A 56,044-nucleotide genomic window follows, 5' to 3' on the forward strand; every position below is an offset into this window, starting at 1 on the left:
CTCTTCGCCATAGAGGTCGGCACCCGCTACATGCACATCCTCGGTACAACGGCCCATCCCGACGGCTCCTGGACCACGCAACAGGCGCCCAACCTACTGATGGAGCATGGCAACCGAGCATCCGAGTTCACCTTTCCGGTGCGAGACCGAGCCGGACAGTTCACCACTTCCTTCGACGCCGCCCTGACCAGCGCCGCCATCACCGTGGTAAAGATCCCTCCGCGAAGTCCACGAGCGAATGCATACGCGGAGAAATTTGTCCTCACCGTCCGCTCCGAGGTCACCGACCGCATGCTCATCTTCGGCCAACGCCACCTACGGACCACCTTGGACGAGTACGCCCGGCACTACAACCGCCATCGCCCCCACCGTGCACTCCAACTACAGCCACCACGACCCGACCACCGCGTCACCAGCCTCGCCCACAAACGGATCAAACGCCGCCCCCTCTTCGGAGGCCTCATCAACCAATACGACAGAGCGGCATAAAGCCACAGGTCAACGCAGCGGCCCAGTTCTGGAACCCCACAGGCTGCTCCCCCGCACCCTGCGCAACCGCCGGAACGTCTCGCCGCGTACCCTGCCGGCCTAGCTGTTGCGGGTCATGACGTTGATGGCGCCGGCGGGGGTGTCCGGCAGTGCCGTTGGATCTTCGAGGGTCAATCGGGGCGCTTGGTGAGTCTGGTGCTGAGGTCCCAGAGCTCCTGCTGGATGCTCGGATCGTAGGCATCGGCGTGTGCCTTTGCGGCACGGGTGCGGTCGTAGAACTGTCCGGTCGCCCCGTCGAGTTCGGGGGCGAGGATGAGGCGCAGGGTGGCCTGCAGGCCGTCTTCGAGGGAGTCGATGCTGTAACCGACCGAATCCAGAACCATCTTGGTCGGCATGAAGGTGGCCGGGTGCAGGCTGTTGACCGTGACCCGGTGCGGGTCGAGCTGTCGGGCGAGCACGAAGCCCGTGGCGATCATCGCCAGTTTGGACTGGCCGTAGGCCCGCATGCCCGAGTAGCCGTGTTCGAGGGTGGGGTCGTCGAAGTTGATCGGGGCCTGGCCGATCGAAGCGACGTTGACGATACGGGAGGGGGCGCCGCGGTCGAGCAGCGGCAGCAGGCGCCGGGTCAGCGCGAACGGGGCGAGATGGTTGACCGCGAAGCGGAGCTCGTGCCCGTCGTCGGTGAGCTGGCGGTCGGTCCCGTCGGGTTCGCCGCCGCCGATGCCGGCGTTGTTGACTAGCACCGAGATGTGATCGGTGAACGCGGTGATCTCGTCCGCAAGGCGGTGCACTTGCGCCAGCTCGGAGAAGTCGGCCCGGAGCGTGCGGATCGAGGCCGGTGCATCGGCCAGCGTAGTGGCCAGTTCGTCGAGCCGGCTCTGGCTGCGCCCGTGGAGGATGAGCGTCGTTGCGGGCTGGCGTGCGAGGGCGACGCTGAGTGCGCCGCCCAGCCCGTCGGTTGCTCCAGTGATGACGATGGTTCGATCGGGCATGCGCTACTCCTCGCCGTGTGGGGTTCCATACTTGCGGCCAGGCCTCTTGACCAGCAAAGATCGATGGAGCGTCACTGATCGGGCAGGATCGTAGTCCGTGTCCTTGCGCCTGCTCTACCTGCTCGCCACTCGGCTACTCAGCTGTTTCGTGTTACTCGGCCGTTCCTCCGCATCCAAGGACGTCGAGCTACTCGTGCTCCGCCATGAGGTAGCCGTGCTACGCCGCAGCACTCCGAGGCCGCGCTTGACCTGGGCGGACCGCGCGATCCTCACCGCCCTCGTCCGACTTCTGCCGAGAAAGCTGCGCGCACACAGACTGGTTACCCCCGACACGCTCCTGCGCTGGCACCGCCACCTGGTGGCACGAAAATGGACCTATCCACATAAGATCGACCGCCCTCCTCTCGACGAAGCAATCGCCACGCTCATCGAACGGCTCGCAACAGAGAACCCGTCCTGGGGGTACAAACGGATCCAAGGCGAGCTGATGCGGCTCGGCCACCGCGTCGGTGCCTCCACCATCCGCAGAGTCCTCAAACGTCTGAACATACCCCCAGCACCCAAACGGCAGACCGACACGACATGGCGACAGTTCCTGCATACCCAGGCATCGACCATGCTCGCCGTCGACTTCTTCCACATCGACTGCGCCCTCACCCTGCGACGCCTTTACGTGTTCTTCGCGATCGAGGTCGGCACCCGCTACGTACACATCCTGGGCACCACCTCCCATCCCGACGGCCCCTGGACCACCCAGCAGGCACGCAACCTCCTCATGGAACTGGGAGACCGAGCATCCGAGTTCACGGTCCTGGTGCGGGACCGGGCCGGACAGTTCACCGATGCGTTCGACGCCGTCCTCGCCAGCGCCGGCATCACGGTCGTGAAGATCCCTCCGCGCAGCCCCCGCGCGAACGCGTACGCGGAACGATTCGTACTCACCGTCCGCTCCGAGGTTACTGATCGCATGCTCATCCTCGGCCAGCGCCACCTTCGCACCGCGCTCAACGAATACGCCCGCCACTACAACGGGCGAAGACCCCACCGCGGACGCCAACTCAAACCGCCCCGACCCGACCATCCCATCGCCGACCTCTCGCAAGAACGGATCAAGCGTCGACCCGTCCTCGGAGGACTTATCAATGAGTATGAAAGGGCCGGATAAGTTCGCAGGTCAGTGCGGCGACCCTGTTTCGGAACCCCACAGGTCAAGAAGCTGCCCAAGCGAGCCTGGCAGAAGCTGTCCGCAGGAGCGGGCGCGAAGGGGCACCGCTTCTACGACTGGGCCGCCATCGACCTGCCCGACCCCGCCACAGGCAGCCGCCAGCTGCTGATCCGCCGCAATCGCACCACCGGAGAACTCGCCTACTACCGCTGCTACTCACCCGCGCCAGTGCCGCTGGCCACGCTGGTACGAGTCGCTGGATCAAGATGGCGAGTGGAAGAGACGTTCCAGTCCGGCAAGGGTCTGGCCGGACTGGACGAGCACCAGGTCCGCCGCTACGCGTCCTGGTCCCGCTGGGTCACCCTCGCCATGCTCGCCCACGCCTTCCTCGCAGTCGTCCGCGCCGACGAACACGCCCGCCACCCCGCGCCAGACGCCCTCATACCGCTCACCTGCAACGAAATCCAGCGCCTGTTCATCACTGTGGCCTTTCAAGACTTGTCAGATGGTGGGGCGCTGGTCACGGACCGGGCTGAGCGACTCCAGTAGCGACGCGATGTGCAGGATGGTCGACTCGGAGTGCCAGTTGGCTGCCAGCTGCACACCGATCGGCATGCCGTCGCTGCTCGTGCCGAACCGCATGGACAAGGCCGGGAGTCCGGTCAGGTTGAACGGAATGGTCGCCGTCTGAATGTGGGCGGCGTCCACCGTCTGACCGTTGATGGTGAACCGGGTGAGTCCGTGTTCGTGGGCGGGGATGGGCAGGACCGGGAGCAGGAGGGCGTCGTACCGCTGGAAGTACTCGGTGAACGCGTCCCGGAGACGTTCGATGCCCTGTTCGGCCAGGACGTAGTCGCGGATGGACGTGTCGGGGCCGGCGAGCATGGACTTGGAGACCTTGGCCATCTGGTCCTCGTGACCGGCGGTGACGTCCCGGAAGGCCGGCTTCACCTCCATGACGTGCTGCCGGTAGAAGAGGTCGAGAGGGTTGTCTCGCTCAAGCGCCGGGATGCTCATAGCCTCGACGTGAACCCCAGCGCCCTGCAGGGCTTCGGCGGCCGAATGCACGGTGGCGGCGACCTCCGAGTCGATCGGGCCGAGTCCGGAGTCGACCAGCCAGCCGACGCGGACGGGCCGGTCCGGCGACGCGCCCAGGCCTGCGTCGAATTCGCGCGGAACGGTGGCGAAGCCGTCGGCGCCGTCCGGGCCGGATAGCACCGAGTACGCCAGTGCGAGGTCGCGGATGGTGCGGGCCATCGGGCCGACGTGCCAGTCACGGCGTGGCGCCCGCGGCCAGACCCCGGTCATCGGGATACGCCCGTGCGTTGCCTTGAGGGCGACGATGCCGGTGTGAGCGGCCGGCCCGCGTACCGAGATGGCCAGGTCGCTTCCGAGCCCGAGCGGCGACATACCGGCCGCGATCGCTGCCGATTCCCCGCCACTGGAACCGCCGGGCGTGCGGTCGAGGTTCCAGGGGTTGTTCGTCCTGCCTGTCAGGAGGTTGTCGGACTCGGTCGAGTACGAGAACTCCGGGAGGTTGGTCTTCGCGAGGAGAATCGCACCAGCGCGCTTCATACGTGCCACGCTGGTGGCATCCGTGTCCGGGATGCGGCCCTCGAAGATCGGGGAACCGCGCTGGGTCAGCACCCCGGCGGTGTCGAAGGAATCCTTGACCGTGAACGGCACGCCGTGCAACGGCCCGACCTCCACGCCGGCCGCGAGCGCCTCATCCGCGGCCTTCGCGGCCTCCAGGGCACCGTCGACGAGCGTAACGACGGCGTTGACCTTCGGATCGGTGGCCTTGATCCGATCGAGGTGCGCCTGCACCACCTCGACGGATGACACCTTCCTGTTGCGGATCAGTTCAGCGAGTTCACTCGCGTCGGAGTAGATGAGGTCGGTGGTCATGATGATCTCCCTGCTTAGACCGGTCTACTCTTTTAGACCAGTCTACTATTAGAACGCCGCCCGAGCCGGTGCGCCGCAGGCGGCGGGGGCCTGTCAGACGTGGAGGACCTGGCGCGTGACCGTCGTGGCGCGGTCGAGATGGTCCGGGCTGCGATGGATCTTCGCCATTATGCTCGCTCCGAGCCACAGGCTGTAGAGAGCCTCGGCCGTCGCGCGGGGGCTGTCATCGACGGACACGGACCCATCCGCGATGCCGTCGGCGATCATCTGCTCCAGTCGGTCGACGATCGCCGTGGTCCCGACTTTCGTCGCCACTCTCATCACCTCGGAGAGGTCGGCAACCTCCGCGCCGAGCTTGACGACCAGACACCCGCCCTGGCAGTCGTCCACAGCTTGCGTATCGTAGAACTTCTGCCAGTACCTCATCAGGTGCTCCGCGGAGCTCTTGCCCTTGTCGGCAACGATCCCGTCCATGGTCGCGAAGTAGTCGTCGAAGTAGCTCTTCAACATCGCCTCACCGAAGGCGTCCTTGGAGCCGAAGTAGTGGTAAAACGACCCCTTCGGGACACCGGCCGCGGCAAGGATCTCATTGATGCCGACCGCGGCGTAGCCCTTCGCGGCTACGATCCGCCGTGCGGCGTCCAGGAGGCTCTGGCGCGTTTCCACCTTGGTGACTGACATGCCTTAATCGTAGCATCGGATTAGACCAGTCGTCTCGGTGCGTGGAGTGTGGTCACCGGGAGCCGGGTCGGCTACATGCCGACCGGAGCGCATTCGAGATTCGGGATAATCCAACTTGCCTGCCCTGCAGCACCCGACGGGGCGGTTGGTGTTCAGGTGTGGGGCCTGGCTGAGCGGGTGAGGTGCTTGGTGGTGCGGGCATTGATGACGTCCGGCCAGCCAGGCGCGCGGTTCAGTCCGACGAGGGCCGACGCATCGGCGAGCTCCGCGATGCTTACGGACACGGTACGCATCGCCCGGCCGGGCGCGTTGTCGCCCGTGGTAGACGGTGCGCCGCTGATCAACAGGGGACCGGGCCGGAAGCTGGCGACGTGCGAGCCGAGACTTCGCTGGGCACGTGCGCGTAAAGCGTGTTGCAGAAAGCCGTGAGTGGACAGGGTGAGCCGCGGGGCAGTCTCTTGTCGATCACGCGGCCGGGGCGAGGTTGTGCATGCGTGCGACGGCCTGGACGGCGCGATGGAGGCCGTTGCCACGTTGCCGGCAGTCGCGGAGGATCTTGTAGTTCTTCATCCGGGCGAAGGTGTGCTCGACGCGTGCGCGGACTTTGCGGTGCTCCGCGTTGTCCGCTTCTTCGCCGGCCAGCAGGGGGCGCCCGGGCCGTTTGCGGTGTGGGACGACCAGACCGGCGTTGATGTACGCGCCGTCACCCAGCACGGTGATGCCCTCGCACGTTTGGGCCAGGCCGGAGTCCCTCCAGACATGGGCGTCGGCCCGGTTGCCCGGGGCGGGGCGGGCGGTGGCAATCACCAGGCGGGTGTCGGCATCGATGATGACCTGCACGTTCGCCGAAAATCGGTAGTTGCGGCTGGAAGCGCCGATCTGCCGGTCGCGGACCGGGATCAGCGTGCCGTCCACGATCCACAGCCGGTCCGCGGCATCGGCGGGCCGGGACGCCGGTTCGAGGGCCAGCAGCGGGCCCAGGCGTTGGATCACCCGGCATGATGACGATTAGTGAAAACAGCCCTGTCCGCAGTTCCGTGAAGGTCATGGCTGGGTGAGGATGCGGGTGCGGAAAAGCTCCTGCAGAAGGGCTTCCTGACCGAGTTGTCTGAGGACCGTTGCCTTCTCGGTCCCTCGGTTCAGCTGCGCTGCGGTCGAAGGCGAAGCGCCTGGTCGCGCGCGGCGGACCGACGTGGAGACGTACGCCACCCTTGACGCGTTGGGGCAGTTCAAGCTGGACCTGGCCCAACTGGAGAGCAACGGGACGGTCATCAAGGGCGACATGGGCCACGAGGTGAAGGTGATCGGCCTTGACCTGGAGGCCAAGACACCGAAGGCGACGCTGTCGGACTGCGTGGATTTGTCGAAGTGGAAGACCTACGAGTCAAGGCACGCACGGTGATCCCGCTGCCGAGTGCCCAGCCGCTGCGGTACGTGGCAACGGCCAAGGCGGAGAAGTGGGATGGCCGGTGGATGGTGACCGCCTTCAGGCCACCGACCTGCCCCACCTGCACGCCTTCACCAACGGCCTGGAACTCGACCGCGCCGCCGTCGACGACGGCATCACCCTTCCCCACCACAACGGAGGCGCCGAAGGCGTCAACACGAACGAAGAGGATCATGAGGCAGATACACGGACGGGCCCGATTCATCCTGCTCCGCCACCGCATCCTCCTCCAATTGCCGCCACGCTTCGTCACCACCGATTACGGGACAGAGCCGAATGATTTACAGTCCCGATTCATGTGTTCAGACTTTGCCATGAACGGCGGTCGCACCAGACGCTAGGGTCGGGCCCGCCTCAGTCTGGAGGGCTACTTGTCGGGGATGCCGATCTCGAACCAAGTGGTCTTGCCGCGCCCTGAGGGCGAGCTTCCCCACGTCTGGGTGAGTGCGTCAACGATCAGCAGTCCGCGCCCGGACTCAGCCTCTTGGTTGCGGGCGTCGTCGTGGAGGAGGGCGGTGGGCACCGGAGGATATGGATCGCTGTCGCGGACCTCCACCCGTATGCGGTCCGGATATGCCCGCAAGCGCAGGTCTACGTCACTTTGAGCGTGGATCAGCGCGTTGGTGACGACCTCGGAGACCGTCAGTGCCAGCTCGTCGAGGAGGGGCAACACATTCCACTGGTGTAGCAGATCCCGCAGGAAGTCTCGGACAGACGATACCCCTTGCAGATCGTGGCGCTGTACGGACGCTCGTGCGATGCGGGAGTGTTTGTGGGACTGCCCTCCTTCGTAGCGCACCAGGACGAGTGCGGCGTCGTCGTGTGCCTGGCCTCCGCCGTGGTTGCTGATCATCCGATCGGCCAGCGCTTCCAGATCCTCGCCGTAGTTTTCAGCCAGCCGACGGGCGAGCCGCTGAATCGCGCCGTCGGTGCCCAGGCGTCGAGAATCCAGCAGGCCGTCCGTGAAGAGTGCGGCAACCGCTCCTGGCGGAACCTGGGCTTCGCTCTGCTGGTAGGTGGCACGTTTATCGATGCCCAATGGTGGGCCGGGCGTCAAACACGGTCGGATGGGCCGTCCGCCGGCGTCGGTGATCAGCGGCTCCGGATGTCCGGCGGTGGCCGCGGTCACCGTACCCGTCGCCAGATCCAGCCACATGCAGCAACACGTGGCGTACAGGTCGGTGTCCAACTCGGTGAGCAAGCGGTTGCTTCGTTCGAGCACAGTAGCGGGCCCGTGACCCTCGGTGGTGTAGGCGCGGACGCTGCTGCGCAGCTGGCCCATCAAGGCGGCTGCCTCCATGCTATGTCCTTGCACGTCGCCGATGACGAGCCCTAGGCCACCGTCCGGCAACGTCACCACGTCGTACCAGTCACCTCCGACTTCTGCCTGCTCGCCAGCGGGGAAGTAGCGGGCGGTGGTGACTGCCTCGGGCAGGTGCGGAAGGCTTCTTGGTAGTAGACCGCGCTGCAAGATGCGCTTGAGGGCATGGTCAATCTCGTAGGACCGAGCCCGCTCGAGGGAGTGGCCCACCTGCTCCAGCATGATCATCAGGAGGGCGATTTGTTCAGCAGACAATGGGGCGCCGGGACTGTCGAATTCCAGCGAGCAACAGCCCACTGCGCGGCCGCTGGAAATCAGGGGGAGATAGGCGCGTGCGCAACGCTCCGGATCGATGCCGAGGTCGGGATACTTCTGTCGGAATTCTTCGATTGACGTGAAGATATTGACTTCGACGTTATTGATGGTGTCCGTCTCAGGAGTGTGCTGGCCCAGTGATGTCCCTTCGACGTAGTGGACTTCCTCCCTGGACAGCCCGGCGGCGCCGAGTACGTGCAGGCGTTCTTCTTCCACCAAGCACAGTGTCATTGTTTGTCCGCCGAAGGGCCGGGCTATGTGAGCATAGGCTATGGCCAGGATGTCGCGCACGCGGGCCGCGGCGGTGAGCTCCGTGGATAGCCGTTGGAGTTGGTACAGATAGCTGCTACCCGTTACCGATGTCGCAGCCGCCTCCGGTCGACCGTGTTGGCGCCCCTCTCCCTCACGGGCCGACGATCCTGGACGGCTGGAGATAAACAGCGGAACCGAGGCCCCCTCGATGGGCAAGCCCTGGTCGGCTAGGTTCTCCAATTCGACAGCCAGCTCGTCAGCGATGCTCAGCACGTACGCCGCCTCTTCCTCGGCGATCGGCCGAGGAGGTACGCAGCGCAGTCCAATAATCCCGAAGCGATGCCGAGAGGTGCGTAGCGGCGCGCACACCACTGTCATGGGAAACGCGATGCTGACCACGGCCGCTGGCGAATGGCGGGCGACGCGACGCGCCTCTCTCTCGTCGAACACCACCACTTGCCCCGTCCGGTATGCGATGGACGTCGGCCAAGCAAGATTTTCCGGGTCGATCGCTGGCGTGATGGAGAAGCTCAACGGTGAGTCCACCGTCATGGCGGCTTCCAGCATCCTGCGTTCTGCGGACACCAGGTACACAGTGCCAGTGCTAGCTCCCAGTCGATCGTACATACGCCTCAGTGCAGAGGTCATGGCCTCATCCCGCCGTTCGATCAGTCCGGCGTGTCCATAAACCGCTGAAGCGAAAGACTCGAAGCGCGTAAATTCCACGTAATTTAGAATAACATAATCTGTTATCTATTAGTAATTACACCGTGTTCTACATGGCCAGTTTGAGGAGGCGTTTGTAGCAGCAGAGGGCGGCGGCGAGACCGAGGAAGGCGAGGTAGTTGCGTGGGTGACGCTCGTAACGGGGTGACAGTCGGCGGTATCCGGTGAGCCAGGAGGTCGTGATGCTCACCCAGACGCTCCGACGGCTCGAGGCGCACGGACTCATCCGCCGCCCCGCGTCGAGTACGAGCTCACGCTCGGGGTGACGCTGATCGACCGGATCCACATGCTGGCCGAGTGGGCCAGGGCGAACGGCGACGCAGTGCTCGATGCGCTCGACGCCGATCCGGGGGTTGAGGAACATCGGAACGAAAACCGGCGCTAATACTCCAGCCGTAGTTCGTGATCTTCATGCCTGCGCGGCTAGTCGTCGGTAGTGGCTGGCCTGAGATCGGGCCTGGTGGCGGCGTCGCCAGTGGGACCAGCTGAGCCGGTGGGCTGTGTCGTGGACGGGTCGGATGACGACAGTGAGCATTTTCAGCGTGGCCACTGATCGGGTGTCGGTGGCAGGGTGAGGGCGAGGTCCGCAACGGACAGGCCCCCGGCGCCATTGAGCTGTCCGGCAGAGCGCTGAGGCTGTTCAGCCACTACGACAGCGTGCTGAGCCAGCATCTGTCAGGCCGACCATGACGGCGGATCCTCGCGGGTCGCCGGTTTCCCCGGCGGATTCTGCTGTGGCCTTCAGCGGGCGGCCAGTTCCGTAAAGCCAGCAGGCCCGGGCCAGGTGCCGGGCGGCTGGTGTCGCGTACCAGCGGGTGCAGCAGTGCGACCGGCAACGCGTCCAGCCCGGCCGGAGTGCCAGGTCAACTCGACACGTCCTCCCGTCGCCGGTCATCGCCGGCTGTGACGGGAATGGCGTTGTCGATGAGGACGGCGGCGATGGCGGCGGCGGTGGGGAAGGCATCGGCATTGAGGACCCGGGTGCGGGCCGCGGCGCCGTCGATGAGCAGCGCGAGCTGCTCACCGAGCTGTTCAGGGTCGGCGGCGCCGGCTTCGCGGGCGGTGTCGGCGAGCCGCGCGGCGACGGCCTTCTTGTACTCGCGTGCGTACTGGGACGCGGGGTGCTGGGGGTCGTGGAGTTCGACGGCGGCGCCGATGTAGGGGCACAGGGGGGTGGTGGGGGGGATGTCGAAGGCGGCGAGGAGCCGTTCGCGGGGCGTGAGGTCGGTGCGGTCGAACACGCCGGACAGAACGGAGGGGTCGAACCGGCGCAGGTACTCGGCGACGAGTTCGTCCTTGCCGGCGAAGTGCTGGTAGGCCGTGCGCTTGGACACCTGGGCCGCCGCGCACAGCTGGTCCATGCCGGTGCGGTTGACGCCCTGCTCGCGGAACAGTTGCTGGGACGCGCTGAGGATGCGCTCGCGGGCGCCCCGGCCGCGGCGGCGGCCCGTGGGGCCCTTCTCCAACTCCGTCATGGGTCCACGGTACCCCAGTGGGTAACGACTGGTGTACATAGTTTGCGTCCCGGCCCCCCGCCCCGTACCGTAAGCACACAGGGCGGTGTACATAGCGCCGTCACCCCAGGTACACACGGCACCACCGACCCAAGGGAACGACTATGGGAAAGCTCGACGGCAAGGTCGCGGTCATCACCGGCGGCACCACCGGCATGGCGCTGGCCGGCGCGAAGCTGTTCGTCGACGAGGGAGCGCATGTCTTCATCACCGGCCGCCGCCAGGACGCCCTGGACGAGGCCGTGAAGCAGATCGGCCGCAACGTCACCGGCGTCCGGGGCGACGCTGCCGACCTGGACGACCTCGACCGCCTGTACGACACCGTCAGGCGGGAGAAGGGAAGCCTCGACGTGCTGTGGGCCAGCGCCGGAGGAGGCGAGCCCGCCCCGCTCGGCGAGATCACCGAGGCCCAGTTCGACACCTGGTTCGGGCTCAATGCCCGCGGCACCCTGTTCACCGTCCAGAAGGCTCTCCCGCTCTTCAACGACGGCGGCTCCATCCTCATGACCGGCTCCAACGCCTCCCTCGGCGGCTTCCCCGGCTGGAGCGTCTACGCCGGCAGCAAGGCCGTCCAGCAGGCATGGGCACGCGTCTGGCTCAACGAACTCAAGGACCGCCACATCCGCGTCAACGTCCTGACCCCCGGCCAGGTCGCCACGGCCAAGCAGGAAGAACTCTTCGACGAGGCCACCAAGCGCCAGTTCGAGTCCCTCATCCCCCGCGGCCAGATGGGCCGCCCCGACGAGATCGCCACCGCCGCCCTCTTCCTCGCCTCCGACGACTCCAGCTACGTCAACGGCATGGAACTCGTCGCCGACGGCGGCACCACCGCCATCTGAACCTGACAACGCACAACCAGGACAGGACATCCCATGAGCAACATCAGCATCATCGGCACCGGGAACATGGCCCGCACCATCGGCGCGCGAGCGGTAGCGGGCGGCAACACCGTCGAGATCATGGGCCGCGATCAGGCCAAGGCCGCTGCCCTGGCCAAGACTCTCGGCGTCGGCGCCACGACAGGAGAATGGGGCACCGCCCCGGCAGGGGACATCGTCATCGTGGCCCTGCTGTACGACGGTGTCGTGGCGGTCGTCGCCCAGTACGGAGACGCCCTCGCGGGCAAGGTCATCGTCGACATCAGCAACCCCTTCAACTCCACATTCGACGGACTGGCCCACCGCGAGCAGACCTCGATCGCGCAGGAAGTCGCCAAGGCCGCCCCGGCCAGCGCCAGCGTGGTGAAGGCGTTCAACACCATCTTCCGCCACGTCCTGGAGAAGGGCCGGCCCGACGTCTTCATCGCCGGCGACAATGCGCAGGCCAAGGCAAGTGTGGAGGCGTTCATCGAGAGCCTCGGGCTGCGCCCGCTGGACGTCGGCGGCCTCAAAATGGCGCACTGGCTGGAAGGAGCGGGCGTGGTCACGGTGGGCCTCGCCAACCACGGGGTGGGGAACTTGGACTTCGCCCTCAGCATCACCGAGCTTCCCGTCTGAGCAAACGGTTGACGGATCGCCGAAAGGACTCGCCAATGAAGCTTGGTTTCACACTTCCCATAATCGGGCCCGCTATCAGCAGCGCCGCTGGCCTGAGCGCCTTTTGCCGCGGAATTGAGGACCTTGGCTACGACACGCTGTGGGTCGGCGATCGCCTGGTCCAGCCGGTCGAGATGCATAGCATCTATCCGGGCAAAGAGCAGCCGTACCCGCCGCAGATGAAGCGTTACCTCGACCCGGTGCTGCTGTGGACCGTCGCCGCGACGGCGACCAGCCGGGTGCGGCTGAATGCCAGCACGCTCAGCACCTTCTACTGGGAGCCACCGCACCTGGCCCGGATGCTGACCACGCTCGACGTGCTCAGCGACGGCCGTCTCGAAGTCGGTGTGGGACTCGGGTGGATGAAGGACGAGCACGACATCTCCCGCAGCGCGGACTGGCACCGGCGCGGGCGGATGCTCGATGACCTGCTGGCATTCCTGCACGAGTGGTGGACGGCCAACCCGGTTTCCTGGGACAGCGAGTTCTTCTCACTGCCGCCGGTCCACGCCGACCTGCGACCGGTGCAAGCTGGCGGGCCGCCCATCTGGATCGGCGGCGCCAGCGAGGCCGCGATGCGCCGGGTCGGCCGCAGCGCCACCGGCTGGCTGGGGGTCGATTTCCTCCCGGACGAGGTCGCCGACCAATTGTGGTCGCTCGCGCGCAAGGCGGCGCAGGAGGCCGGCCGCGATCCCGGCGCGCTGAAGAAGGCCATACGTATCAATCTCGAACCGGGCACGTCCGTTGATTCGCTGGCCGACAAGCTCAAGCGCTTGGCCGAGTCCGGCGCGGACGAGGCGTTCGTGGACGCCTTCGCACCGTTCCCCGACCTTGAACAGATGCTTGACTTCGCCAGACAGGTGATCGCGCGCACCGGTCGGTTGTGACCACTCAAGAGCAGGACGACCAAGGACGTCCTCGCCTGGTTGCACGTCGGGAACGCGGCCATCGGAGCCTTCCATAAAGGTGACGTGACGAAGGGGAGATGCCCTGTTGGGCACGTCACGTCACTTTAGGAAGGTGAAGGGGTACGCGCGAACATCGCGTGGCCTTTCGATTCGGGTCTTCCGACGGTTGCTCTCCGCGGGTGGGCCCCGGGCCCGTATTCGGTTGGGTGATCACTGAGCGTTCTCAACGAGGCCACTGTTTGGACGAGACCGACAGCGTCGAGCGGAGGGCCGCAACGGACAGGGCACCCGTGCCGTTGGAGGAGGTGTTCGAAGTCTCAACCCATCGGCAGAGGAGCCCTGTTGGTCCCCTATCCTGCCGCACTCGACCTTCCGCATGCCCTGGTCGAGTGGGTCACGATGCTCATCGTCACCCGCGAGGGTGACCGGCGGTGCAAACTCCCGCCGCACCAGCGCGCGCTCGTCGCTCTGGTGTACCTTCACCGCCACGACACCCTCACCCGGATCGCGTCCGGCTTCGGGGTATCCGTCGGCACCGTCCACGCGTATGTCACCGCCGTGGCCGATCTGCTCGCCGAACGGGCCCCGGGCCTGCTCAAGACTCTGCGCGAGCGTGATCCGGAGTTCGTCCTACTGGACGGCACTCTCGCCGAGTGCGACCGCCCCGGCGACAGCCGGGCGGACTACTCGGCCAAGCATCGCCGTCACGGCGTGAACGTGCAGGTCGTCACGGATCCCGCTGGTGAGGTGCTGTGGATTTCGCCCGCGCTGCCGGGCCGCACTCACGACCTGACAGCGGCCCGCACCCACTGCATCATCTGGATCTGCGAACGCCAGGGCGTCCCGATCCTCGCCGACCGCGCCTACCAGGGCGCCGGCCCCTGGGTGACCACCGGACTTAAACGCCCACCGGGCGGTGAACTGACCCTCACCCAGCGCACCGTCAACCGTGCCCTGGCCGCCGCGAGGGCACCGGTCGAACGCGGTATGGCACGGCTGAAATCCTGGCAGATCTTCCGCAGATCCCGCATCAGCCCCAACCGCATGACCGTCATCACCAAAGCTGTCCTCACCCTGGAGAGGCAACGCTGAAAACGCTCAGTGACGGGCCCACGGAGCTCAGACGCCCACCGGCGCCCAGGAACAACCCGGTACCGATGGCGCCGCCGATCGCAATCATGTTGATGTGCCGCGGCTTGAGGTCCTTATGGTAGCCGTGGTCGCCGGTGTCCGAGGACCGGCTACTTGGCCGGCCGACCACGGAGACGTCGGCTTTGGCGGTGCGGTAGCTCATGACGAAGATCACCTTCGCAGCGGGGGGGAACGCACTCCGGCCCTTTGCCGGTGTACAGAACTGAAATTCTGTCAACCAGACGATCTACAGGGATATGCATCTGAGGTAATTCTGAGGTTGCAGAATTGCGGGTGAAAAAGTGAATGCGCCGTGAAGTACCCGTCGCCGCTCGCACGCCGATGCGCCCATGCTGCCGGTACTGAGTACGCACGGGCAGAAAGAACTGCCCTATTCTCAGCGTCGATGATTCCGTGGGTGCGGGCAGCCTTTGTCGTGGACTGCTCCAAGCAGGGCGGGTGAGGCCCACAGCAGCCGGCCGCGCGGGTCGGCGCGGCCAGGACATCGATGGCCTCGGCGATGTACCGGTAGGCGGTGGTGGTGCCGATGTGGAACCCGGGGCGAGCTGAGCGCAGGTGTGGCCGGAGCCCAGGTACACGAGCACGAGCAGGGCCTGGCGGCCCGCACTCACCCGGCACCACCACCGTGTCCCGCATTCCCGGCGGTGGGCCCGAAGGCGGGCGGAGAGGAAGCGCAGGGCCGAGGTGGACACATCGACACCGGACGAGTGGACAAGCACGCGGAAGCTCCTGGCAGGACAGCTGATCTCGACAATCACCCGTCTACCAGGAGCTCCGTCACGTCCAGGAACCGCACTTCGCCCAACTGGGCCCGCCCAGCTGGCCAGGTTGGAAAACGCTCACTGCCTCCAGAACCACAAACTGTTCGACAAAGGCACAGCCTTTCCGGCCTCACTCGCCAGGGCAGCTTGACGAGTTGAGGGCCTGAGGTGTCTTCTTCGGCCTCGCCGCCGCCCTCTGCTGCTACAAACGCCTCCTCAAACTGACCATGCAGGACACGGTGTAAGCCAAAACGATGCCGATGAACCGATCCCACATCCTGGCTGGACGAACGGCGATCGGCCTGCCTGGTGCGTATCATCACTGTGCCGGCCGCTGCACCTTCCTCCCGTCCTTCCTCTGAGCGCGTACCGTGCGGAACGCGTCGATGGCGAGGCGGCGGCTCGGCTACCGCACCGAACAATGAGCAGAACCCGATGCGGGTTCATCCCTGAGGTGCGCCGGCGCGCCCGGTCGCGACCTCGGCAAGGTCCGCGAGAAGCTTCTCGTGGGTGCGCCAGAACACGTCGGGCGCGGGCTTCGCCAGTTCGATCCAGAACGGGCCCTGCATCGTCTCCTCGGTCCACAGGTGGCATCCCCTGGGAGTGGGCGTGATGATCCAGGCGTGGTACGCCTTGGAGCCTTCCGCGGCCTTGGGATAGCCGCCCCAGGCGATGCGCTTCATGGGTTCGAACTCCTGCACGGATGCGAAGACGTCCTGACCGGCCAGGTTGGTCTCGAACTGCGTGCCGAGGCGCAGCGAATTATGGCCGTCCAGTAGTTCGACGTGTTCCACGCCCGGGTAGAAGCTGGGCCACGCCCGGTGGTCCACCAGCAGGGACCAGATCTTCTCGGGAGAGGCCGCGACCTCGAGTTCGTTGGTGAAGTGGATAGGCGAGCGGCTGGGAACCATGTCCGCGGGCCAGTTTATGGCTTCAAACACGTCGACTCCTAAGATTTGCCTGAATATGCAGGGGAGTACTGGTCAGCGATGCGGATTCGCCCTCCCCGTCCCGTTCGGGGAACTGGACCAGCTCGACGATGTTGCCGTCCGGGTCGTAGCCGTACGCGACGTGGAGCATGCCCATCGCGTCAATCGGCGCGTCGTTCTGGAACCTCATGCCGGCCGCTGTCAGCCGCTCGAACTCGGCGTGTATGTCGGTCACTTCGAAGCACACGTGGGTGTATCCGTGATCGTTGATCCGCCACTGCGGGTCGCGCGGCTTCGGGGTGGGGTGGGTGTACTCGAACAGTTCAAGGTGGGCGTTTCCACCGCGCAGGTAGACGAACTTCGCCGCGGATCCGTCGAGTCCGACAATTCTGTCGCACAGCTCGTCGCCCTGGTCCCAGCCGAATCGCAGCACCTCCTCAAGCCCGAAGAGGTCACAGTAGAAGTCCTTGAGCCGCTCCAGGTCGGGAGTGGAGATTGCCGCGTGATGAATTCCGATGATCACGATGGATCCTTTCCGTGGACCGACGGGGCCGGGTCCGACACCGTCGGCCACCCGTCGAAAGACGCCTACGCGCGGCCGCCGTAGAGCTGGTTGATAACGTCGGACATGGGAAGACCGGCAGCGATGTCCGCGAACATCTGTTCCTCCTTCTTGTCGATCGCCTCGCAGCGTGCGGCCACCTCGCCCGCCAGAGCGACCGGCACGAAGCAGACACCGGTTTCGTCGGCGATCACCAGATCGCCGGGTTCGACGGTGACGCCGGCCACGGCGATCGTCGCGTTGATCTCGACTGAGTTACCGCGCCACTTCCCGGTCTCGGGGCTGATGTCGCGGCTCCAGATGGGGAACCCGCGCCGTCGCGACTGCCCTACATCCCGGACAGCCCCGTCGACCACGGCACCGGCGAGCCGGCCCCGTCGTGCCGTCGCCGCGACGATGCCGCCCATGTTCGACACCCCGGGAAGCCCCGAGATGACCAGCACGTCGCCGGGTTCCGCCAGTTCGACGAGGTGAATCTCGGCCATCAGCCAGTTGCCGTCGGTGACCGCCCGGTGCGTGTCCATCCTGGACGGCACGTTTCGGAGCGTCACCGCACGACCGACAACACGCTCATCGGGGAGCGTGGGGAGGAGGGTCGAGGCACCGACACATCCGTGGATACCGAGAGCGTCCAGGGCATCGGCCACCGTGGCCGACATATCCTCCAGCGCGAGGAACCGCTCGACGATGCCGTCGGGCAGCGCTGCGGGATTCGAGTGCACATCGACCCAGTCGAAGTGCTGTCCTGTGGTTTCCGTCATGACTGTACGTCCTCCTCATAGTGGTGATTCACGGCTGTCTCGGCGCTGTGCCACGCCTGACGGTGTCCGGCCAGGACATCCCCGCCGAAGTCGTTGGACAGGTGGCGTACGACCCCGTGAGCGTGGTTGCCGCCCCGAGCGGTGTTGTCCCACTCGATGAGGAACCCGCCGCCCTGCACCCGGTAGTAGTTCGCAACGCCGGCCTCAAGCGATCCGGCCCAGGCGAAATGCAGTTCGTCGATGGCCCACCTCGGCGCCAAACCGTCGGGCAGCCCATCGTGATACGTCCGCATCAGAAGATCGAGCAGGTCCCTCTGCCCCCTGTCGAGATCGGTCCCGGGTATTCCCTTCGGCACAGATGTCACCGACAACAGAGCGTGGTCCCGCGGCCCGTATCCCGTCTGCCGGTCGAGAGCGTTCCCGCCCCTGCGCATACGCTCCATCAACTCATCGTCACCAGGGCGCCGCCGAAAGATCTCGGACAGGTTCATCATGGTCGCGCCCTCCTCGAAGGACGACCGATTCCCCATGACGATGTCGGCGGGCGCCCGGTCGAGCAGAACCGCCTCAGCCCGGGCATCGGGCGACAACGACGTGACAAGATCTCTGGCCGTCGACTGGAACGCCCCCAGCGGATCGAGTCTCACGCCGCCGGGCAGCGTCGTGACCGCCGGGTCCAAGCCGAAGAAGCGCGGCGTGGCGGACCGCACCTCCCCCGCGACAACCAGGAAGTTCAGCGAAATGTGATGTCCGCCGAACCGCCAACCCCAAACCCCCCCACCCTCCGGATCGCCGAACACCCGGAGGTAGTACCGGGAAGGATCACGCCCCCGCCGGGTATCGAACTCCGAGCCGAACCCCTCCACCCGGTCGAGGATGTTCTCGGTGCCGATGATCGTCGAGACGAGGTCGTAGCCCTCGGGGGACAGTCCAGACGCCACAAGCTGCATCGCACGCCGCTGCTGCCACGCGAACTGGGCGTTGAACGCCAGTCCGCCATGATCCGTCGGCGTGTAGAACCACCGCCGTCGCTCCGCCTCGTGCTCACTACCGGGCGGCCCCCACCAGGCCAGGGTGCGCTGCTCGTCGTCGAGGTCGGCCAGCCAGGCCATCGCGGCCCGCGACATGGCCTGGGCCACCGTCTTCGCCGCCGCGCCCAGCTCAGCCGGCATCTGCCTCAACTCTCCAAGGTCCGCACCCATGTGCTCCTGCCACGTCAGTAGAAGATCGGTCCGCGCAGGCCGCCGCCGGCGGCGACGGCGTCGCCGTTGATCGCCACGCTGAGCGGCGAGGCCAGGAAGGCCACCACGTGCGCGACCTCGGACGGCTGGATGAGGCGGCCGACGCTCACGTCGGCAGCGAGTTCCTCGGCGATCTCGGCCTCGGTCAGCCCGCGCGCCGCAGCGCTGTTACGGATCACGGTCTGCACGCCCGCGGTCTCGGTCACCCAGGGGTGAACGACCGTCACATTGACCCCCTGCGGGCCGAGTTCGTCCGCCAGGTTTTTGGCCACCGCGGCGACCGCAACGTTGCGAACCGAGCCGAAGACGGATCCCGTGCGGCGCATCGCGAGCCCGCCGATGTTGATGATCCGACCCCAACCGCGCTCGACCATCTGGGGCGCGACGGCCCGCGCGCAACGCAGATAGCCCAGGACCTTCGTCTCCATCTCGAAGCGGAGATCATCGTCGTCGAGGGCCAGGAGACCCGTCGCAGGGCCTCCCCCCGCCTTGGCCGCCCCGTTCACGAGGACGTCGACACCCCCGAACTGCTGCGTCACCGCCGCGACTGCGGACTCGACCTGCCGGTCCTGGGACGTGTCCGCCACGACACCGATGGCGTCGTGCCCCGCGGCCCGAAGCCCGGCCGCCGCGCTCTCGACGGCGTCGGCGTCCCGGGCGAGAAGTGCGACCCGCGCTCCCTCGCGGGAGAGTTCCTCGGCGACCGCGTACCCCAGTCCCCGGCTTCCACCGGTTATCAGGGCTCTCTTGCCATCAAGCCTCAAGTCCACCGTTACTGCTCCTTGTCGATCCGATGCCGACGCACATGTGCCTGCCCGTCGAATCCGTGCACCCTCCGACGGACCTACCCAAGGCCAAGGACGCGGCGCCACTGCCACGTGTCGCTGTACTGCTGGAAACGCACGATCGTGTCGCCGTCGAAGTCCCACACGTGGGCGAAGATCGCGTCGAGTTTGGCTCCGGCCTTGGTGACCCCGACGTAGCGTCCCTGCACCAGGACGGTGTCTCCCCCGTCGACGATGCGGGAGACGTTGATGTGGAACTCCGCGAAGTCCCTCTCGTGCGAGTCGAACACGGTCTTCTGGATCGCCTCGCGACCCTTGAGCGGTGCGCCCGGGGAGTAGGGCACGTTCTCCGCCTCGATCCACGGCGCGTGGGGGGAGAGCTTCTCGAAGACCACTCCGAAGTTGCCCTCGGCCAAATGCTTGTACATGTACTCGACATGCGCCTTGCTCATGATCCCTACCATCCTCGGTTGTGGTTGAAATTGTGGGGAGCGGACACCGCGGTCGGCGCGACGACGCGGTTGCGGAGCACACCGACGCCTTCGAGTTCGACCTCGACGACCTGTCCGGCCCGCAGATAACGGCCGCTTGAGGCTCCTACGCCTCCAGGGGTGCCGGTCAGGATCACATCGCCGCGGTGCAGCGTGGTGTATTGGCTGATCGTTGACACGAGCTGTGCAACGGAGAAGTGCATCTGCGCAGTGCTGGACTGTTGGCGTGTCTCCCCGTCGACCAGCGTGCGCAGAGCTAGTTCCCGGCCCTCGCGGGCACTGTCCGCGGTCAGGAGCGCCGGCCCGAGCGGCTTGAACCCGTCGAACCCCTTCGCCAATCCCACGTTGGGTCCGGACACGAGGGGGTTGCTTCCGTTCTGGACGTCCCTGGCGCTCACGTCATTGGCGGCGGTGATCCCGGCCACGTGATCCCAGGCCGCTGCCTCGGACACATCGCACGCCGGCGTACCGATGACCACCGCTACCTCTCCTTCGTAGTCCACCGCCGTCTCCGCTATCCGGGGCAACCGGATGTCGGCGCCGGGGCCAGTGACCGCGGAAGCCGCCGTCAGATGCACTCGCGGGACCGTGGGGAGTGCCAACCTCATTTCGGCGGCGTGGTCCCGGTAATTCAACCCGACGATGACCATCTTTCCGGGAGCGCCGATCGGAGCTTGAACGGTGACCGTCTCCTGCTCCAGAGTGCGGACTGTCCGGGCGTGGGCGAGCAAGGGCAGCAACCCCCATTTCACGAGATCGGACAAGGAAGCGCCGCCGACCTCCAGCACCTCGTATCGGGTCCCGGTGACGCGCGCCACCCCGTCCGTTGTCTGCGAAACGAGCACCCCGACAGACTCCGTCCCATGGCATTGTCATGAACCCGCTCGACGTTGACATCGTGTCGAACGCCGACTGCACTCATGTAAGCGGCACATGGCCGGCGGGGTCCAATACTTGTTGCATCAGGTCCCGATACTCAGCAGCTATCAGGCTGTTCCTGCCGGCCCGGCCGCACGCAGCCGTGATCACCAGCAGATTCTTCACGCACGACTTTGAGGAAATTATCGAGGACCTGCGGGATAGGTCCCGAAGCCCAGACCGCGGCCACTTCTGTCGCGACAATCGCCTGCTTGAGCGGAACCCATTCGATGTATTTCGAGCTCATCCACTTCGCGGAAGCCGGTACCAGGGAAACGCCCATGCCACTGGCCACGTAGCCCAACTGGGCCTGAATGGAAGTCGCCTCCACGACCGCATGCGGCGTTATCCCGGCGGCGGACATGGCGGAGAGGGTCCGGTCGTAGTAGTACGGTGAGATCTGCCGCGATGTCATGACAAGCGGCTCGAACGCCAACTCGACGATGTCCGCGGGACGATCTCGCGCAAGCCGATGGCCGCGCGGCACTATGAGTTCGAACCGCCCCGTCAGCAGGGGGAGGACCTCAAGGCCGGCGACTGGATCGCTCTGTCGCACGAAAGCGATGTCCATCGCCCCGGTTCGCAGAGAGTCGAAGCTCTCCTGAGTCCCGGCCTCGCGGAGGTCGATGAGGACGTGGGGGTTCTCCTCACGGAACCTCGGTATGACCAGCGGAAGCACTTCCATGAACGCAAAGGGAATTCCTGCCATGCGCAGGTGGCCGAGTTCGCCCGCGGTGGCCTGGTTCACCGCGTGCCGCGCCCGGCTGACCTGATCGGAAATCTGCCGCGCCTCCAAGAGGAATACCGCACCCTCTTGTGTCAGGGTCACGCCCTTCCCCGTTCGCTCGAACAGCTTGACGCCGAGTTCCCTCTCAAGGTCCCGGATCTGTACGCTGAGGGGCGGCTGCGCTATATTCAGCCGTGCCGCGGCCCGACCAAAATTCAACTCTTCCGCCACGGCGATGAAATACCTGACGTGCCGCAACTCCATAGTCATCGTTCTCACTCCTTCGAGGCGCGGCGGCGCGGTGGTGCGCGGTCGTACTGCGTGAGTCTGTCGGCAATGGACCTGTAACGTTTTGCATCCTACGTCCTGTCCTCCTCATCGAGAGCATTCGCATTTCGAGGGCCTTCCACAAAATTTATGGATACCTCGTCCGCGCATATCGGACTGATTGCTCGGCTACCGTTCACGCAATAGCCTCGATCTTTCGTGATGGGCCGCCGACGGCGTCGGTGGCCCATTTCGTTGTCGATGGCTGAGGCGGACAGGCTGAGGGCCGAGTGTCGGCTCGGGTGGGCGCCGGGTTCCACGGCTCCGGGCCGGAACGTTTTCTCGCGTGGACGGGTGGATCCGCTGGTCAGCCCGGGTTCGGCAGAAGCGCGAGTCGTTCGAGGGCATCTGTGATCTCGCTGGTCCAGGGCCAGTGCTGGGCGAGGCGGAGCATGGGTCCGAGCCCACGGCGAAGGCGACAGGCTGAACGACGACGCGGTCGTCACGCGAGGTGTCGGCGGCGACCTCGGCCAGGAGGGTGTCCAGTTCGCGTTTCGGTGGCGTCTCGCCGCATGACGTCGACGTTCTTCAGGTGCGCCGACTCCACTCCCCGTCGTCCCGCGGCGATGATGTGCCCCGGCTTGCGTGGAGTCGAGTTGCTGGAGTCCAGGCGATCGAGGGGGTTGTCCTCAGCTCGAACCCGACCGGCGTGAGCATGCCGAGTGCGGAGTGCCGGGTTGCCGGTTGTGGAGGATTTCGAGGTACTCGAAGATTGCGTTGGCCAGTTCCAGGCGGGTGCGCCACCGACGGCGGTTGAGCAGCTCGGTCTGCATCCGGCCCCAGAACGACTCGATCATGGCGTTGCCGTAGCAATCGCCGATCGTGCCCATCGAAGGGGCCAGGCCGGACGCCGACCTCAGCCCTGACGAGATCCGTGCCTACTTCGCCGACCCGCGACGGGCAGCCCCTGCACTCCCTGGAGACGGTCAGGACACCACTGTTCATCGTGCACGGCGATGCCGACGAGGTCGTACCCGTATCGCAGGCTGAGGAGCTGACCGAGCGAGCGGGCCAACTGGGCCTCCCCGCACGTCTGGTGACCGTCCCCGGCCTGGGCCACGACAACGAACACGCAGGCGAGGACTGGCCCGAACTGTGGTCCCAGATCGGCGAGTTCCTGGATGGCCAGGCATGACGGGGCAGAGCGTTCGCACGGACGGGTGATCATCGGTGCGGGCATGTCGGGCCTGTGCCAGGCGGTGGAGTTCAGCAAGGCCAAGCTGAACTTCGTCGTCCTGGAGAAGGCGGACAGCCTCGGCGGCACATGTACTCGTGCTCGTTCGAGCGCAACCCGGGCTGGAGCTCCGCCTACGCCAGGCAACCCGAAATCCTCTCCTACCTGCGCAGGTTGGCCCAGCGACGTGGGCTACTGCCGCACATCCGCTTCGGCCCCGATGTGACGGGCGCCCGCTGGAAGAAGGCGACGAGCAGATGGACGGTGACCACGGCGGACGGGACGACATACGTCTGCCGCTTCCTGATCCTCGGCGTGGGAGGCCTGCACACGCCACAGACGCCGACGCTGCCAGGGGCGGACGAGTTCTCCGGCGCGGTATGGCACTCATCCTGCTGGAACCATGATGTAGACCTCACCGGCAAGCATGTGGCGGTCGTGGGAGTGGGCGCCTCCGGGATCCGGATCATCCCCGAACTGACGGCGCAGGCCGCCCAACTGACGGTCTTCCAACGCACACCGGCCTGGGTACTGCCGAAACTGGACACCCCACACCCCACTTGGCGCAAAAAACTCTTCCGCGCGCTGCCGTGGGCACAGGCCCTGCACCGACTACGCATCTACCTGGCCCGTGAGAAGCGGGGCATCGGTTTCCACCACCGCCCGGACGCGCTGAGGGTGGCGGAGGACGTGGTACGCGGCCAGATCGATAAACACATCGACGACCCGGGCCTACGCAAGACGCTCACCCCGACCTACCGCTTCGGGTGCAAACGGGTCCTGCTCTCCAACGACTACTACCGGTCCCTCAACGCCCCCCCCGCGTCCAGGTGGTCTCCGGCAGCCCAGCCGCCCTACGCCCCCAGGCAATCGTGGACGAGACCGGCACAGACCATAAAACCGACGTGATCATCTACGCGACCGGCTTCGACCTGGCAGGCTCCTTCAACCGGATATACATCGAAGGAACCGACGGACGCCTACTGGAAGACACCTGGCGCCGCACGGGCATGACCGCCTAAACGGCGTCGCCGTATCGGGCTTCCCCAACATATTCCTCCTCCTGGGCCCCAACGGTTTCGTCCCCTACACCGGCGTAGTACAGAACATCGGGGCCCAGGCCCGCCACGTCATACCAGCCATCCGAGCCGTCCGTTCCTCCCGCGCACGAGCCCTCGACGTACGCCCGGCCGCCGAACAAAACTTCCAAACCGCCGTACGCAAGCAGTACGACCGCACCGTATGGGCCGTGGGCGGCTGCCGAAGCTGGTACGCGTCGGACTCGGCGGCGGGGACGGTGCTGTGGCCGGACTCGACGTGGGCGTATCGGTGGCGGCTGCGAAGGGTGCGCAGGGAGGATTACGAGTTTCAGTGGGCCTTTTTCAACCTCAGTTTGAGCAGTTCAGGTGAAGGGTGAGGACTGTCTGGACGGGGTTGGTGATGGGGGTGGTGGAGCATCGCGGCTTGCGCGGGAACCGCCAGGTCTTGAGGGTGGCCATGGCCTGTTCGGCGAGTGCGCGGATCTTCGCGTGTGAGCGGTTGGCTCCCTGCTGACCTGCGGAGAGCGTCTCCCAGCGACCCCAGTAGGGCACCCGTATGATGCCGCCGGCACCTCGGTAGCCCTTGTCGGCCCAGCACTCCACATCTGCTTCCTCCAAAGCGTCGATGATGCCGTGGGTGCGGGCAGCCTTGATGTCGTGGACTGCTCCGGGCAGGACGGGTGAGGCCCACAGCAGCCGACCGCGCGGGTCGGTGACCACCACGTTCATCCCGTGCTTCCTGTGTTTCGGCACGCTGCTGCCGATCGACCGGATCGCTGCCGACCGGCAGCAGCGTGCCGTCCAGGATCACGAACGCCTTGGCGGAGGCGGTCCTCGCCGCTTCGGCGAGGACCGGCGCAGGCGCCGGAAGTACGTCAGCAGCGACGGATCGAACGCCATGTCGTACAAGCCCAGCCCGCACGCAGCCTTCCACCGCAGATCACACCGCAGTTCCTGGACCGTCTGGAAGTCCGACAGCCCCTGCATGCTCTGCAGAACCACCGTCGCGGCCAGGACCTGCGGCGGCAGACTCGGCCGTCCGTTGGAGGAGGGATACATGTCCGCGAACATCGACGGCGGGAACAACGCCTCCCGGTGCTCGGCCAGGAACGCGAACACGCTCTCGGCCGGGATCAACTCCCGGCAGGTCTCCCACGCATCCGGCCCGACCATCTCCCCGGCCCACTCCCCCTGCATGGCTACAAGACCGGCCCCGGCCCTGCCGGGCCGGGGCCAGAACCCGCAACATTTTCAGTGATCTTCTAGGTCGCATCCGATGCAGAAGTCAGGACACCTTCCTGGCGAGCGAGCGTACAGCTCGGCGATTCAGTTCTTACGATAAGAACTCATCCGTTCAGAATGGCCTTGGCGAGCTCGTCGGGATGAGTCAGCATGCCTTCGTGCGTCCCAGGAACCATGATGGGCTCCAAGCCGAGTCGCGCCGCGAACTCGGCACCTGACCGGGGAAGCGCCTGATCGTCCTCTCCGAGGATATACCGGGCAGGTATGCCGAGTTCCGACACGCTCGGGATGTCCAGGGCGTCCAGGAAGTAGTTTCCAGGCTGCGGTGTCAGCAGATCCGCGACCAGCCGCTGAGTGCTCTCTTCGACGCCTTGCATGAAGGACATGCTCTGGACGAATTGCGGTGTGGGCACGATCGCGCGTGTCGGCGAGGCATCGATCAGACCTCGCTGCATTGCCGCGGCCTCCGCGGGAAGGTCATCTATCATCGACCTGCCACGCACCGGCACATGCGCACTGTAGTAGATGACCTCCGAGACCTTGTCCGACAGGCGGTGCGCGGCACCGGCCATCGGATATCCACCCCAACTGTGCCCCACAAGTGTCACGTTGGTGAGTTCTTGCCGCTCCACCTCGAACACCACGTGGTCCACCGCATCCTGGAGGTCATGGCCTGCGGGATCGTCACCGTGTCCAAGGCCGGGAAGAGTGAGGCAGATAGCTTGGTGCCCAGCCCCACGCAGCCGCTCGGCCACTGGGCTCCAAGCCCACCCACCATGCCAGGCACCCGGAATGAGAACATACGTCGAAGTCATATGTTGATTCCTAAACTAGATTTACCATCTTGAGTACTGCCTGCGCTGCAACTGCACTGGCCTGACGATGCATGCCGAACTCGACGGTGGTGAGTACCCCACCGACGTTCGCATCAGCGATGAGGCCATACTTTTCCCATGCTCCGTCCGGCAGTGCCGGTGTGTCCCGTCGACGAAAGCGACATCGCGGGTGGCTCACGCCTCCAGCGGTCGACCGCATGTCAGATGAGACCGGTGCGTATCGCGAACGAGACAAGATGCGCACGATTATGCAGGTTCATCCGCTTCATCAGGCTGTGCAATACGTTTTTGATGGTGCGCTCGGAGTACGAAAGCTTCACCGCGATCTGCGCAAGTTCCTCACCCTCCGCGATAAGGCGCAGCACTGCCCTTGCCGAAAATATCATCCGCCCTGGTGGGAGGCGGTGTGCGCGGTGTACGGGAGGTCGGCCGGCGTAGTCGCCCGATCGGGCGCTCTCGCGAGGCCGGCGCTCGCGGCGGCAAGATGATCGACCGTGCTGCTGCGACTGGCCTACCTGGGCGTGGCGAATGCGTTCGCCACGCTGCGCCTGCTACCGATGGGCGAGCGGGACAAGACTGTCGGGACACTCGCCTTGCGCCACCAGATCGTGGTGCTGGAACGCCAACTCGGCAAGGAGCGGGTGCGGTTCGCCCCGAGCGACCGGGCATTTCTGGCGGCGCTGCTGCACCGGCTTCCCATGGACGTGCTCCGCGGGGTGCGGCTGCTGGTGCGGCCGGACACGGTGCTGCGCTGGCACCGCGACCTGCTCGCACACCGCCATGCTGCCGCCTCCCGGCCTAAGCGCTCGGGGCGGCCTCGGACCGTGCACTCGGTGCGGGCCCTGGTGTTGCGCCTGGCGCGGGAGAATCCTGGCTGGGGGTATCGGCGCCTGCACGGTGAACTGCTCGTCCTGGGCGTGAAGGTGGCCGCTTCCACCGTCTGGGAGGTCCTGCAAGAGGCTGGCATCGATCCAGCGCCCGAGCGGTCCTCCAGCACGTGGGCGGACTTCCTACGCTCCCAGGCCGACGCCCTGCTGGCCTGTGACTTCTTCGAAACGGTCACCTTGTCCGGGGCTCGGATGTACGTGCTGGCCGTCATCGAGCACGCGAACCGACGGATCCGGGTGCTGGGTGCTGCCGCGCACCCCAATTCAGCGTGGGTGGCGCAGGCTGCGAAGAACCTTGTCATGGATCTTGAGGACGTGGGCTGCCGGGCGCGTTACATGATCAGGGACCGGGACGGGCAGTTCCCCGACCTGTTCGATGCCGTCCTGGCGGATGCGGGGATCGAGGTCGTCCTCAGCGGCGTTCAGATGCCGAGAATGAACTCGCTCATGGAACGGTGGGTACAGACCTGCAGACGGGAACTCCTGGACCGCACCTTGATCTGGAACCACCGGCACCTGCTCCACGCCCTACGAGAGTTCGAGCAGTTCTACAACACACACCGGCCGCACCAGGGCATCGCCAACGCCCGCCCGCTGCACCCGTTGCCGCCGGCCATCGCCGATCCGGAGAAGATCACCCGCCTCAACATACAACGACGTGATCGACTCGGCGGCATCCTCCACGAATACCGACATGCCGCATGACCTGGGCGGACGAGGTTTCCGGCAAGCGCAAGTGTTCGCCCGCGGGTCAGCATGGAGGAAGGCCGCCGCTTGCAGCGGATCAGCCGGACGGCGAAGGACCCGGTGCGGCTGCGGTGGGCGATCGTGTGCTGATGTCCGCCCAGGGCCAGACGGTCAAGGACACTACCTCGCTGATGCAGGAGCGTTGAGTTGCCAGGTGCTTGATCGGGGCCGTCGTTGGGCGGCTGCGCTCCTCATCCGGGTTCAGAGACGTGTTGCAACGCGGATGAGGTCAGCAACTGGACGAAGGCGGCTGTGCGGCGGCCAGGCGATCACCGTTGTCACGGGCGGAGCGTCCAGGACCGGCACGGCGGCGAGGTCTCGGCGCAGGTCGGCGCCGGCCGACTCGGGAATGACCGCGGTGCTGCGGCCGAGCGCGATCAGCTGGAAGAGCTGTGTCACGTTCCGTACCTCTGCGCCAGGTCCTTCTGGGTAGCTGCCGCCGGGGTCGGGCCAGCGGGCCATCGGTAGCTTGGGCAGTGCGGTGACGTCGTCCATCCGGACCTGGGAGCGGCTGGCGAGCGGGTGTGCGGCCGGCAGGATCGCGACCTGCCCCTCGGTGTACAGGGTTTCGGTGTCGAGCCCGACTGCTGAGTCGAAGGGCAGGTGGAGCAGAGCCACGTCGGCTTGCCCGTCCTGCAGCAGTTGCTGGTGCTGGTGTGCCTCGCAGAGCAGTAGCTCGACGGTGGCTGCGCCGGGTTCTGCGGCGTAGGCGTCGAGCAACTTGGTCAGCAGCTCGCCGGCGGTGCCGGTTTTGACGGCGAGGACGAGGCTGGGGTGTGCTGTCGCGGCCCGTTGGGTACGCCGCTCAGCCGCGGTCACTGCGCTGAGGATCGCGCGTGCTTCGGCCAGCAGCACGGCTCCGGCCTCGGTGAGCGTGACCTTGCGGCTGGTGCGTTCCAGCAGGGCGACTCCGAGCCGCCGTTCGAGCTGGGTGATCGTACGGGACAGGGGCGGCTGGGCTATCCCGAGGCGCTGGGCAGCCTTGCCGAAATGCAGCTCCTCGGCGACGGCGACGAAGTACCGCAGCTCGCGTATTTCCATGCGCCCAGGCTAATGACGGCAGACGGCTGATCGATATCGTTCGGGTATTGCTGCACTACCGAGAGGGTGTTGGTGCCCGGCCGCAGCGCGGGCATGCTCGCTGTCGTGAACGAGAAAACGATCGCGCTGGTCACTGGCGCGAACAAGGGAATCGGGTACGAGATCGCGGCCGGGCTCGGTGCGCGGGGCTGGAGTGTCGGTGTCGGCGCCCGGGACGAGCAGCGCCGGGAGGACGCCGTGGCGAAGTTGCGCGCGGCCGGTGCCGACGCCTTCGGCGTACCCCTGGACGTGACCGACAGCGGGAGCGTGACCGCCGCGGTCCAACTGATCGAGGAGCGGGCAGGACGGCTCGACGTACTGGTCAACAACGCCGGCGTTGCCGGCGGCTGGCCGGAGGAACCCACGACCATCGACCTCGACACCGTGCGGCGACTGGTGGAGACCAACGTCATCGGCGTCATCAGGGTCACCAACGCGATGCTGCCGCTGCTTCGCCGTTCGGCACACCCGCGGATCGTCAACCAGTCCAGCCACGTCGGCTCCCTGACACTGCAGACCACGCCCGGCGTCGACCTCGGGGGGATCAGCGGGGGCTACGCGCCGACGAAGACCTACCTCAACGCCGTCACCATCCAGTACGCCAAGGAGCTGAACGGCACCAACATCCTGATCAACAACGCCTGCCCCGGTTACGTGGCCACCGACCTCAACGGATTCAGCGGGACCCAGACCCCCGAGCAGGGCGCGGCGATCGCCATCCGACTGGCGACCCTGCCGGACGACGGCCCGACCGGCCAGCTCTTCGACGACAACGGGGTCGTCCCCTGGTGACCTGACCTTCGGAAGCGTTCCCTTCGATCAGACCGCGGCCGCCCGTCGGCCCCACGTGCACCCCGCCAAGATCGCTGCCGCTGGCCCTTGTCACGCAGCCTTGGCCGGGTACTCGGTCCACTGCCGGATGGGTGACTCGGATGCCATGCGAGTCTTCGGCTCGGCGCGGGCGTTGTGCCAGCGGATGTGGGCGGCGATGGCGGCGTTCTGCTCGTCGTGCGTGCGGTGGTCTATGCCATTGAGAGCGAAGCAGCGCAGCGCGGCAAACTCGGACTCGATCCAGTTCAGCCAGGAGCAGTAGGTGGGTGCGAAGACCAGCTTGATGTCGCTGTCGGCGGCCCAGGTGCGGACCTCGGCGTGGCTGTGCGGGGAGAAGTTGTCCAGCACGACGTACACAGCTTCTCCCCGGGCCAGCGTTCCCGCAGTGTCTTGAGCAGGCCGAGGAACTCGCGCCACTATTTGCGTTTGCGGATCCGGTAGGAGATCTGGCCGGTGGCCAGGTCGAGGGCGGCGAGCATGCGCATCACCCCTGAGGGGTGTGGGGTTCCAGAACTCAGCCCGGCCCCGTGGGCAGCGGAAATCGATGAGGCACCACAGTGGCCGGGCGGCCGGGGCTGACGGAAAGGCGGGCGCCTCCGGTCCGGAAGCGCCCGCGGTGCGGTCATGTCAGCCCGTGTTGTCGGCGCGCCAGGTGACCGTGTGCACGGTGGTCGGGTTGTAGAAGAACTGTCTGCTCGCCTTGCTCGTCGTGACGCACACCGTGCCGGCCACCGGGACGGTCCCGTCGTTCGTGTACGTGGTGTATTCCACGTCGACGGCGCGGGACCCGGTGTTCTGGAACACGAGCCCGTCGGCGTCTCCGGACCAGTCACCGCTGGTCACCAGGACCGGGGTTTCGACGGGTGTGGGGTAGGACGCGAAGGTGTGGCACGTGGTCGGTGCGGCGGGCGTCGTGGGGAAGGACGTGAGCTCGGAAACGACGGTGACCCTATCGAGGGGTTTCCTCGGAAGTCGACACCACGTTCTGCCCCGAGGAGCAGTGCCGCCGGGTGAACCACGACGGCCGCGGCCGCGACGCCTTCCGGGGCGGGTGCAGCTCGATGGTGAGTGAGGCGGCGGTGAAGACGGAGGAGTAGGTGCCGGCCGCCAGGCCGATGAGCAGGGCGAGGGCGAAGTCGGCGAGGGTGTCGTCGGCGAGGACGGCGAGTGCGGTGAGGATGAGTGCCGCGCCCATGCCCGTGTTGACGGTACGGGGCAGGGTCTGCAGGATCGCCCGGTTCGTCAGGCGGGGAAGCGGTGTCGTGCGGTCGCGGTCGAGCAGTTCGCGGACGCGGTCGAAGAGGACGACGGAGTCGTTGACCGAGTAGCCGATGACGGTCAGCAGGGCGGCCAGGAAGACCCCGTCGATGGGCTTGCCGAGCCAGGCGAAGGCGCCGATGACGATCACCACGTCGTGGGCGAGCGCGACGACGGCCGCGGTCCCGAAGAACCAGCGGAAGCGCACCGCGAGGTACAGCAGTTGGGCGCCCAGTGCGAGGGAGAGCGCGATGAGGGCGTTGCGGCGCAGTTCGTCGCCCATGCTGGGGCCGATCAGCTCGTCGCGGATCTTCTTCGTCTCGCCGCCGAGGTTGCTGATGGTTTCGGTGACGGCGGCCTCGTCGGCGTTGGTCAGGTTCTCGGCGCGCACCGTGAGCCCGGTGTCACCGGAGGACTGCACCACCGCGCGGGGGAACCCGGCGTCGGTAAGGGCGGTGCGGGCCCGGTCGGGGTCGACGGAGGTGCTGGTGGCGTACTCGATCAGCCGGCCGCCGGTGAACTCGATGCCGAAGTCCAGGCCGCGGACGAGGATGCCCGACGCGGCCATAACGGCGAGTGCGGCGGAGGCGGCCAGCCAGCGGCGCGGACGGCGCATCAGGAACGGGTCGCGGCGCAGCAGCCGGTCGCGGACCCAGCCGGTGCTCGCGATGCCGGTGACGCGGGGTCGGCGGAAGACCGCGGGGCGGTTGGCCGCGTACTCGGCGAGCACCCGGCTGATCACCAGGGCGCTGACCATCGAGGCGAGGACGCCGACGGCGAGGGTGATGCCGAAGCCGCGCACCGGGCCGGAGGCGAAGGCGAACAGGAGAGCCGCGGCGATCAATGTGGTGATGTTGGAGTCGGCGATCGCGCTGAGGGCTCCGCGGAACCCGGCCGTCACTGCCGATCGGGGGGTGGGGCGGCTGCGGGCCGCGTACTCTTCGCGGGTCCGTTCGAAGACCAGGACGTTGGCGTCCACGGCCATGCCGATCGCCAGGACGAACCCGGCGAGGCCCGGCAGGGTCAGTGTGGCGCCGAGCGCGGCCAGGGCGGCGTAGGAGACGAGGGCGTAGCAGGCCAGGGCCGCGGTCGCGAGCAGGCCCATGAGCCGGTAGACGGCGATGATGAACAGCGCGGTCAGCGCGGTGCCGATGCCGGCGGCCCAGGCCGCGGCCTCGATGGCCGCATCGCCGAGCGTGGCGCCGATGGTGCGCTGTTCCACGGTCTCGACCGGTACGGGCAGGGCTCCGCCGGAGATGAGCAGGGCCAGTTCGCGGGCTTCGGTCTCGTCGAAGGAGCCGGTGATCTGGGTGGTGCCGCCCGGGATGCCGGTCCCGCACGGTACGGAGGGGTCGACCTGCGGCGAGGAGATGATCTTGTTGTCGAGGACGATGGCGACCCGGCGCTGCGGGTCACCGGCCGGGTGACAGGCGGCCCGTGCGGTGATCTGCCGCCATTGGTCCTGGCCGGTCTTGGAGAAGTCGACCGCGACGTGCCATCCGGCACCGCCCTGCTGGTCGAAGCGGGCGTCGGCGCCTTCGACGTCCCGTCCGGTCAGATCGGCGGCCCGCAGGCGCAGGGGCTGTCCGGACTTGTCCGGCAGAACGCGCTCCTTGGCCGGATCGGTCGCCGGGGCGGTGGCGCCGTCGGCGGTCCGGGCCGGGCCGAGGACCGCGTGGACGGTGAGCTGCGCGGTGCGGCCCAGCACGTCGGCGGCTTTCTTCGGGTCAGACACGCCGGGCAGCTCGACGAGGATGCGGTGGTCGCCGGAGCGGACGAGGGTCGGTTCGGCGACGCCGAGCGCGTCGATGCGGCCGCGCAGCACTTCCACGGTGCGGTCGGTGGCCGCGGCGTCGGCGTCGGTGGTGGGGGTGGAGCGGGTTTCCAGCATGATCTGGGTGCCGCCGCGCAGGTCGAGGCCGAGGCGGACGGGCGTGGTGAGGGCGATGGCCAGCGATCCGGCGATCACGGCGAGGGCGAGTAGCGCACGCACGCGCAAGGACTTGGTGCGGTTGTTCCGGCGGTTGTTCTGGCGGTTGTTCTGGCGGTTGTTCCAACGGTTGTTCCGGCGTTTCAACACGAGCCTCCGGCAGGCACGCCGCGGCAGCGGCCCGCGCGGCCGCGACGGAGGAAAGGGTGATGGGTCGCGTCAGGTACCTGCGGGTGCCGGAGGGGCCCGGCCGCGGTCGTGGGCCGACCGGCCGGGAGAGGCGGGTGCGCACGCGGAAGGCGCTGAAGCACGGGTACCGACAGCCGGGCCGGCATCCGCGTCAGGGGGGTCGGTGGCGTGGTGATCCGGTGGGCACGGGCGCTCGCCGAGGTGGTCGTGGCGGACTCTGGCCTGGGCCGCGCAGCCGACGGCACACGGGTCGTCCGCGTGGGGACCGGTGTCGGGGCGCTCGGCGCCCGTGGCCGCCGGGGCCGGATCGAGCACCGGAACGGAAGCCGCGGGCACCGGAACGGAAGCCGCGCGCGCGGCATCGGCGGGAACCAACGCCAGCAGGACGGCGAGGAGCGCGATGAGCGTCCCCGCGAGCGGGTGAACTGCGGTCGGGGTGCTGCGGGGTGCTGGGCGCATGCACCGTCCCCTTCCTGCGGGGTGCTCGACTCCTGCCGTGTGCTCGGCGTGGGGTGCCGGTCCGTGGCTCCGGCCGGGGAGTGGACGACCAGAGCCCCGGACGTCGGTGCGGGGCGGGCGTCAGGGTTCGATGAGACCTGCGCGGATGGCGTAGCGGGTCAGCTCCAGCCGGTCGTGCAGACCGAGCTTGTGCAGGAGGTTGGCCCGGTGGCGGTGCACGGTCTTGACGCTGATGAACAGGATCTCGGCGATCTCCTTGGAGGAGTGCCCTTCGGCGACGAGTTTGAGGACCTCCTCCTCACGAGGGGTGAGGAACTGGTCGGGGTCTTCCTCGCCGTGGCGGACGCGCTCCAGGTAGTTGCGGATGAGGGCGGTGACCGCGCCGGGGTAGAGGAACGGCTCGTTGCGCATCGCGGCCCGGCAGGCGGCGACCAGGTCGCGGTCGGCAACCGACTTCAGCACATAGCCACAGGCCCCGGCCTTGAGTGCCTGGAACAGGTACTGCTCGTTGTCGTGCATCGTCAGCATCAGGATGCGCAGACCCGGCTTGAGCGCCACCAGCTCCCGGGTGGCCTGAAGACCGGTCAGGCGCGGCATGGCGATGTCCAGCACGGCCAGGTCGATCTCCTGGCTCCGGGCCGCCTCGATGGCCTCGGCACCGTCCCCGGCCTCGGCGACGACCTCCAGGTCGGGTTCCCTGTCGAGGATCAGGCGTACGCCGCGGCGTACGAGAGCGTGGTCGTCGGCGAGCAGGATGCGGATCGGCTTCCCGGCCGTGGCGGACGGTGCCGAGGCCGTGGTGGGTCCGGGCGGGGTCGGATCGGGCATGGTCAGAGCTGCTTCCTGGGGGCGGGTGTGATGAGGCGGATCCGGGTACCGGTGCCAGGCGTCGAGGTGATGTCGAGGGTGGCCCCGGCGAGCAGGGCCCGTTCGCGCATGCCGCGGATCCCGGCGCCTTCGCAGGCGGCCTCGATGCCGCGGCCGTCGTCGGCGATCTCCAGCACCACCGCCTCGCCCACCCGGTGCAGGCTCACCTCGACCTGCCGCGCGTCCGCATGGCGGGCCGCGTTGGTCAGGCTCTCCTGAGCCACCCGGTACAGCACGAGCTCGCTCTCCCGGTCGAGGGTGGGCGGATCGGAATCGAGGCGGCGCACGACCCGCAGCCCGGTGTGGGTGGCGAAGTCCTGCGTGAGCGAGGTCAGTGCGCTGACCAGGCCCAGGTCGTCCAGGACGCCGGGCCGCAGGCGGCGCACCAGGCGGCGGACCTCGTCCAGGCTCTCCCTGGTGATCTCCTGGGCCTGCTGGAGGTCCTCGCGCAGCGGTTCGGGGGCGTCGTCCGCGGCGCGCTTGAGCACCAGCAGGATCGCGGTCATGCTCTGCCCGACCTCGTCGTGCAGTTCCTGGGCGATGCGGCGGCGTTCCGCCTCCTGGGCCAGCAGCGCCCGGGCGCTGGACGTGGCGCGTTCGTGCTCCAGCCGGTCGAGCATGGCGTTGAAGGTGCGGATCAGCTCGGACACCTCGCTACCGCCGCTGGCGCCAGGCACGGGCAGCCGCTGGCCCGGGCGCAGCAGGTCGACGGTGGTCATCAGCCTGGTCAGCCGGTCCAGCGGGGCCAGGCCCCAGCGCAGCAGGGTGCCGTTGGCGACCAGCATGACGGCGAGACCGCCGACCAGGATGATCGCCTCGGTCAGCAGCACCGGCACGGAGACGGTCACCGGCGCCCACAGCAGCAGCGCCGTAGCGGTGCCCAGCACCAGGGCGTTGAGCCCGAAGATCCGCCAGAACAGCGACACCGGGGAAGTTCCTCCTTCTGCGCTCCGCGTGTGATCAGCTCTACTGTCGCCCATCGCACCCCGGCGGAGCCGCCACAACTGATCACGACCGAGCCTGACACAGCCTGCCTCCCGCACCGCGCGCGGTCGATGGGGCCCGTCACCCATATCCGAGGTCATCGGGTACCCACGCGCCCTTCCCCGCCATCGCCCCGTGGTCACCGCTGCCCCGGTCAAATGGGGTCCGCGCCCGATGGGCTTCCGACGCCGGGTCGAGCAGAGTCGAAGGTGCTCGAGCCGTCCGGTACGGCCAGTGCGCGCGGTCGTGGAGACCGCGGCCGGCGGAACCGGGCGGCTACTGCCGCGCCTGGCGCGCTTTCACGAAAGGACCTCATCGTGCCGCTCGACACCGCCCAGACCGGCCCCCGCCCCGGGCGGCTGACCTCTCATGAAACCCGTCAGCGCCTCGAACACGCCCGCAACAGCCGCCTGGCTCAGCTGCGTGCCCTCGACGAGAGCGCCCAGAGCACGGACGCCCATCTGGTGTCCGCTCAGACGGAGGCGATCCAGCGAGTCCTCACCGAGATCGACGAGGCGTTCGCCCGCGTGGAGGACGACACCTACGGCATCTGCCAGGGCTGCGCCAAGCCCGTCCCCGCCGAACGCCTGGAGATCCTCCCCTACACCCGGTACTGCGTCGCCTGCCAGGGCCGCGCCACCGCCTGACCCGCCCCGTCCGCCTCCTGTTTTCGTCTCCGCCCTGCTCAAAGGGGTGAAGTGGTGAACCACCAGACCATCGGCGACCGTGCCGCGCACCTGTCGCCCGAGGACCTCGCCGCGCTGCGGGAGAACCTCCACGAACAGCGCCTGTTCCGCCAAGAACAGCTGCGGCAGATCGCCGCGCCGCCCCGCGCCGAGGACCTGCTCCGGCGCCGCTCCGCGGCACAGGCCGAAGTGCACGTCAAAGTCGCCGCCTCCGCGCGCATGGTCCTCGCCGACGTGGAGGCGGCGCTGCGACGCATCGCCGAGGGCCGCTACGGCACGTGCCACCTGTGCCGTCGCCCTGTCGAGCGCGACCGGCTGATAATCGTTCCACAGGCCCGCTACTGCGCACGGTGCCAGCAGGTACGGGAGGCCGGACGATGACCGTCCGCCGCCGCTTCCGGCCCGGCTCCCCCGCCGGGCACCGGCACCAGCCCTGGCCGTTGTGCCGGCACTGCTGCGGCCTCGCCCTGGACCTGGGCAGCGCCCGCACCCGCGCCTGGATAGCCGGCCGCGGGATGGTCCTCGACGTACCCACCATCACCTTCCCCGGTGCTGGGGCGGTGTATCCGGTCCAGCGCGGCGCCATCGTCGACGTTCCGGGAACGGCCCGGATGCTCGACCGGCTCCTCAGCCACCGCCTGCCCCGCCTCACCCGCCCGCTGGTGGTGGTCACCGCGCCGGTGCTGGACGGCCCCGCCTACCGGGAACGGGCCCGCGCCGCCGTGGAAGTGCTCCGCCCCCGCGCGGTCCTGACCGTCCCCACCGCGCGCGCCATCGCCCTGGCCGCGGGCGCCGACCTCTCCCTGCCGCTGCTCGTGGTGGACATCGGCGCCCATCTCACCGAGGTGGTCCTCCTCGTCGACGGCCTGGTCTTCGACGCCCGCCGCACCGCCCTGGGCACCACCGACCTCGCCGGCACCACCGACCTCGCAGACGCCGACGCCACGGCGGAGATCAGCGAAGCCATCAGCACCATGTTCACCTCCATGCTCCGGCAGGACCGCACGTCCCTCACCGCCGAGGCCCTGAGCCGGGGTGCCCTCCTGGCCGGTGGCGGCGCACTGCGCCCCGACCTCACTCACCGGCTCGCCGGCGGCACGCACGCGCCCCTGCGGGCGGTTCCCACCCCGCATACCGCGGCGATCCGCGGCGCCGCCACGATGTTGCGGGCCGCGCACGGACATCCGTCGGCCAGGGGCACGTCCCCACCCGGGCCTGGCCCGCTCTTCCACTGACCTCGCTGACCTCGCTGCCCCCTGACCCCGCCACCTCACCGGCCGGGGTCTGCTGAACGCCACCCCCTGCCCCGGAAAGGAGAACCTGTGTCCGGCGTGCCACCACCCGCACAGCCCCCGGATCCCCCGCGCCACGGGCTCGTGCACCCCCTGTCGCTGTGGCGCTGGCGGCACAATCCGCTGTACCGGCGCACCGACCGCCTCCAGGGCCGGATCGCCCTGGCGATGTTGCTGCTCGTACCGATCCTGGGGCTCGGTGCCATGTTCGCCATCGGTGACGCCGCCCACCGGCACTACCGCGCGGCCGCCGAGCACCAGAGGCAGACCCTGCGCCTCACCACGGCCGTCCTCACCCACGACGCCCCGGACCATCCGGAGCCCGGATCGGCGGAGGCGAGAGAGAACCGCTATCCGGCCACGGTCCGCTACACCGACCCGGACGGACGGATCCGCACCGCCGAGACCGACGTCCTGCCCGGGCTCAGCGCGGGCAGCTCCGTCGACGTGTGGGTCGACGCGGACGGAGCGATCGCCGAGCCGCCCATGCCCGCCGAGCAGATCCGCAGCCGGACCATGGGCTGGGCGCTCGTCGGCTTCCTGACCGTGACCCTCGCCGGTGCCGCCGCCTACCGCGGCGTCGCCGTGGTCCTGCGTCGGCGCAATCTCGCCCAGTGGGACGCCAAGTGGGCCGAGACCGCGCCACGCTGGACCACGTCCCCCTGAGCCTGCGCAAACGCTCACGCCTGCCCGGACCGACCACCCTGGACGAGCGCGGCCGAGCCATGCCGTCCCCGGCCGCGGGGCGGACGGCCGGGCAGGTCGTCGACGGGCCGCGGAGCCGACAGCGGCCGCGGCCACTGGGCCGCGGCCACTACGTGCGCCTCATGGCGGAGAACACCGCCTCCGACACCGAGCGCCGCGGATGCCTGTTGGCCAAGGGCGCGGCGGAACTGGCCCAGCATGATCCGACGGTCGCCGGACGGTCGGACGAGACCATGAGGGCACTGCTGACCCTGCTGCGGACGGAGATCAGCGCCGCCCAGCGCCACGGCGACATCGATAGCGCTGCGGATCCGGAGCGGTTGGCGGCACTGCTGTTGACGGTGGTCCGCGGTATCGAGGCGGTAGCAAGGCCGGCCTGGACCCGGAGACGCTGCGGAACATTGCAGACACCGCACTGGCGGTCCTGCCCATGCCCGAGGGGCAGAAACGCCTCGCAACCGGGCGCAGTCCGGCCCGCGAGAACCAACTTGGTGCCATCACGGCCACATGTCCGCCGGACAGTGCCTAGCCAGCAGCGCCTGCACCGTGCGCAGGTACTGGTGCCGAAACCCCCGAGCAGCAACCCTGAAGGGTGTCAATATTCCGATCAGGCAGCTGAGCTGGGCCTCTCCTGTGGATGGTGAGGCAGACGGAGTGACGTGGTGTGGTACTCGTTGATCAGTCCGCCAAGTACTTGGCGGCGCCTGACCATGGCAGCAGGCAGGAGGATGACGTTTGGGTCGTCGTCAGGTGCTCGTAGGCCGAGGCCGCGGTGAGCTCGTCCCGCGTTGTAGTGCTTGGCGTACGTGGTGAGGACCGCGCGGAGGTGTCGTTCGCCGGTGATGAGGAGGCGATCGGTGCATTCTGCGCGGGCTGTGCGTATCCATCGTTCGGCGAACGCGTTGGACCGCGGGCTCTGCGGCGGCGTCGGGATGACGGCTGTGCCGTTGCCCGCGAAGACGGCGTCGAACGCGGCGGTGAACTTGCTGTCCCGGTCACGGATGAGGAACCGGAAGCACCCAGCCCTCTCCTTGAGATCCATGAGCAGGTTGCGGACGAGTTGGGCGACCCAAGCACCGGTCGGGTGGGCTGTGACACCCGGGACATGGACGCGCCGGGTAGCGATCTCCATGACGAAGAAGACATAGAGACGTCTGAGGAAGACGGTCTCTACGTGCATGAAGTCGCAGGCGAGCAGCGTGTGGGCCTGTTAACGGAGGAAGGAACGCCAGGTCTGCTGAGATGCTCGCTGCGGTGCGGGCGGCAGGCCGGAGCGGCGCAGAACGCGCCGGATCGTGGCGGCGGCGACCCGATAGCCAAGCCGTCGAAGCTCACCTTGGATCCTGACGTATCCCCAGGTCGGGTTCTCTCTCGCCAGGCGCTGGATGAGCGCAACTGTCCCTTCCGGCAATGGTGGACGACCGGACCTGACCGCCGTCTGGCGCCACTTCCAGCGCACCAGACGACGGTGCCGGGCCAGCAGCGTGCCCGGAGTGACCAGCCGATGGCGACGCAAGACGGGTGGCAGGTACCGTGCGAGAGCGGAGAGCACGGCACGATCAGCCCATGAGAGCCGCGGCCGCTCTACCTGCCGGCGCAGCACAGCGACCTCATGACGAAGTGCGAGGATCTCGGCGTTGTTCGCGGCGGTCGATCGGCCCAGCAAAAGGAAGCAGCCCAGCAGCCGACAGAAGACCAGGTACAGCAGTCGCAGACCCACGATCACTGATCATGCCCATACTTGAGCGATCGCAAAGCCCCAGGTCAACCACCGTACGGCAATAAAGACACCCTTCACGCATGCTCATCTTCGGCCAACGCCACCTACAGACCACCTTGGGCGAGTACGCCCGGCACTACAACCGCCATCGCCCCCACCGTGCACTACAACCACAACCACAACCACCACGACCCGACCACCGCGTCACCAGCCTCACTCACGAACGGATCAAACGCCGACCCCTCTTCGGAGGCCTCATCAACCAATACGACAGAGCGGCATAAAGCCGCAGGTCAACGCAGCGGCCCAGTTCTGGAACCCCACACGTGCTTCACGATGTGTTTCTTGAGCTCAAGGTCCTCTGACCGACCGACCTTGACCGGCAGGCGATTCGACGCGGCACGTTCAGCGTCAAGGACCTCATCGCCGCGATCGAGACCTTCATCGACGGCTGGAACGAACCTGCGATGAGCCGCTCGCCCGAACCAAGACAGCCGACCAGATCATCCCGCGCGCCACCAAAGGTCAACGAACTTCGATGGCGCGACAGAAAATGAGATTGAATGCGTCGTAGATGAGGACCAGAACCGTGCGTGCCGGGGCGTGCACTTACTGTCCGCTCGTGAGCACCAGATCAATCTGAAGATCGTAGTTCCATTGGGTGAAATCTCGCCATCCGGTATCTCTGTTGATGAAGCTGACGGTATACGGACCTACTCCCGCCGCGAGATCAGCGTCTGACAACCAGGACCGTTCTTCCCGGCCATACCGAACGTCGTGTCGGAACAACCCAGCAATCCCGACGAGTCCACTGATCAAACCGAGAGCTACCCCGGCCCCCAACACATATGGGTTCGTGGTTGCCGCACCTGCAGCAGCTACTGCGGCTCCAAGCCCCGCAATGGCTTTGACGACTTCGCCATAGCCGCCATCGTCTTCCCAAAGCTCAACCGCGAGATCCAAGAAGCCACCGGGATCAGCCCCCGGGTACATATACCGGTTCGGCCACTTGACATCTGTGTCGCCGTCGTTCATTCGATAGCGAGGACTCGTCTCGGCCCTCAGGTTCCCTGCACCATCGACTACGACAGACACGACGTACACCTCGTCGTGGCCGATCTCGTCTTTGTCGTTGCACTTGATCCGCGACAGCCTGAGCGCGTACCTCGGCCTTGCCGGAGTCTCGCCGACAGCCAACACTTGCCCACAACGGGGGCCGATCGTTAGCTCACCCCACACGGCCTGGGTAGCCTCGTAGAGCAGCGACTTGTTCGCCTTGACCTCGTCGGAAGGAGTCCAGTTGGAAACGCCGACATCAAGAGCGCGACTCACCTCGGCCTTGATGAGATGTCGCTTGAGTCGGGCTATCGCATCGTGATAAGCCGAATATTCGGCAGCTCGATTCCGAACGCGCTCTTCCCAGGAGTAACCACGCTCCTTCGTCCGGTCCCGAACACCTCGGGACCGGGACGTCGCCCGCCCCGCCTGGTCCACCCTCGACGTCTTCTTCCAACCGTCGAGGATGCTGTCAACGAGATCGGGCGACGATTCACGCAACGTGGTGGCGAACACATCCTCTGGGTCGGAACCCCCACGCTGACCAGTTTCCAACCCCTCGACGAACAGTGGGGCGAGCGACGGTTCTGGACCGAAGATGCGTTCGCATTGTTCGGTGAATGAGCGGGTCGCCATGCCGCACCTCCAGCGCTGCTTCTCAGTTTATTTCGTCGTTCCGACTGGTCTCCAAACGGTGACATCGCATGGTTTGAGCATAACCCTACTTAGCGGGCGTTTGCCCGGCGAGCGCTCACAACGACGGTGATCAAAAGATCTTTTCACCATGATTGACATGCGCCTATCACTGGTCCCGAATCGTATTTTCACCGGGTGGAACTGCTGCAGCTGGACCCCTGATGCCGCAGCCGCCGAAGCAGGCCCTGAACTGGTCGGCGGGAAGGGCGGCGGTGCGGGCCTGGCCGGTGTGGCCGGGCGGGTTGCGGAAGACGGTTCCCCCATCCGGGTGACGGCCGATTGCCAGGACGAGGTGGCCGCCACACCGCTCGGGTGCGGCCGGCGGATCTCTTGGGAGACGGAGGCCATGACCATGTGCCCGGCGTCCAGCGCCCGGGTGAGGCCGTCCATCGTCAGCTCGCGGTGCACCACCGCATCGATGCCGTGCTGGTCCTTCACGTACTGGGTGAACGGGGCGCGGTGACCGCCGACTTCTTGAAGCGTCCTCAGGCGGCGGCCAAAGTGCCCGTGGAGGACAAGGTCCGGGTGGTGGAGGAGTTCACCCGCGAGGAGTCGGTGGCGACCACCGCGGCCACCGGCCTGCTGCGGCGGCCGGACGTCGCTCTCAAGGCGATGAGCGACGACACTGCCCGCTTCCAGGTCAACCATGCCCAGGCCGAACGCGGTCGGCAAGCCCGTGAGGACTTCGACCGGAGCAGTCCGGTCGTCCCGGCTGTCCGTCAGATCGACCGGTCGGTGGAGTTCCTGGATCTGGTGACCGCCTGCCACTCATTCGTGGCGGCCGCCGACCGGGTTGTCCCCGGGCTGCGTGACCGGCAGCTCGGCGAGGACGAGCGGACCATCGTGCACCAGAACGTCGCGAAAGTGCAGGCCACGTTCTCTGAACTACCGTCAGCGGAAGCCCTCGTCCCGGGTTGACCGCAGGCCGCAAAGGGCTCCCACGAAGTACGGGCTTCCGTTGCTCATATCTTCCTCAAGAAGGATCCCCTGCAACCGCTTGTGTGATCCCATAAACTATGGGCCGTTCGCACTGGGTAGATATCACATTGCCAAGCTTGTGGCACAACTATGTGTCGAGGCCTGCCAAGAAGCACGGGAGGAAGCTGACATGCCTGTTGATCTCTGCTGCCGCCTTGGTGGCGCTGACGACCTATCTTGAAACAGCAGGGGCGCTTGGGCGGAGACTAGTGTCGGCACTTGTACCCATGAGCCAACCTGGCTGGGATGGTCTTTCCAATGAAGCAAAAGCGCAGGCAGAGGGCCAGTTTCGGCTTTTTTTGGTGCAAGGCCTGGCCGCCCTCGGTGCCTCAATTGCCTTGGGATATACCGCGCGCAACTATCGCCTATCTCGCCGAGGCCAAGTAACCGACCGCCTGATTAAGGCACTGGAGCGACTCAGCTCGGATGACGAGCACATTCGGCTCGGTGGTGTGTTGGCCCTAGAGCAGGTGGTGCATGACGCACCAGATCAGGCGATCCACATCAGCCAGATCCTGTCCGCGTTCTTGCGTAAGCACGCACCTAAGGTTCGTCGTGCGTCTTTGAGTAATGAGGGCGTTCTAGTTACGCACGCGCCGAATCTCGACCCACTTCCTTCCACTCCAGCCCCAGATGTTCAGGCTGCGTTGACGGTGCTGACACATCGGAAGCTCCACCAAAGAAGAAGTGTTGGCCCGGTAGATTTCCTAGAGCTGCCATTCAAGGTCGACTTGAGCGGTCTCCATCTCCATGGGGCCCGCTTCACAGATGCCTGGTTGCCGATGGCGCGCTTTGATGGCTCCGATCTAGCTGGAGCACGGTTCGATAGGGCGCTTCTCACTGGAGCCAGCTTCCCTGAAGCCAACCTATCAGGAGCACATTTTGAAGGTGCAAAATCCACTCTGAGTATCGACTTCAAGGGCGCCAATCTTTCTGGTGCTGTATTTGCTCATGCCGACCTGCGTGCATTTTTCGGCGGGGCGACCCTCACGGGTTCTTTCCTGTACCTAAGTAAACTACGGAATGCGCGGGAGCTGGCAGTCGAGCAGGTCTTGTCAGCAAACTCAGCGTGGGGGGCTCACCTTCCTCCGGATATCGCTGACGATCTGCGTGTTCAAGGGCGAGTCCGCAGGACCGATCTCGATTAGTTCCAGGAGCCGGTCCGACCGCGGCTTAACCTGCATCAGGTTCTGACCGAACGCGAGGAGAAGAACAGCGTCGCCATCGCCTCCAACGAGTCCTTTGGCAAAGCGCACATGTTCCGGCGAACTCGTGCAAGGTGCTGCCGAAACTTCACGGGTTCGGCAGGCGCCCGGGATCGATTCGGTCGGCGAGATAGACGAGCACGCCCTGGGCGTGCATACCGAAGACCGCCGCGACGAGCTTTGGGTCCATGGTGTTCAGGAGGTCCACGAGACGGGTGCTGCGGATCATCCGGGGCGGGTATCCGCAGTCGTCAAGGACGTGGGAAAGATAGGCAGTTGAGGCCAGGCTTCGCCCGGCCTTTGTTCAGGTTGGTCGTCGGCCATGCCTCGCGATGGGCCAGGCACCGTTCCAGCACGGTCCAGGAGGCGGGATCCAGTGGGACGGGATGGGGTCGTCTGCCGAGCCGGACGGTCTGAGCCGCTTCGTCGATGTCGTCGATCCGGAGCATGCGGACTTCCGAACTGGAGGCGGCGTGCAGCAAGGCGAGCATGCCCGTCAGAGCTTCGTGCGGGTGAACGCGCTGGTCGGTGCTCCAGCGCCGGAAAACGGCCCGCTGCTGATCCAGGGTGAGAGTCCGCCCGCGGAAGCCGCGGGGCTCCTTTGCTGTCAGGGTGCGGGTCGGGTCAACCAGCACGATGTGCTGCGAGCGGGCTCGCAGTGCAGCACCCCTGTCCCAGCTGCGGCAAGTTGGGCTATCTCCGTGAGACGACCGGGTGGTGCGGCCTGGTCACCGCCCGACGCGACCGCACTGCGCGCTGAAGGCCGCCGCCCTCACTCACGCGGCGCGGACAACGACCGCGCTACGAGCCCTGTGGCTGCGAGACAGGCAGATGATCGAGCACGCCCTGGAGGTGCCGCCAGATTGAGCTGCTCAGCGGCCATGCCCCAGCATCGACAAAAATCACCCTGCCGAGCCGAAGTCAGTAGTTCTGTCACGTCTACGGCCGTAAGTGACGTGCCATACGTCACCGGTTTCGTGCAGGTGTGACGTGTGGGGGACGAGTGGCGCAGTTGGAGTGTGGCGGCTGGATATCGGCGAGTCGGATCCGCAGGCTCTCCATGTCTGTGGATCTCTTTCTCCGGTACGGGCGGAGAGCCCTGCCCGTACCGGAGTCCGCGCCGGTCCCGGACCGCGGTTGTGGTCCCGGTCGCCTCATACAAGAGATCACTGACGAAGGAAGGGCGCTTTATGAGCAACAAAGCCCAGATCGAGACCCGCGAGATATCCGACGCCGACTTGGACGGCGTTGCCGGCGGCGCGGCCGGTCTGGCCCTGCAGGGCGGCCCGGGCCACCTGGAGGGCATCGGCGGCGCCGAGCTGGCCGGCCACAGCGTCACCGTGGACGGTGCGGCGAACCTGCGGAGCGGCCAGGCAGGCCTCAACGTCACCGCCGTCTGATCAGCCGTAACGGCTGATCATCCTCGATGCCTGAACCCCCTCGGCCGCACTGTCGCCGAGGGGGTTTCGTCATACGCAGACGCCTCGCGGCTGTATGCGCGGGGCGAGGTTGGCCGGGCTGCGCTTGACGTGCTCCCAGACCTCCGCTCGCAGGCGCCCGCAGTCCCCGCCGGCGGGCCGCTCGATGGCGCTCAGCCGGTAGGCGACCAGGGCGTCGGCCAGTTCCCGGGCCTTGTCGAGATCGGTGCACCAGGCCCTGGTCCACCAACTCGGTGCATCGCCGTTGTGGTCCTCGCCGAGGATGCCGTCCGGGACGTCGTACGTGCGCCGTAGCGCTCCATAATTGCTTCACCGGGTTTGGCCTGAGGCAACGCACCTGACCAGCAGGTACCCGGCATGATCAGTCCTCGTGCTGGTTCCACTTGTCTACCTCATCGCCACGCGAATCTTCGCGTGGCTGTTCCTGATGTCTCGATCTTCTGCGGCCAAGAATGCGGAGATACTGATCCTTCGACACGAACGCACGGTTCTGCGTCGACAGGTCACTGCGCCCAAGCCCGGCTGGCCGGACCGCGCGCTGCTCGCCGTTCTGACCCGACTGATCCCCCAAGCCCTGCGCGAACGCCGGATCGTCTCCCCGCCCACCCTGCTGGCCTGGCACCGGCGTCTGGTGAAGCAGAAGTGGACGCAGCCGCCGTCTACCGGGCGACCGCCCCTGCCGGAGGAAATCCGCAACCTGATCAGCCGGCTCGGCACCGAGAATTCCCGATGGGGCTTCCGACGCATGCACGGCGAACTGCGCCGCATCGGGCACAAGGTCAGCCCCGCCACCGTCCGGCGTGTGCTGCGTGCCCCCGGTCTCGGTCCCGCGCCGCGTCGCCAGCCGGCGCGCGGTGAGTGGGCGGCGTTCCTCAAAGCCCAGGCCAGCGGCCTGCTCGCCACCGATCTCTTCCATGTCGACTCCATCGGCCTGCAGCGGCTCTACGCGCTCTTCATCATGGAGGTGCGCACCCGCACCATCCACATCCTCGGCGTCACCGCCCATCCCACCGCCGCATGGGTCACTCAGCAGGCCCGGCAGTTCCTGTGGCAACTCCGCGATCGCGCCGCAGATTTCACTCACCTCAACCGCGACCGGGACGCGAAATTCACGGCCGCCTTCGACGCCGTGTTCGCCAGCGAGGACATCACTGTGGCCAAGGTCCCTCCACGCAGCCCCAACTGCAACCCCCACGCAGAACGCTTCATCCGCTCGGCACGGGAAGAGTGCACCGACCGTGTCCTGCTCTTCGACCGTGGCCACGCCGAGAAGATCCTCCACGACTACGCACACCACTTCAACAGCCACCGACCACACCAAGGCCGTGACCAACTCGCGCCCAGCGACAATCCGAACGTCATCCCCCTGCCAGCAGCCCGGATCAAACGCCGACAAGCCGTCGCCAGCCTCATCAACGAATACCACCGAGCCAGCTGACCATAAGGAGAATCCCAGCTCACAACCAATGAAGCCGTTCTAAAGCGCTACGCGCCTCCGCAACGAGACCGGCGGAACCTGGAGCCGATACGCCCCAGGGGATCACGCAAGGTCACCAGCAGGCTGGATACCTCGGGCAGCCGGCGCCAGTTGAATAGGAGAGCCCGCCAGTACCGAAGGCCGAGGCCCGACTCCTGCCGAGGAAACTTCGAGTACACCGGCTGGTCACCCCCGGAGCGCTGCTGCGCTGGCATCGCCGTCTGGTGACACGGAAGTGGACCTACGGGAGCTGGTCTGCCTGGCACACTATTACTCACACCGAAGCCCCCAGTCGACCGTCTCGCTACTGCGCCACAGAGCCCGATACGGCGCTCACCCCCTGGGAGTGCCCCGTCTGCCGGCAGACGCCAAGGGGCTTTGCCTCGCCTTGACCCGGCAGGCACCTTGCGGCCGCAAGGCCCGAGCGTCGGCCGCCTGCGGAAACACGTCGGCCAAGGTCATCAGCCGACAGCTCCCCTCCTGTCGCATGGGGAGCACGGCACCGTGCTCCCACCCCGAAAGGGGGTCGAGGGCCGACAAGGGGTCCTTATGCTTCTCGATGCCGAGAGCATCCATAGCGGTGGGGTGACCTTGGTGGCCTGTGGTTGACAACGGCACACAGGAGCGCGGTACGGCACCGTAGGTCTACCGGATCGGGCGACGGACGAATCGGGCACCGTTGACACGTCTGCGAGTTGGGAGCACGAGGGCTCCCAGAGGGCTCCCCATTGCTCCCAGTCCGAAAACGGTTAAGGCCGCTTCCGCTACTCGCGGAAACGGCCTTCGACCTGCGAAAACGCTGGTCGGGACGACAGGATTTGAACCTGCGACCCCTTGACCCCCAGTCAAGTGCGAACGCCGAATTCCCCGGAATCACGGCGCTTTCCGCAGATGAAATACGTGCGGTATCGCCTGAGTTGTGCGGGGTCGCGCACACCGTGTGGTCCCCAAATGGTCCCCACGACAGTGCCTCCATAAGCCAGCTTCGCTTTCACTTCCATCATGCACCGCTTGTCAACATCCGACAAGAACCCACCGCAGGGACAACGAAAGGCCAGCGAGACGCCGGCAGCGAGAATCCCGTGAACCATCCGGTAGTGCAGCTGCCTGACACAGGGCCGCAACGCGGCCCCTCACCGATCCGGGAACCAGCCACCATCCGGAGCCCGGAAGTGAACGCCACCGACACGAGCCGACGCGTCAATGCCCGTGCCGACGCGATCCAGGGCGAGATACTCAACGAGTTCCCGCTATGCCGCCTGAAGTACAGCGATGAATATTCGAGCCCCGCACCAGCCGGGCGAGCTCGCCCTGGATTCTGCGGCAGCCCCAGCGCGGGTTCTCCCGCGCCGGCCGCAACACCAACTCCCTCACGGCTTCCGCTGTCGGCGGCCACCAGTCCGCCCACTCGCACCGCACCCGCCCCGCAAGTTGCCTGCGCAGTGACGCGTACTCACAGGGAGCGTGGCACGTGTGTGCGATCATTCCCTGGACGCTCATTCAGTGACGACGCGAGCAAGCTGGGGGGAAGAGTTGTCGTTGCGTGATCTGGTTCGTGCGGAAGCGGCCGCGTCGATGTCCGATGCGGAGCGGTTGGCGGCGATGCGGCAGTGGCGTCTGTATTTCCAGCGGCCGGAGAAGCCGGGCTTTCTGGTCTCCGAGACCGAAGAGGGCCCGATGGTTCCGGTGTTCACGTCCTGGGAGGGGCTGGCGTTGTTCGCCGGTCCGTGCGGATGGGCGTCGACGACGGTGGCGGACCTGGTCGAGCTGTTGCCCGAGGGCGTACGCGCGCTGGTGGATCCGCTGGGCCCCAGGGCGTTCGTACTGGACACCGAGGCGCTGAAGGCAGCGGACGACCAGGGGGAACGCGATGGCGGAGCATGACGGCGGGGCGGCGAGTTCCGGTGGCGCGGACGGTCCGAAGCCGGGAGATGGGTACAAGATCCAGATTGCTTCGGTGCGGAAGGTGCTGGCGCCGCTGGAGGAGTCGGTGGTGGCCGCGCGGAAGATCAAGGACCACTGGAAGGCGTTGTCGGAGGATATTCAGAACTCGGCCGACTTCGACATCTACGACTCGAGCGAGAAGATGCTCTCGGCCTGGGGTTTTGGCATGGGGCGGGTGGCGGAGCACACGGACACGGTGGTGTCGACGCTGCGGCAGGTGATCGCTGCGTACATGCTGGCTGATCTCCTGCGGATCAAGGATTTCGCGCCGACTGAGGACAATATCGCGAAGCTGCCTTTCGGTAAGGCGGGTATGAAGGCGTGGGAGGAAGGTTCGCGGCCGAAGTTCGATCCGCCGCCGGAGATCTATCAGGAGCCGTGGCTCGACGATGGCGGCAGCGGCAATGACAGCGGGGGTACGGGCGGGACGTATGAGCCGCCGAAGAATCCCCGCAAGCTCTACGACGGGGGATGGGTGGATGACGGCGGATCGCAGGGGACGATCGCATGACGCAGCGTGATGCGACCGAGGGCGGGACGACTGAGCGGATACCGCCGCATGCGAAGCCGTCGGATGTCATTCCCGGTAAGCCGTCGGATATCGAGGATCTTGCGGTCAAGCTGCGTGCGTATGCGGGGGCGTTCAAGGACGGATACGACAAGCTGGATGTCTTGTCGTTGATGGACTGGACCGGTGCCGGCTCGGATGGCTTCAAGGACGCGACGAAGAAGCTGCCCAAGGAGCTGGAGTCGGCGCAGACCTATTTCAAAGCGGCGGCGAACGCGCTGGACGCGTATGCGGAGAAGCTGCGGTCGGTGCAGAAGCGGGTCAAGCCGATCATCGAGGACGCGGACGACGCGCGGGCGAAGTCCAAGAGTTACTGGAACAAGGTCACTGACTACAACGCGGCCGTGGACCGGAAGGACGAGACGCTGCCGGAGCGTCCGCCGGAGGACGATCCGGGGCTGTCCGCGCTGGAGGGCTGCTACGGCCGGCTGGACAAGCTCGAGGGCGAGCTGAAGCCGGTCGTCGACGCGGCCAAACGCAAAATCGACAAAGCCGCGGAGAAAGCCCCCAACAAGCCCCCGGGCCGCAGCGGCATGCAGAGGTTCAAGGACTTCCTCGGTGGCACGGGCGACACCGTGGGCGGCTGGTACGAGGGCTTCGACGACATGGTCCACGACGGGCCCGACGGCGTCGGCCTGCGGCTGGCGGGCACGGTCGACGGCGTCGCCTATGCCGCCCAGCATCCCAAGGAGTTCGCCAAGGCCGCCGTCAACTGGGATGAATGGCAGAAGAACCCCGCCCGCGCCGCCGGCCAGCTCACCCCCGAAATCCTCCTGGCCCTGGCCACCGGCGGTGCCGGAACCGCACGCCGCGGCGCCGGCGCGGCCAAGAACGCCGCCCAGCGCCTCCTCAACCGCGAACGCGGACTGCGCCGCGACGGCAGCGCCCGCAGGCACGCCGACAGCAAGCCGGGGAAGAGCTGCACCCCGGGCGAGAACAAGAAGTGCGACGGCGATCCGATCGACGTCGCAACCGGCGAGATGGTCATGGCCGCCACCGACATCACCCTGCCCGGCGCGCTGCCTCTGGTGCTGGAGCGGCACTACGTCTCCGGGCATCCGTGTGGTGGCTGGTTCGGTCGCACCTGGGCCGGCACCCTCGACCAGCGCCTGGAACTCGACGACAAGGGCGTCGTCTACATCACCGACGACGGCATGCTCCTCACCTACCCGGTGCCGAAGCCCGACGTTCCCGTGCTGCCCACCCACGGGCCGCAATGGCCGCTGTCCTGGGACGGTAAACCCGACGGAACGTTCACCGTCACCGACCCCGAACGCAACCGCACCCTGCACTTCGCACCCCTCCCGGCCGGCGGCCGGGAACTGGCCCTGACCGCGATCACCGACCGCACCGGGACCGGCGACCGCATCGACATCGCCTACGACACCCACGGCGCGCCGACGCAGGTCACCCACTCCGGCGGCTACCGCATCGCCGTCGACACCGACCCGGGGCTCCTGCGCATCACGTCTCTGCGGCTGCTGCACGGCCAGGAGCATGAGCAGAGCACGACGCTGATCTCCTTCGGCTACAACCAGGCCGGAGACATGACCGAGGTCATCAACTCCACCGGACTGCCCCTGCGGTACCAGTACGACGACGAGCACCGCATCACCTCCTGGACCGATCGCAACGGCACCTGCTACGCCTACGTCTACGATCACCGCAGCCGGGTCCTGCGCTGTATCGGCCCCGACGGCATCATGTCGGGCCGTCTCCACTACGACGCAGCCGCCCGCACCACCCGCTACACCGATTCCCATGGCAACACCAACACCTACGTCTGCAACGAGGCGTACAAGGTGATCGCGGAAACGGACCCGCTGGGCAACACCACCCGCACCGAATGGGATCCCGGCAATCGCCACCCCATCGCCGTCACCAACCCCCTGGGCCACACGACCCGGTACCGCTATGACGACGATGACCGTCTCATCGCCGTAGAGCGCCCCGACGGCACCGTGGCCGAAGCCGTCTACGACGCCTGGGGCCTGCCGCTGGAGATCCGCGAGCCGGGAGGCTCGATTTGGCGCCACACCTACGACGAGCGTGGCTCCCGCACCGCCACCACCGACCCCACCGGCGCCACCACCCACTACGCCTACAACGCGCGCGGCCACCTCACCGCCATCACCGACGCCCTGGGCCACACCACCGAGGTCACCCCCAACGCGGCCGGTCTACCGGTCGCGGTCACCGACCCGCTGGGGCAGACCACCGAGGTCCGCCGGGGCCCGCACGGCCGCATCACCGCCGTCACCGACCCCCTGGGGCACACGACCCGCCACGGCTGGACCATCGAAGGCAAACCCGCATGGCGTGAGGCCCCCGACGGCACCCGGGAGCAGTGGCAGTGGGACACCGAGGGCAACCTCGTCATCCACACCGACGCCGCGGGCCACACCACCTCCTACACCCACTCCCACTTCGGCCTACCCGCCACCCGCACCGACCCCGACGGCGCCCACTACGCCTTCACCTACGACACCGAGCTGCGCCTGATCCAGGTCGAGAACCCGCAGGGTTTGACGTGGCGGTACGACTACAACCCAGCCAGCCACCTGATCGCCGAGACCGACTTCAACGGCGCCACCCGCACCTACGAACACGACGCCGCCGGCCGACTCACCGCCCACACCAACCCACTCGGCCAAACTCTCCGCTATACCCTCGACCCAGCGGGACAGCCCACCACCCAGCGGGACGAGACCACCGGTGAAGAGACGACCTACGCCTACGACGCCCACGGCGCCCTCATCCACGCCACAAACGCGGATGCCGAACTGGTACTGGAACGCGACCGCTTGGGCCGCCTGGTCGCGGAGACCGTGAACGGCCGCACCACGACCTACGGCTACGACGCGGCGGGCCACCAGACCCACCGTTCTATGCCCTCCGGCCTGATCTCCACTTGGACCTACGACCCCACAGGCCGCCCCGCAACGCTCACCACCGCCGACAACACCCTCACCTTCACCCACGACGCGGCGGGCCGCGAAACTCAGCGGGCCATGGGAGCTGCCACCCTCAGCCAGGCGTGGGATTCAACGGATCGCCTGGCAGCGCAGTCGATCTCTTCCTCCCCGGATTACCTTCTCCAACACCGCACCTACACCTACCGTCCTGATGGTCACGTCACCGAGATTCGCGAACTGACCACCGGCACGCGGCACTTCGCCCTCGGACCGGCAGGTCGCGTCACCGGCGTAAGAGCTCACGGATGGTCCGAGACCTACGCCTACGACACAGCCGGCAACCAAACCCACGCCACAGCCCCAGGACATGGCTCAGGGGGCGACCGGGCATACAGCGGCACCCTCATCCGCCGTGCGGGCCGCACCACCTACGAACACGACGTCGCGGGCCGCCTCATCCGCAAAGCCCGCAAACTCCCGAGCGGTCAAACTCTCTCTTGGACCTACACCTGGAACGCCCAAGACCAGCTCACCAAAACCACCACTCCGCTCGGCGAGGAGTGGACGTACGCCTACGACCCCCTGGGGCGCCGCCTCACGAAAACCAGCCCGGACGGAACACCCCTGACCTTCACCTGGGACGGCACCCGCCTCGCCGAGCAAGCCACCCGCGACGGTGCCACCACCACCTGGAACTACAGCCCCGGCACCCACTGCCCTCTGACCCAAACTCACCGCGAACTGGACACCACCCGCCACTACGCCATCATCACCGACACTGTCGGCACCCCCACCGAACTCCTCACCCCCGACGGTCGTTTGGCATGGCAACACCGCACCACCCTCTGGGGCACCCCCCTCCCCGCCCCATCCGTCGGTGATGGGAGCGTCGACTGCCCCCTGCGCTTCCCCGGCCAATACGCCGATCCCGAAACCGGCCTGAACTACAACCACTTCCGCTACTACGATCCCGAAACCGCCCGCTACCTCACCTCAGACCCGATCGGTCTCGCCGGTGGCTACGCGCCCCACAGTTATGTTCCCAACCCGTTCAGGTGGCTCGACCCTCTCGGACTGTCCCTCCTCGACGTCAGCAAGAACGGCGTGCGCATCGTCGTGCACGAATACGACGTCGACCCGCCAGCGCACGCTCATGTCACCGGTGGCGGGGGCCGCGAGGTGCGGATCGGACCGAACGGCCATCCCATCGACGGTCAACCGGAACTCACGCGCGGGCAGCGACAAGCGGTGGAACATTACAAGACGGAGATCAGGAAAGCTGTCAGGAAGCTCGGCAGGCGAAATAAGGCGGCGGAGAAAGAAGAAGAGCGGCGCAAGGCCGCCAAGAACCAACCCTGCAAAAAGGGATGAAACGATGACACTGCATTCCGATGTGGCCGAGTTGCTAGCAGGGGCCGGCATCCTCGACGTGGACGTCGACGATGCCGTCGCGGACGAGCACGTGCGATCGTCCGCGTACCGACGCGTCGTCTCGGTGACCGCTTCCTCGCGGAGCCGCGACCGAGACCGCGCGTTGGTGGCCACGATCCTGCGCGATCCCATCGAGATGGTGTCCAAGGGGGCGGTGGTCGCCCTCGTGGACAGGATCGCGATGAAGGTGACCGGTCCTGCCGAGTTCCGGCAGTGGTCGGCCGAACTACTGCCAGAGATCGACCAGCTCAAGACGGAAGGGAACCGCGAGTTCATCCGCCGCCGCATCCACGACTGGCTGTTCCACTTGTCCATCAAGGACGGCCATATGCCGACACCAGCCGAATTGGCGAAGGTCACGGACTGGATGCAGCGCCGCCTCGCCGAGGAGTCGACGTCGCCGGCGGTACTCGCCCTGCTCGCCGAGTCAGGCAACACCAAGAAGACACGAAACATCGCGAAGAACCGAGCCGGAAGCCGCAAGCCGTGAACGAAATGAGTCGGTAGCGGCAATTGGCAGGCGCGCCGACTGCCTCGCCCACAAGAACGGCGTCATGTCCGACGGTCATGCGGGAGAACACGTCCAGGACGAAGGCGACGTAAGCCCAGCCGGACCAGGTTCTGACGTAGGTCATGTCGGCGACCCAGAGCTGATCGGGGCCTTCAGCAGTGAAGTCGCGGTCGACCAGGTCCGGCGGCCGCGGTGCGGACGGCTCCGGGATGGTCGTGGGGCGCTGTCGACCGCGGATGACGCCCTCGATGCAGAGCTCGGCCATCAGGCGCTCGGTGGTGCAGCGGGCCACGCCGACACCTTTGCGATGCAGGGCGCGGGTGATCCTGCGGGCTCCGTAGGTGCCTGAAGGGTGTCAATATTCGCATCAGGCTGCTGAGCTGGGCGTTTCCTGTGGATGGTGAGGCAATTCGGGGTGGCATGGTGCGGTACTCGTTGAGTAGTCCACCGAGTACCTGCTGGCGCCTCGAATGCGGCGGTGAACTTGCTGTCCCGATCACGGATGAGAAACCGGAAGCGCCCAACCCTCTCCTCGAGATCCATGAGCAGGTTACGGGCGAGCTGGGTGACCCATGCGCCAGTGGGGTGGGCGGTGACGCCCAGGATGTAGACGCGCCGAGTGGTGATCTCCATGACGAAGAAGACATAGAGACACCTGAGGAAGACGGTGTCCACGTGCATGAAGTCACAAGCCAGAATCGTGTGGGCGGGCTCGGAGGAACGAGCGCCAGGTCTGCTGGGATGCGCGCTGCGGCGCGGGAGGCAGGCCGGAACAGCGCAGGACGCGTCGGATCGTGGCAGCGGCGACGCGACGGCCGAGCCGTCACAGCTCGCCTTGGATCCTGACATACCCCCAGGTCGGGTTCTCCCTCGCCAGGCGCCGGATGAGCACGACCATCTCGTCCGGCAACGGTGGCCGACCGGGTCTGACCGGTGCTTGGCGCCACTTCCAGCGCACCAGACGCCGGTGCCAGGTCAGCAGCGTGCCCGGGGTGACCAGCCGATGGCGACATAAGACGGAGGGAAGGTGCCGCGCGAGCGCGGAGAGCACGGCACGATCAGCCCACGAAAACCGCGGCCGCTCGACCTGCCAGCGAAGCACAGCGACCTCATGAGTACACGTAGGAGTGGGCAACGGCTTCGGAGCCGCCCTTGGGGTCAGCGGTCCGCACACCGGTCACCGGATACTTCTGGAACCAGTCGAGTTGCGGGTCGGCGGCACCAACTCCGACCGCCCCAGCCCAACCATCCCATCACCGACCTCTCTCAAGAACCGATCAAGCGCCGTCCCGTCCTCGGAGGACTTATCAACGAGTACGAAAGGGCCGGGTAAATTGGCAGGTCAAGTCAGCGGCCCTGTTTGGGAACCCCACAGGCGTCTACGCCCACGTACGACTCCGCCTCCAACGCCAAGCCATCGACACCCTCAACGACGCCCTCAGCCCGACCGAAGACGACCCCAACGACCCACCCGCCGCAGCCGTCGTCCGCTGACGTTGCCGCCAGCGTTGCCGTCAAACCGCTGAGGAGTCCCACCGGAATTCTCCGGTGGCACTTCTGACTTCTGCGCGACTATGCCGAGAGGAGGCAGCAGAAAAAACCTAGACGCCGTCAGCCTGATGCGCCCTGAGCAACCTCGCCGGCTTCGTTCAGGAGACGTTCCACTTCAGCCTTCCACTCATCTCCGCGACCTGCATCGATCCACAGGCCATACGCCTCGGAATCCTCTTGCAGCACCCTGGAAAGAGCCGAAACAACCAGCGAGAAGAAGGAGGATGGAATCTCGGGGACGACATCCGTCAGTTCTGCCTCTTCGAGGACACTGCCTCTTCCCTTGATCTTCGCCAAAGAGACAGCCGAAGCAGCTACCGCCGGCTCACCCAGGTCGCGATCCAGAAAGTCGCCGGGCTCCACTTCAGTCGCGGCCGATAGCGCGTCACGCAGCGCATCGATCACCTCGCCCTCATCAAGTCCTCGCAGCTCATCAAGTA

51 protein-coding genes, 1 tRNA gene and 16 pseudogenes (1 of these 68 cut by a window edge) are annotated in these 56,044 nt (G+C 66.8%); 30 read left to right on the forward strand and 38 right to left on the reverse strand.

The genetic code is table 11. From position 1 onward, the window contains the following. On the forward strand, positions 1-489 hold a 489-nt coding region (locus J5X86_RS43475), incomplete at its 5' end, for an integrase core domain-containing protein (protein ID WP_208522152.1). A gap of 170 nt (positions 490-659) precedes the next feature. Here J5X86_RS43475 and J5X86_RS43480 read toward each other — a convergent pair. After that, complete coding sequence (locus tag J5X86_RS43480; protein ID WP_208522153.1) at positions 660-1,481, reverse strand: SDR family NAD(P)-dependent oxidoreductase; 822 nt, start codon at positions 1,479-1,481, stop codon at positions 660-662. A gap of 97 nt (positions 1,482-1,578) precedes the next feature. Between J5X86_RS43480 and J5X86_RS43485 the strand changes: the two genes are divergently transcribed. Further along, on the forward strand, positions 1,579-2,646 hold the full coding sequence (locus tag J5X86_RS43485; protein WP_208522154.1) for an integrase core domain-containing protein: 1,068 nt from the start codon (positions 1,579-1,581) through the stop codon (positions 2,644-2,646). A gap of 45 nt (positions 2,647-2,691) precedes the next feature. Continuing rightward, positions 2,692-3,195 (forward strand): annotated as a pseudogene (locus J5X86_RS43490) (IS701 family transposase); the annotation flags it as partial. Here J5X86_RS43490 and J5X86_RS43495 read toward each other — a convergent pair. The 4 genes and pseudogenes from J5X86_RS43495 to J5X86_RS43505 form a co-directional block, all read right to left on the reverse strand. Beyond that, positions 3,148-4,554 carry an amidase gene (locus J5X86_RS43495; protein ID WP_208522155.1) on the reverse strand — a complete coding sequence of 469 codons (1,407 nt, stop codon included), beginning with the start codon at positions 4,552-4,554 and terminating at the stop codon, positions 3,148-3,150. The pseudogene J5X86_RS43490 and the gene J5X86_RS43495 sit on opposite strands and share 48 nt — an antisense overlap. Positions 4,555-4,647: 93 nt before the next feature. Continuing rightward, positions 4,648-5,235 carry a TetR/AcrR family transcriptional regulator gene (locus J5X86_RS43500; protein ID WP_208522156.1) on the reverse strand — a complete coding sequence of 196 codons (588 nt, stop codon included), beginning with the start codon at positions 5,233-5,235 and terminating at the stop codon, positions 4,648-4,650. A 152-nt stretch (positions 5,236-5,387) separates the two neighbouring features. Further along, a complete protein-coding gene (locus J5X86_RS52210) occupies positions 5,388-5,519 on the reverse strand; it encodes a hypothetical protein (protein ID WP_279595745.1) in 132 nt (43 codons plus the stop codon). 181 nt (positions 5,520-5,700) lie between these two features. Beyond that, positions 5,701-6,234 (reverse strand): annotated as a pseudogene (locus tag J5X86_RS43505) (transposase family protein); the annotation flags it as partial. Positions 6,235-6,427: 193 nt separating this feature from the next. Between J5X86_RS43505 and J5X86_RS43510 the strand changes: the two are divergent. Both J5X86_RS43510 and J5X86_RS43515 read left to right on the forward strand, forming a co-directional pair. Next, positions 6,428-6,637 (forward strand): hypothetical protein, encoded by a 210-nt coding sequence (locus tag J5X86_RS43510; RefSeq protein ID WP_208522157.1) that lies wholly within the window; start codon positions 6,428-6,430, stop codon positions 6,635-6,637. 82 nt (positions 6,638-6,719) lie between these two features. Next, positions 6,720-6,912, forward strand: a pseudogene (locus tag J5X86_RS43515) (ISL3 family transposase); the annotation flags it as partial. 137 nt (positions 6,913-7,049) lie between these two features. Here the strand turns inward: J5X86_RS43515 and J5X86_RS52655 are convergent. Then, positions 7,050-9,218: a SpoIIE family protein phosphatase gene (locus J5X86_RS52655; RefSeq protein WP_374229432.1), complete on the reverse strand. Its 2,169-nt coding sequence runs from the start codon at positions 9,216-9,218 to the stop codon at positions 7,050-7,052. Positions 9,219-9,345: 127 nt separating this feature from the next. Continuing rightward, positions 9,346-9,477, reverse strand: a pseudogene (locus J5X86_RS43525) (IS5/IS1182 family transposase); the annotation flags it as partial. A gap of 1 nt (position 9,478) precedes the next feature. Here J5X86_RS43525 and J5X86_RS43530 point away from each other — a divergent pair. Next, positions 9,479-9,681, forward strand: a pseudogene (locus J5X86_RS43530) (winged helix-turn-helix transcriptional regulator); the annotation flags it as partial. Between the two features lie 478 nt (positions 9,682-10,159). Here the strand turns inward: J5X86_RS43530 and J5X86_RS43535 are convergent. After that, complete coding sequence (locus tag J5X86_RS43535) at positions 10,160-10,771, reverse strand: TetR/AcrR family transcriptional regulator (protein ID WP_208522159.1); 612 nt, start codon at positions 10,769-10,771, stop codon at positions 10,160-10,162. Positions 10,772-10,914: 143 nt separating this feature from the next. Between J5X86_RS43535 and J5X86_RS43540 the strand changes: the two genes are divergently transcribed. The 4 genes from J5X86_RS43540 to J5X86_RS43555 all read left to right on the forward strand — a co-directional run bounded on the left by J5X86_RS43540 (position 10,915) and on the right by J5X86_RS43555 (position 14,345). Next, a complete protein-coding gene (locus J5X86_RS43540; protein WP_208522160.1) occupies positions 10,915-11,649 on the forward strand; it encodes an SDR family NAD(P)-dependent oxidoreductase in 735 nt (244 codons plus the stop codon). Positions 11,650-11,682: 33 nt separating this feature from the next. Next, complete coding sequence (locus J5X86_RS43545; RefSeq protein WP_208522161.1) at positions 11,683-12,306, forward strand: NADPH-dependent F420 reductase; 624 nt, start codon at positions 11,683-11,685, stop codon at positions 12,304-12,306. A gap of 35 nt (positions 12,307-12,341) precedes the next feature. Beyond that, on the forward strand, positions 12,342-13,232 hold the full coding sequence (locus tag J5X86_RS43550) for a TIGR03619 family F420-dependent LLM class oxidoreductase (RefSeq protein WP_208522162.1): 891 nt from the start codon (positions 12,342-12,344) through the stop codon (positions 13,230-13,232). A gap of 363 nt (positions 13,233-13,595) precedes the next feature. Continuing rightward, positions 13,596-14,345 (forward strand): transposase family protein, encoded by a 750-nt coding sequence (locus J5X86_RS43555; RefSeq protein WP_208522163.1) that lies wholly within the window; start codon positions 13,596-13,598, stop codon positions 14,343-14,345. A gap of 1 nt (position 14,346) precedes the next feature. Here J5X86_RS43555 and J5X86_RS43560 read toward each other — a convergent pair. From J5X86_RS43560 to J5X86_RS43610, 11 genes and pseudogenes are all read right to left on the reverse strand, one after another. Next, positions 14,347-14,547 (reverse strand): annotated as a pseudogene (locus tag J5X86_RS43560) (L-asparagine permease); the annotation flags it as partial. A 158-nt stretch (positions 14,548-14,705) separates the two neighbouring features. Beyond that, positions 14,706-15,124, reverse strand: a pseudogene (locus J5X86_RS43565) (transposase family protein); the annotation flags it as partial. 485 nt (positions 15,125-15,609) lie between these two features. Next, complete coding sequence (locus J5X86_RS43570) at positions 15,610-16,107, reverse strand: SRPBCC domain-containing protein (RefSeq protein ID WP_208522164.1); 498 nt, start codon at positions 16,105-16,107, stop codon at positions 15,610-15,612. Further along, positions 16,100-16,618 carry a VOC family protein gene (locus J5X86_RS43575; protein ID WP_208522165.1) on the reverse strand — a complete coding sequence of 173 codons (519 nt, stop codon included), beginning with the start codon at positions 16,616-16,618 and terminating at the stop codon, positions 16,100-16,102. The genes J5X86_RS43570 and J5X86_RS43575 overlap by 8 nt, the downstream gene beginning before the upstream one ends. Before the next feature lie 65 nt (positions 16,619-16,683). Then, complete coding sequence (locus J5X86_RS43580) at positions 16,684-17,418, reverse strand: RraA family protein (protein WP_208522166.1); 735 nt, start codon at positions 17,416-17,418, stop codon at positions 16,684-16,686. Continuing rightward, entirely contained in the window at positions 17,415-18,620 is a 1,206-nt protein-coding gene (locus J5X86_RS43585) for a DUF3500 domain-containing protein (RefSeq protein WP_308124904.1), read from the reverse strand. Before J5X86_RS43585 ends, J5X86_RS43580 begins: the two co-directional genes overlap by 4 nt. Before the next feature lie 14 nt (positions 18,621-18,634). Then, positions 18,635-19,429 carry an SDR family NAD(P)-dependent oxidoreductase gene (locus tag J5X86_RS43590; RefSeq protein ID WP_208522167.1) on the reverse strand — a complete coding sequence of 265 codons (795 nt, stop codon included), beginning with the start codon at positions 19,427-19,429 and terminating at the stop codon, positions 18,635-18,637. 74 nt (positions 19,430-19,503) lie between these two features. Then, positions 19,504-19,896 carry a nuclear transport factor 2 family protein gene (locus J5X86_RS43595; RefSeq protein ID WP_208522168.1) on the reverse strand — a complete coding sequence of 131 codons (393 nt, stop codon included), beginning with the start codon at positions 19,894-19,896 and terminating at the stop codon, positions 19,504-19,506. A 5-nt stretch (positions 19,897-19,901) separates the two neighbouring features. Then, positions 19,902-20,780: a fumarylacetoacetate hydrolase family protein gene (locus J5X86_RS43600; protein ID WP_208522169.1), complete on the reverse strand. Its 879-nt coding sequence runs from the start codon at positions 20,778-20,780 to the stop codon at positions 19,902-19,904. Between the two features lie 131 nt (positions 20,781-20,911). Then, positions 20,912-21,850, reverse strand: coding sequence for a LysR family transcriptional regulator (locus J5X86_RS43605; protein WP_208522170.1), 939 nt, complete (start codon positions 21,848-21,850; stop codon positions 20,912-20,914). Between the two features lie 675 nt (positions 21,851-22,525). Then, positions 22,526-22,767 (reverse strand): annotated as a pseudogene (locus J5X86_RS43610) (integrase core domain-containing protein); the annotation flags it as partial. A 14-nt stretch (positions 22,768-22,781) separates the two neighbouring features. On the opposite strand from J5X86_RS43610, the gene J5X86_RS43615 reads away from it, so the two are divergent. The 3 genes and pseudogenes from J5X86_RS43615 to J5X86_RS43625 all read left to right on the forward strand — a co-directional run bounded on the left by J5X86_RS43615 (position 22,782) and on the right by J5X86_RS43625 (position 23,990). After that, on the forward strand, positions 22,782-23,042 hold the full coding sequence (locus J5X86_RS43615; RefSeq protein ID WP_208522172.1) for a S9 family peptidase: 261 nt from the start codon (positions 22,782-22,784) through the stop codon (positions 23,040-23,042). A gap of 43 nt (positions 23,043-23,085) precedes the next feature. Further along, positions 23,086-23,160: pseudogene (locus tag J5X86_RS53105) on the forward strand (hypothetical protein); the annotation flags it as partial. A gap of 11 nt (positions 23,161-23,171) precedes the next feature. After that, positions 23,172-23,990: an NAD(P)/FAD-dependent oxidoreductase gene (locus J5X86_RS43625; protein WP_243983006.1), complete on the forward strand. Its 819-nt coding sequence runs from the start codon at positions 23,172-23,174 to the stop codon at positions 23,988-23,990. A gap of 479 nt (positions 23,991-24,469) precedes the next feature. Here J5X86_RS43625 and J5X86_RS43630 read toward each other — a convergent pair. The 4 genes and pseudogenes from J5X86_RS43630 to J5X86_RS43645 form a co-directional block, all read right to left on the reverse strand. Beyond that, positions 24,470-25,004, reverse strand: a pseudogene (locus tag J5X86_RS43630) (transposase family protein); the annotation flags it as partial. After that, on the reverse strand, positions 24,929-25,318 hold the full coding sequence (locus J5X86_RS52660) for a transposase (RefSeq protein ID WP_308124905.1): 390 nt from the start codon (positions 25,316-25,318) through the stop codon (positions 24,929-24,931). The pseudogene J5X86_RS43630 and the gene J5X86_RS52660, both read right to left, overlap by 76 nt. Positions 25,319-25,467: 149 nt before the next feature. Continuing rightward, the gene (locus J5X86_RS43640; RefSeq protein WP_208522175.1) at positions 25,468-26,178 is read right to left on the reverse strand and encodes an alpha/beta fold hydrolase; all 711 of its coding nucleotides are present in this window, start codon (positions 26,176-26,178) and stop codon (positions 25,468-25,470) included. A gap of 221 nt (positions 26,179-26,399) precedes the next feature. After that, positions 26,400-26,564 (reverse strand): annotated as a pseudogene (locus tag J5X86_RS43645) (response regulator transcription factor); the annotation flags it as partial. 129 nt (positions 26,565-26,693) lie between these two features. Between J5X86_RS43645 and J5X86_RS43650 the strand changes: the two are divergent. Then, the gene (locus tag J5X86_RS43650; protein ID WP_208522177.1) at positions 26,694-27,791 is read left to right on the forward strand and encodes an integrase core domain-containing protein; all 1,098 of its coding nucleotides are present in this window, start codon (positions 26,694-26,696) and stop codon (positions 27,789-27,791) included. Further along, complete coding sequence (locus tag J5X86_RS43655; protein WP_208522178.1) at positions 27,788-27,979, forward strand: hypothetical protein; 192 nt, start codon at positions 27,788-27,790, stop codon at positions 27,977-27,979. Before J5X86_RS43650 ends, J5X86_RS43655 begins: the two co-directional genes overlap by 4 nt. A 55-nt stretch (positions 27,980-28,034) precedes the next feature. Here J5X86_RS43655 and J5X86_RS43660 read toward each other — a convergent pair whose 3' ends face one another. Beyond that, entirely contained in the window at positions 28,035-28,874 is an 840-nt protein-coding gene (locus J5X86_RS43660) for a LysR family transcriptional regulator (protein ID WP_208522179.1), read from the reverse strand. A gap of 93 nt (positions 28,875-28,967) precedes the next feature. Here J5X86_RS43660 and J5X86_RS43665 point away from each other — a divergent pair, with 93 nt between their 5' ends. Continuing rightward, positions 28,968-29,705, forward strand: coding sequence for an SDR family oxidoreductase (locus J5X86_RS43665; protein ID WP_208522180.1), 738 nt, complete (start codon positions 28,968-28,970; stop codon positions 29,703-29,705). Positions 29,706-29,795: 90 nt separating this feature from the next. On the opposite strand, the gene J5X86_RS43670 is transcribed toward J5X86_RS43665, so the two are convergent. The 5 genes from J5X86_RS43670 to J5X86_RS43690 form a co-directional block, all read right to left on the reverse strand. Further along, positions 29,796-30,101, reverse strand: a complete 306-nt coding sequence (locus J5X86_RS43670; protein WP_208522181.1) for a transposase — start codon at positions 30,099-30,101, stop codon at positions 29,796-29,798. A 270-nt stretch (positions 30,102-30,371) separates the two neighbouring features. After that, on the reverse strand, positions 30,372-30,587 hold the full coding sequence (locus J5X86_RS43675; RefSeq protein ID WP_208522182.1) for a hypothetical protein: 216 nt from the start codon (positions 30,585-30,587) through the stop codon (positions 30,372-30,374). 106 nt (positions 30,588-30,693) lie between these two features. Continuing rightward, positions 30,694-32,994, reverse strand: a complete 2,301-nt coding sequence (gene secD, locus J5X86_RS43680) for a protein translocase subunit SecD (protein WP_208522215.1) — start codon at positions 32,992-32,994, stop codon at positions 30,694-30,696. Between the two features lie 705 nt (positions 32,995-33,699). Continuing rightward, a complete protein-coding gene (locus tag J5X86_RS43685; RefSeq protein ID WP_055554920.1) occupies positions 33,700-34,407 on the reverse strand; it encodes a response regulator transcription factor in 708 nt (235 codons plus the stop codon). A gap of 2 nt (positions 34,408-34,409) precedes the next feature. Then, the gene (locus J5X86_RS43690) at positions 34,410-35,372 is read right to left on the reverse strand and encodes a HAMP domain-containing sensor histidine kinase (RefSeq protein WP_208522183.1); all 963 of its coding nucleotides are present in this window, start codon (positions 35,370-35,372) and stop codon (positions 34,410-34,412) included. A 375-nt stretch (positions 35,373-35,747) separates the two neighbouring features. On the opposite strand from J5X86_RS43690, the gene J5X86_RS43695 reads away from it, so the two are divergent. The 4 genes from J5X86_RS43695 to J5X86_RS43710 all read left to right on the forward strand — a co-directional run bounded on the left by J5X86_RS43695 (position 35,748) and on the right by J5X86_RS43710 (position 38,074). Continuing rightward, positions 35,748-36,077, forward strand: a complete 330-nt coding sequence (locus J5X86_RS43695) for a TraR/DksA C4-type zinc finger protein (RefSeq protein WP_208522184.1) — start codon at positions 35,748-35,750, stop codon at positions 36,075-36,077. A gap of 51 nt (positions 36,078-36,128) precedes the next feature. Next, complete coding sequence (locus tag J5X86_RS43700; protein WP_208522185.1) at positions 36,129-36,497, forward strand: TraR/DksA C4-type zinc finger protein; 369 nt, start codon at positions 36,129-36,131, stop codon at positions 36,495-36,497. Next, on the forward strand, positions 36,494-37,351 hold the full coding sequence (locus J5X86_RS43705) for a rod shape-determining protein (RefSeq protein ID WP_208522186.1): 858 nt from the start codon (positions 36,494-36,496) through the stop codon (positions 37,349-37,351). Before J5X86_RS43700 ends, J5X86_RS43705 begins: the two co-directional genes overlap by 4 nt. Before the next feature lie 96 nt (positions 37,352-37,447). Next, positions 37,448-38,074, forward strand: coding sequence for a hypothetical protein (locus J5X86_RS43710; protein WP_308124906.1), 627 nt, complete (start codon positions 37,448-37,450; stop codon positions 38,072-38,074). 14 nt (positions 38,075-38,088) lie between these two features. Here the strand turns inward: J5X86_RS43710 and J5X86_RS43715 are convergent, their stop codons facing one another. After that, positions 38,089-38,313: a hypothetical protein gene (locus J5X86_RS43715; protein ID WP_208522188.1), complete on the reverse strand. Its 225-nt coding sequence runs from the start codon at positions 38,311-38,313 to the stop codon at positions 38,089-38,091. On the opposite strand from J5X86_RS43715, the gene J5X86_RS52665 reads away from it, so the two are divergent. Continuing rightward, on the forward strand, positions 38,236-38,757 hold the full coding sequence (locus J5X86_RS52665; RefSeq protein WP_374229421.1) for a TetR family transcriptional regulator C-terminal domain-containing protein: 522 nt from the start codon (positions 38,236-38,238) through the stop codon (positions 38,755-38,757). The genes J5X86_RS43715 and J5X86_RS52665 overlap by 78 nt on opposite strands. On the opposite strand, the pseudogene J5X86_RS52670 reads toward J5X86_RS52665, so the two are convergent. Next, positions 38,721-39,833, reverse strand: a pseudogene (locus tag J5X86_RS52670) (integrase core domain-containing protein). The gene J5X86_RS52665 and the pseudogene J5X86_RS52670 sit on opposite strands and share 37 nt — an antisense overlap. A gap of 374 nt (positions 39,834-40,207) precedes the next feature. Here J5X86_RS52670 and J5X86_RS53110 point away from each other — a divergent pair. After that, positions 40,208-40,407: pseudogene (locus J5X86_RS53110) on the forward strand (hypothetical protein); the annotation flags it as partial. 35 nt (positions 40,408-40,442) lie between these two features. On the opposite strand, the gene J5X86_RS43725 reads toward J5X86_RS53110, so the two are convergent. After that, a complete protein-coding gene (locus J5X86_RS43725; RefSeq protein WP_208522189.1) occupies positions 40,443-41,525 on the reverse strand; it encodes a hypothetical protein in 1,083 nt (360 codons plus the stop codon). Positions 41,526-41,948: 423 nt separating this feature from the next. Between J5X86_RS43725 and J5X86_RS43730 the strand changes: the two are divergent. Next, positions 41,949-42,503, forward strand: a pseudogene (locus tag J5X86_RS43730) (DUF6192 family protein); the annotation flags it as partial. A 287-nt stretch (positions 42,504-42,790) separates the two neighbouring features. After that, entirely contained in the window at positions 42,791-43,711 is a 921-nt protein-coding gene (locus J5X86_RS43735; protein WP_208522190.1) for a pentapeptide repeat-containing protein, read from the forward strand. Positions 43,712-43,856: 145 nt separating this feature from the next. On the opposite strand, the gene J5X86_RS51410 is transcribed toward J5X86_RS43735, so the two are convergent. Together J5X86_RS51410 and J5X86_RS51415 are read right to left on the reverse strand one after the other, a co-directional pair. Then, a complete protein-coding gene (locus J5X86_RS51410; protein WP_243983012.1) occupies positions 43,857-43,997 on the reverse strand; it encodes a hypothetical protein in 141 nt (46 codons plus the stop codon). Positions 43,998-44,019: 22 nt separating this feature from the next. Continuing rightward, a complete protein-coding gene (locus J5X86_RS51415; RefSeq protein ID WP_243983014.1) occupies positions 44,020-44,403 on the reverse strand; it encodes a hypothetical protein in 384 nt (127 codons plus the stop codon). Positions 44,404-44,958: 555 nt separating this feature from the next. Between J5X86_RS51415 and J5X86_RS43745 the strand changes: the two genes are divergently transcribed. Then, positions 44,959-45,168, forward strand: coding sequence for a type A2 lantipeptide (locus J5X86_RS43745; RefSeq protein ID WP_208522191.1), 210 nt, complete (start codon positions 44,959-44,961; stop codon positions 45,166-45,168). Between the two features lie 409 nt (positions 45,169-45,577). Continuing rightward, the gene (locus J5X86_RS43750) at positions 45,578-46,645 is read left to right on the forward strand and encodes an integrase core domain-containing protein (protein WP_208522192.1); all 1,068 of its coding nucleotides are present in this window, start codon (positions 45,578-45,580) and stop codon (positions 46,643-46,645) included. Positions 46,646-47,484: 839 nt separating this feature from the next. Here J5X86_RS43750 and J5X86_RS43755 read toward each other — a convergent pair. Next, positions 47,485-47,572: transfer RNA gene (locus J5X86_RS43755), tRNA-Pro, on the reverse strand. Positions 47,573-47,977: 405 nt separating this feature from the next. After that, a pseudogene (locus tag J5X86_RS51420) lies at positions 47,978-48,076 on the reverse strand (integrase); the annotation flags it as partial. Positions 48,077-48,187: 111 nt separating this feature from the next. Here J5X86_RS51420 and J5X86_RS43760 point away from each other — a divergent pair. Genes J5X86_RS43760 through J5X86_RS43775 form a run of 4 tightly spaced genes read left to right on the forward strand, consistent with a single transcriptional unit; the run spans position 48,188 to position 54,032 of the window. Then, positions 48,188-48,568, forward strand: a complete 381-nt coding sequence (locus J5X86_RS43760; RefSeq protein ID WP_308124907.1) for an SseB family protein — start codon at positions 48,188-48,190, stop codon at positions 48,566-48,568. Beyond that, positions 48,555-49,139: a hypothetical protein gene (locus J5X86_RS43765; RefSeq protein WP_208522193.1), complete on the forward strand. Its 585-nt coding sequence runs from the start codon at positions 48,555-48,557 to the stop codon at positions 49,137-49,139. The genes J5X86_RS43760 and J5X86_RS43765 overlap by 14 nt, the downstream gene beginning before the upstream one ends. Further along, a complete protein-coding gene (locus J5X86_RS43770) occupies positions 49,136-53,482 on the forward strand; it encodes a DUF6531 domain-containing protein (RefSeq protein WP_208522194.1) in 4,347 nt (1,448 codons plus the stop codon). Before J5X86_RS43765 ends, J5X86_RS43770 begins: the two co-directional genes overlap by 4 nt. Before the next feature lie 4 nt (positions 53,483-53,486). Next, positions 53,487-54,032: a hypothetical protein gene (locus J5X86_RS43775; RefSeq protein ID WP_208522195.1), complete on the forward strand. Its 546-nt coding sequence runs from the start codon at positions 53,487-53,489 to the stop codon at positions 54,030-54,032. 55 nt (positions 54,033-54,087) lie between these two features. On the opposite strand, the pseudogene J5X86_RS51425 reads toward J5X86_RS43775, so the two are convergent. Both J5X86_RS51425 and J5X86_RS43785 read right to left on the reverse strand, forming a co-directional pair. Then, positions 54,088-54,393: pseudogene (locus J5X86_RS51425) on the reverse strand (IS3 family transposase); the annotation flags it as partial. A gap of 1,271 nt (positions 54,394-55,664) precedes the next feature. Beyond that, on the reverse strand, positions 55,665-56,044 hold the 3' portion of the coding sequence (locus tag J5X86_RS43785) for a DUF4259 domain-containing protein (protein WP_243983042.1). The gene runs 49 nt beyond the window's last position; only the last 380 of its 429 coding nucleotides appear in the window; its start codon lies off the right edge, out of view; the stop codon is at positions 55,665-55,667.

The sequence above is a fragment of the Streptomyces sp. NEAU-YJ-81 genome (assembly GCF_017592595.1).
GTDB classification, from domain to species: domain Bacteria; phylum Actinomycetota; class Actinomycetes; order Streptomycetales; family Streptomycetaceae; genus Streptomyces; species Streptomyces hygroscopicus_B.

Coding starts and splice junctions, on each gene's coding strand:
- J5X86_RS43480 (WP_208522153.1), bottom strand. CDS start 1,481: ATGCCCGATCGAACCATCGTCATCACTGGAGCAACCGACGGGCTGGGC.
- J5X86_RS43495 (WP_208522155.1), bottom strand. CDS start 4,554: ATGACCACCGACCTCATCTACTCCGACGCGAGTGAACTCGCTGAACTG.
- J5X86_RS43500 (WP_208522156.1), bottom strand. CDS start 5,235: ATGTCAGTCACCAAGGTGGAAACGCGCCAGAGCCTCCTGGACGCCGCA.
- J5X86_RS52655 (WP_374229432.1), bottom strand. CDS start 9,218: ATGACCTCTGCACTGAGGCGTATGTACGATCGACTGGGAGCTAGCACT.
- J5X86_RS43535 (WP_208522159.1), bottom strand. CDS start 10,771: ATGACGGAGTTGGAGAAGGGCCCCACGGGCCGCCGCCGCGGCCGGGGC.
- J5X86_RS43540 (WP_208522160.1), top strand. CDS start 10,915: ATGGGAAAGCTCGACGGCAAGGTCGCGGTCATCACCGGCGGCACCACC.
- J5X86_RS43545 (WP_208522161.1), top strand. CDS start 11,683: ATGAGCAACATCAGCATCATCGGCACCGGGAACATGGCCCGCACCATC.
- J5X86_RS43550 (WP_208522162.1), top strand. CDS start 12,342: ATGAAGCTTGGTTTCACACTTCCCATAATCGGGCCCGCTATCAGCAGC.
- J5X86_RS43580 (WP_208522166.1), bottom strand. CDS start 17,418: ATGACGGAAACCACAGGACAGCACTTCGACTGGGTCGATGTGCACTCG.
- J5X86_RS43585 (WP_308124904.1), bottom strand. CDS start 18,620: ATGGGTGCGGACCTTGGAGAGTTGAGGCAGATGCCGGCTGAGCTGGGC.
- J5X86_RS43595 (WP_208522168.1), bottom strand. CDS start 19,896: ATGAGCAAGGCGCATGTCGAGTACATGTACAAGCATTTGGCCGAGGGC.
- J5X86_RS43605 (WP_208522170.1), bottom strand. CDS start 21,850: ATGACTATGGAGTTGCGGCACGTCAGGTATTTCATCGCCGTGGCGGAA.
- J5X86_RS43625 (WP_243983006.1), top strand. CDS start 23,172: ATGTACTCGTGCTCGTTCGAGCGCAACCCGGGCTGGAGCTCCGCCTAC.
- J5X86_RS52660 (WP_308124905.1), bottom strand. CDS start 25,318: ATGCAGGGGGAGTGGGCCGGGGAGATGGTCGGGCCGGATGCGTGGGAG.
- J5X86_RS43640 (WP_208522175.1), bottom strand. CDS start 26,178: ATGACTTCGACGTATGTTCTCATTCCGGGTGCCTGGCATGGTGGGTGG.
- J5X86_RS43655 (WP_208522178.1), top strand. CDS start 27,788: ATGACCTGGGCGGACGAGGTTTCCGGCAAGCGCAAGTGTTCGCCCGCG.
- J5X86_RS43660 (WP_208522179.1), bottom strand. CDS start 28,874: ATGGAAATACGCGAGCTGCGGTACTTCGTCGCCGTCGCCGAGGAGCTG.
- J5X86_RS43665 (WP_208522180.1), top strand. CDS start 28,968: ATGCTCGCTGTCGTGAACGAGAAAACGATCGCGCTGGTCACTGGCGCG.
- J5X86_RS43685 (WP_055554920.1), bottom strand. CDS start 34,407: ATGCCCGATCCGACCCCGCCCGGACCCACCACGGCCTCGGCACCGTCC.
- J5X86_RS43705 (WP_208522186.1), top strand. CDS start 36,494: ATGACCGTCCGCCGCCGCTTCCGGCCCGGCTCCCCCGCCGGGCACCGG.
- J5X86_RS52665 (WP_374229421.1), top strand. CDS start 38,236: ATGGCGGAGAACACCGCCTCCGACACCGAGCGCCGCGGATGCCTGTTG.
- J5X86_RS43715 (WP_208522188.1), bottom strand. CDS start 38,313: ATGCTGGGCCAGTTCCGCCGCGCCCTTGGCCAACAGGCATCCGCGGCG.
- J5X86_RS43725 (WP_208522189.1), bottom strand. CDS start 41,525: ATGGCGACCCGCTCATTCACCGAACAATGCGAACGCATCTTCGGTCCA.
- J5X86_RS43735 (WP_208522190.1), top strand. CDS start 42,791: ATGAGCCAACCTGGCTGGGATGGTCTTTCCAATGAAGCAAAAGCGCAG.
- J5X86_RS51410 (WP_243983012.1), bottom strand. CDS start 43,997: ATGATCCGCAGCACCCGTCTCGTGGACCTCCTGAACACCATGGACCCA.
- J5X86_RS43745 (WP_208522191.1), top strand. CDS start 44,959: ATGAGCAACAAAGCCCAGATCGAGACCCGCGAGATATCCGACGCCGAC.
- J5X86_RS43765 (WP_208522193.1), top strand. CDS start 48,555: ATGGCGGAGCATGACGGCGGGGCGGCGAGTTCCGGTGGCGCGGACGGT.
- J5X86_RS43770 (WP_208522194.1), top strand. CDS start 49,136: ATGACGCAGCGTGATGCGACCGAGGGCGGGACGACTGAGCGGATACCG.
- J5X86_RS43775 (WP_208522195.1), top strand. CDS start 53,487: ATGACACTGCATTCCGATGTGGCCGAGTTGCTAGCAGGGGCCGGCATC.